The sequence below is a fragment of the Rhodoferax sp. GW821-FHT07G04 genome (assembly GCF_059418585.1).
The window spans coordinates 970681-1028135 of the sequence record NZ_JBWKQD010000001.1; the positions used below are offsets into that span (position 1 = coordinate 970681).

55 protein-coding genes and 3 tRNA genes (2 of these 58 only partly in view) are annotated in these 57455 nt (G+C 61.0%); 9 read left to right on the plus strand and 49 right to left on the minus strand.

What is annotated here, in order from left to right; genetic code table 11:
- The 8 genes from AC07OO_RS04500 to AC07OO_RS04535 all read right to left on the minus strand — a co-directional run.
- Positions 1-158 carry the start of a hypothetical protein gene (locus AC07OO_RS04500; RefSeq protein WP_495080850.1) on the minus strand. It extends 1072 nt beyond the left edge of the window, so the window shows 158 of its 1230 coding nt (coding positions 1-158); its start codon is at positions 156-158; the stop codon falls past the left edge of the window.
- 99 nt (positions 159-257) lie between these two features.
- On the minus strand, positions 258-581 hold the full coding sequence (locus AC07OO_RS04505; RefSeq protein WP_495080851.1) for a hypothetical protein: 324 nt from the start codon (positions 579-581) through the stop codon (positions 258-260).
- Positions 582-628: 47 nt separating this feature from the next.
- Positions 629-1204 (minus strand): DUF4124 domain-containing protein, encoded by a 576-nt coding sequence (locus tag AC07OO_RS04510; protein ID WP_495080852.1) that lies wholly within the window; start codon positions 1202-1204, stop codon positions 629-631.
- A 172-nt stretch (positions 1205-1376) separates the two neighbouring features.
- On the minus strand, positions 1377-1946 hold the full coding sequence (locus AC07OO_RS04515) for an HNH endonuclease (protein WP_495080853.1): 570 nt from the start codon (positions 1944-1946) through the stop codon (positions 1377-1379).
- A 28-nt stretch (positions 1947-1974) separates the two neighbouring features.
- Positions 1975-2047 (minus strand) — tRNA-Pro (locus AC07OO_RS04520).
- Positions 2048-2066: 19 nt separating this feature from the next.
- A tRNA-Cys gene (locus tag AC07OO_RS04525) sits at positions 2067-2150 on the minus strand.
- A gap of 16 nt (positions 2151-2166) precedes the next feature.
- A tRNA-Leu gene (locus AC07OO_RS04530) sits at positions 2167-2249 on the minus strand.
- A 405-nt stretch (positions 2250-2654) separates the two neighbouring features.
- Positions 2655-2819: a hypothetical protein gene (locus AC07OO_RS04535; protein WP_495080854.1), complete on the minus strand. Its 165-nt coding sequence runs from the start codon at positions 2817-2819 to the stop codon at positions 2655-2657.
- 151 nt (positions 2820-2970) lie between these two features.
- Between AC07OO_RS04535 and AC07OO_RS04540 the strand changes: the two genes are divergently transcribed.
- Positions 2971-3351 carry a hypothetical protein gene (locus AC07OO_RS04540; protein ID WP_495080855.1) on the plus strand — a complete coding sequence of 127 codons (381 nt, stop codon included), beginning with the start codon at positions 2971-2973 and terminating at the stop codon, positions 3349-3351.
- Between the two features lie 11 nt (positions 3352-3362).
- On the opposite strand, the gene AC07OO_RS04545 is transcribed toward AC07OO_RS04540, so the two are convergent.
- Both AC07OO_RS04545 and AC07OO_RS04550 read right to left on the minus strand, forming a co-directional pair.
- Positions 3363-7220 carry a beta strand repeat-containing protein gene (locus tag AC07OO_RS04545; protein ID WP_495080856.1) on the minus strand — a complete coding sequence of 1286 codons (3858 nt, stop codon included), beginning with the start codon at positions 7218-7220 and terminating at the stop codon, positions 3363-3365.
- Between the two features lie 252 nt (positions 7221-7472).
- The gene (locus AC07OO_RS04550) at positions 7473-8639 is read right to left on the minus strand and encodes a hypothetical protein (protein ID WP_495080857.1); all 1167 of its coding nucleotides are present in this window, start codon (positions 8637-8639) and stop codon (positions 7473-7475) included.
- A gap of 156 nt (positions 8640-8795) precedes the next feature.
- On the opposite strand from AC07OO_RS04550, the gene AC07OO_RS04555 reads away from it, so the two are divergent.
- Positions 8796-11813, plus strand: a complete 3018-nt coding sequence (locus tag AC07OO_RS04555) for an ATP-binding protein (protein ID WP_495080858.1) — start codon at positions 8796-8798, stop codon at positions 11811-11813.
- 104 nt (positions 11814-11917) lie between these two features.
- The gene (locus tag AC07OO_RS04560) at positions 11918-12736 is read left to right on the plus strand and encodes an isocitrate lyase/PEP mutase family protein (protein WP_495080859.1); all 819 of its coding nucleotides are present in this window, start codon (positions 11918-11920) and stop codon (positions 12734-12736) included.
- Here the strand turns inward: AC07OO_RS04560 and AC07OO_RS04565 are convergent.
- On the minus strand, positions 12714-13412 hold the full coding sequence (locus AC07OO_RS04565; RefSeq protein ID WP_495080860.1) for a hypothetical protein: 699 nt from the start codon (positions 13410-13412) through the stop codon (positions 12714-12716). The two genes, AC07OO_RS04560 and AC07OO_RS04565, sit on opposite strands and share 23 nt — an antisense overlap.
- Before the next feature lie 240 nt (positions 13413-13652).
- Entirely contained in the window at positions 13653-14537 is an 885-nt protein-coding gene (locus AC07OO_RS04570; protein WP_495080861.1) for a LysR family transcriptional regulator, read from the minus strand.
- A 109-nt stretch (positions 14538-14646) separates the two neighbouring features.
- On the opposite strand from AC07OO_RS04570, the gene AC07OO_RS04575 reads away from it, so the two are divergent.
- Positions 14647-15651 carry a zinc-dependent alcohol dehydrogenase family protein gene (locus AC07OO_RS04575; RefSeq protein ID WP_495080862.1) on the plus strand — a complete coding sequence of 335 codons (1005 nt, stop codon included), beginning with the start codon at positions 14647-14649 and terminating at the stop codon, positions 15649-15651.
- 14 nt (positions 15652-15665) lie between these two features.
- Here AC07OO_RS04575 and AC07OO_RS04580 read toward each other — a convergent pair whose 3' ends face one another.
- Entirely contained in the window at positions 15666-16859 is a 1194-nt protein-coding gene (locus AC07OO_RS04580; protein ID WP_495080863.1) for a serine hydrolase domain-containing protein, read from the minus strand.
- A 47-nt stretch (positions 16860-16906) separates the two neighbouring features.
- Between AC07OO_RS04580 and AC07OO_RS04585 the strand changes: the two genes are divergently transcribed.
- On the plus strand, positions 16907-18244 hold the full coding sequence (locus AC07OO_RS04585) for an NAD(P)/FAD-dependent oxidoreductase (RefSeq protein ID WP_495080864.1): 1338 nt from the start codon (positions 16907-16909) through the stop codon (positions 18242-18244).
- Positions 18245-18741: 497 nt separating this feature from the next.
- Here AC07OO_RS04585 and AC07OO_RS04590 read toward each other — a convergent pair whose 3' ends face one another.
- The 27 genes from AC07OO_RS04590 to AC07OO_RS04720 all read right to left on the minus strand — a co-directional run bounded on the left by AC07OO_RS04590 (position 18742) and on the right by AC07OO_RS04720 (position 44585).
- Positions 18742-19050 carry a hypothetical protein gene (locus AC07OO_RS04590; RefSeq protein WP_495080865.1) on the minus strand — a complete coding sequence of 103 codons (309 nt, stop codon included), beginning with the start codon at positions 19048-19050 and terminating at the stop codon, positions 18742-18744.
- Between the two features lie 33 nt (positions 19051-19083).
- Positions 19084-19620, minus strand: coding sequence for a hypothetical protein (locus AC07OO_RS04595; protein ID WP_495080866.1), 537 nt, complete (start codon positions 19618-19620; stop codon positions 19084-19086).
- A gap of 25 nt (positions 19621-19645) precedes the next feature.
- Positions 19646-21043, minus strand: a complete 1398-nt coding sequence (locus AC07OO_RS04600; protein ID WP_495080867.1) for an RNA/DNA-binding domain-containing protein — start codon at positions 21041-21043, stop codon at positions 19646-19648.
- Between the two features lie 510 nt (positions 21044-21553).
- Positions 21554-21949, minus strand: coding sequence for a RidA family protein (locus tag AC07OO_RS04605; protein ID WP_495080868.1), 396 nt, complete (start codon positions 21947-21949; stop codon positions 21554-21556).
- Positions 21946-22449, minus strand: coding sequence for an acyl-CoA thioesterase (locus tag AC07OO_RS04610; protein WP_495080869.1), 504 nt, complete (start codon positions 22447-22449; stop codon positions 21946-21948). Before AC07OO_RS04610 ends, AC07OO_RS04605 begins: the two co-directional genes overlap by 4 nt.
- Positions 22450-22453: 4 nt before the next feature.
- Positions 22454-23164, minus strand: coding sequence for an ABC transporter ATP-binding protein (locus tag AC07OO_RS04615; RefSeq protein WP_495080870.1), 711 nt, complete (start codon positions 23162-23164; stop codon positions 22454-22456).
- On the minus strand, positions 23161-23925 hold the full coding sequence (locus tag AC07OO_RS04620) for an ABC transporter ATP-binding protein (RefSeq protein WP_495080871.1): 765 nt from the start codon (positions 23923-23925) through the stop codon (positions 23161-23163). Before AC07OO_RS04620 ends, AC07OO_RS04615 begins: the two co-directional genes overlap by 4 nt.
- Entirely contained in the window at positions 23922-24902 is a 981-nt protein-coding gene (locus tag AC07OO_RS04625; protein ID WP_495080872.1) for a branched-chain amino acid ABC transporter permease, read from the minus strand. Before AC07OO_RS04625 ends, AC07OO_RS04620 begins: the two co-directional genes overlap by 4 nt.
- Positions 24903-24911: 9 nt before the next feature.
- Positions 24912-25832, minus strand: coding sequence for a branched-chain amino acid ABC transporter permease (locus tag AC07OO_RS04630; RefSeq protein ID WP_394784661.1), 921 nt, complete (start codon positions 25830-25832; stop codon positions 24912-24914).
- A 23-nt stretch (positions 25833-25855) separates the two neighbouring features.
- Positions 25856-27058 (minus strand): ABC transporter substrate-binding protein, encoded by a 1203-nt coding sequence (locus AC07OO_RS04635; protein WP_495080873.1) that lies wholly within the window; start codon positions 27056-27058, stop codon positions 25856-25858.
- Positions 27059-27102: 44 nt separating this feature from the next.
- On the minus strand, positions 27103-28716 hold the full coding sequence (locus AC07OO_RS04640) for an AMP-binding protein (RefSeq protein ID WP_495080874.1): 1614 nt from the start codon (positions 28714-28716) through the stop codon (positions 27103-27105).
- Between the two features lie 45 nt (positions 28717-28761).
- Positions 28762-29928: an acyl-CoA dehydrogenase family protein gene (locus tag AC07OO_RS04645; RefSeq protein ID WP_495080875.1), complete on the minus strand. Its 1167-nt coding sequence runs from the start codon at positions 29926-29928 to the stop codon at positions 28762-28764.
- Between the two features lie 14 nt (positions 29929-29942).
- Positions 29943-30809: an enoyl-CoA hydratase family protein gene (locus AC07OO_RS04650; protein ID WP_495080876.1), complete on the minus strand. Its 867-nt coding sequence runs from the start codon at positions 30807-30809 to the stop codon at positions 29943-29945.
- Positions 30806-31345 carry a MarR family winged helix-turn-helix transcriptional regulator gene (locus AC07OO_RS04655; protein WP_495080877.1) on the minus strand — a complete coding sequence of 180 codons (540 nt, stop codon included), beginning with the start codon at positions 31343-31345 and terminating at the stop codon, positions 30806-30808. The genes AC07OO_RS04650 and AC07OO_RS04655 overlap by 4 nt, the downstream gene beginning before the upstream one ends.
- Complete coding sequence (locus AC07OO_RS04660) at positions 31345-32118, minus strand: SDR family NAD(P)-dependent oxidoreductase (protein WP_495080878.1); 774 nt, start codon at positions 32116-32118, stop codon at positions 31345-31347. Before AC07OO_RS04660 ends, AC07OO_RS04655 begins: the two co-directional genes overlap by 1 nt.
- A gap of 5 nt (positions 32119-32123) precedes the next feature.
- Positions 32124-34478, minus strand: coding sequence for a bifunctional salicylyl-CoA 5-hydroxylase/oxidoreductase (locus tag AC07OO_RS04665; RefSeq protein ID WP_495080879.1), 2355 nt, complete (start codon positions 34476-34478; stop codon positions 32124-32126).
- An 87-nt stretch (positions 34479-34565) separates the two neighbouring features.
- On the minus strand, positions 34566-35426 hold the full coding sequence (locus AC07OO_RS04670; RefSeq protein ID WP_495080880.1) for an ABC transporter ATP-binding protein: 861 nt from the start codon (positions 35424-35426) through the stop codon (positions 34566-34568).
- An 11-nt stretch (positions 35427-35437) separates the two neighbouring features.
- Positions 35438-36301 carry an ABC transporter permease subunit gene (locus AC07OO_RS04675; RefSeq protein ID WP_495080881.1) on the minus strand — a complete coding sequence of 288 codons (864 nt, stop codon included), beginning with the start codon at positions 36299-36301 and terminating at the stop codon, positions 35438-35440.
- Between the two features lie 15 nt (positions 36302-36316).
- Entirely contained in the window at positions 36317-37354 is a 1038-nt protein-coding gene (gene pstS / locus AC07OO_RS04680) for a phosphate ABC transporter substrate-binding protein PstS (RefSeq protein ID WP_495080882.1), read from the minus strand.
- 24 nt (positions 37355-37378) lie between these two features.
- Positions 37379-38407 carry a hypothetical protein gene (locus AC07OO_RS04685; RefSeq protein WP_495080883.1) on the minus strand — a complete coding sequence of 343 codons (1029 nt, stop codon included), beginning with the start codon at positions 38405-38407 and terminating at the stop codon, positions 37379-37381.
- Between the two features lie 57 nt (positions 38408-38464).
- Positions 38465-39556, minus strand: coding sequence for a sulfate ABC transporter substrate-binding protein (locus AC07OO_RS04690; RefSeq protein WP_495080884.1), 1092 nt, complete (start codon positions 39554-39556; stop codon positions 38465-38467).
- On the minus strand, positions 39553-39999 hold the full coding sequence (locus AC07OO_RS04695; protein ID WP_495080885.1) for a chemotaxis protein CheX: 447 nt from the start codon (positions 39997-39999) through the stop codon (positions 39553-39555). Before AC07OO_RS04695 ends, AC07OO_RS04690 begins: the two co-directional genes overlap by 4 nt.
- 1 nt (position 40000) lies before the next feature.
- Complete coding sequence (locus tag AC07OO_RS04700; protein WP_495080886.1) at positions 40001-40369, minus strand: response regulator; 369 nt, start codon at positions 40367-40369, stop codon at positions 40001-40003.
- Positions 40369-42513 (minus strand): ATP-binding protein, encoded by a 2145-nt coding sequence (locus AC07OO_RS04705; protein ID WP_495080887.1) that lies wholly within the window; start codon positions 42511-42513, stop codon positions 40369-40371. The genes AC07OO_RS04700 and AC07OO_RS04705 overlap by 1 nt, the downstream gene beginning before the upstream one ends.
- A gap of 196 nt (positions 42514-42709) precedes the next feature.
- Entirely contained in the window at positions 42710-43321 is a 612-nt protein-coding gene (locus tag AC07OO_RS04710; RefSeq protein WP_495080888.1) for an acyl-homoserine-lactone synthase, read from the minus strand.
- 93 nt (positions 43322-43414) lie between these two features.
- Positions 43415-43798 (minus strand): DUF4902 domain-containing protein, encoded by a 384-nt coding sequence (locus AC07OO_RS04715; protein ID WP_495080889.1) that lies wholly within the window; start codon positions 43796-43798, stop codon positions 43415-43417.
- Between the two features lie 73 nt (positions 43799-43871).
- Positions 43872-44585: an autoinducer binding domain-containing protein gene (locus AC07OO_RS04720; RefSeq protein ID WP_495080890.1), complete on the minus strand. Its 714-nt coding sequence runs from the start codon at positions 44583-44585 to the stop codon at positions 43872-43874.
- Here AC07OO_RS04720 and AC07OO_RS04725 point away from each other — a divergent pair, their 5' ends adjacent.
- Entirely contained in the window at positions 44586-45092 is a 507-nt protein-coding gene (locus tag AC07OO_RS04725; RefSeq protein ID WP_495080891.1) for a 4Fe-4S dicluster domain-containing protein, read from the plus strand.
- A gap of 32 nt (positions 45093-45124) precedes the next feature.
- Complete coding sequence (locus AC07OO_RS04730; RefSeq protein ID WP_495080892.1) at positions 45125-45712, plus strand: adenylate/guanylate cyclase domain-containing protein; 588 nt, start codon at positions 45125-45127, stop codon at positions 45710-45712.
- Between the two features lie 20 nt (positions 45713-45732).
- Here the strand turns inward: AC07OO_RS04730 and AC07OO_RS04735 are convergent, their stop codons facing one another.
- Positions 45733-46431 carry a hypothetical protein gene (locus AC07OO_RS04735; RefSeq protein ID WP_495080893.1) on the minus strand — a complete coding sequence of 233 codons (699 nt, stop codon included), beginning with the start codon at positions 46429-46431 and terminating at the stop codon, positions 45733-45735.
- A complete protein-coding gene (locus AC07OO_RS04740; protein WP_495080894.1) occupies positions 46428-47600 on the minus strand; it encodes an exo-alpha-sialidase in 1173 nt (390 codons plus the stop codon). The genes AC07OO_RS04735 and AC07OO_RS04740 overlap by 4 nt, the downstream gene beginning before the upstream one ends.
- A gap of 111 nt (positions 47601-47711) precedes the next feature.
- On the opposite strand from AC07OO_RS04740, the gene AC07OO_RS04745 reads away from it, so the two are divergent.
- Positions 47712-48737 carry a pirin family protein gene (locus AC07OO_RS04745; RefSeq protein WP_495080895.1) on the plus strand — a complete coding sequence of 342 codons (1026 nt, stop codon included), beginning with the start codon at positions 47712-47714 and terminating at the stop codon, positions 48735-48737.
- Positions 48738-48782: 45 nt separating this feature from the next.
- Here AC07OO_RS04745 and AC07OO_RS04750 read toward each other — a convergent pair whose 3' ends face one another.
- Positions 48783-50738, minus strand: a complete 1956-nt coding sequence (locus tag AC07OO_RS04750; protein ID WP_495080896.1) for a PhoX family protein — start codon at positions 50736-50738, stop codon at positions 48783-48785.
- A gap of 175 nt (positions 50739-50913) precedes the next feature.
- Here AC07OO_RS04750 and AC07OO_RS04755 point away from each other — a divergent pair, with 175 nt between their 5' ends.
- Positions 50914-52845, plus strand: coding sequence for a sensor histidine kinase (locus AC07OO_RS04755; RefSeq protein WP_495080897.1), 1932 nt, complete (start codon positions 50914-50916; stop codon positions 52843-52845).
- Positions 52846-52962: 117 nt separating this feature from the next.
- Here AC07OO_RS04755 and AC07OO_RS04760 read toward each other — a convergent pair whose 3' ends face one another.
- The 6 genes from AC07OO_RS04760 to AC07OO_RS04785 form a co-directional block, all read right to left on the minus strand.
- Positions 52963-54081, minus strand: coding sequence for a phosphoserine transaminase (locus tag AC07OO_RS04760; RefSeq protein WP_495080898.1), 1119 nt, complete (start codon positions 54079-54081; stop codon positions 52963-52965).
- 71 nt (positions 54082-54152) lie between these two features.
- Entirely contained in the window at positions 54153-54680 is a 528-nt protein-coding gene (locus AC07OO_RS04765; protein ID WP_495080899.1) for an SRPBCC family protein, read from the minus strand.
- Between the two features lie 81 nt (positions 54681-54761).
- The gene (locus AC07OO_RS04770; RefSeq protein ID WP_495080900.1) at positions 54762-55679 is read right to left on the minus strand and encodes a hypothetical protein; all 918 of its coding nucleotides are present in this window, start codon (positions 55677-55679) and stop codon (positions 54762-54764) included.
- A complete protein-coding gene (locus AC07OO_RS04775) occupies positions 55676-56617 on the minus strand; it encodes a response regulator (RefSeq protein ID WP_495080901.1) in 942 nt (313 codons plus the stop codon). The genes AC07OO_RS04770 and AC07OO_RS04775 overlap by 4 nt, the downstream gene beginning before the upstream one ends.
- Positions 56618-56626: 9 nt before the next feature.
- A complete protein-coding gene (locus tag AC07OO_RS04780; RefSeq protein ID WP_495080902.1) occupies positions 56627-57121 on the minus strand; it encodes a hypothetical protein in 495 nt (164 codons plus the stop codon).
- A 3-nt stretch (positions 57122-57124) separates the two neighbouring features.
- Positions 57125-57455: the 3' portion of a hypothetical protein gene (locus AC07OO_RS04785; protein ID WP_495080903.1), read on the minus strand. 158 nt of this gene lie beyond the right edge of the window; only the last 331 of its 489 coding nucleotides appear in the window; its start codon lies beyond the right edge, outside the window; the stop codon is at positions 57125-57127.

Consider the following 57455-nt stretch of genomic DNA (forward strand, 5'->3'; position numbering starts at 1 on the left):
TTCTCACGCGACCGTGCGCTGGGCAAAGAGACGCCGCTGCGCCAGTTGTTGACCGCCTCGCGGCTCAGACCAATCTCGGTGGCCACGCCGGATGCGCTGGCGCGTATGCGCCGCATATAGAGGGTCAGCAGGTCGGGAAAGGATTCCCTGGTCGTCATCGCGTGCCTATCCAATGCTTGGGTTAGCTGTGCCGCAAATCTGCGCACAGAAGGAATACTCTGAAGTTGAACCGTAACCAGATGATGGCAGATACCGCTTCAACGCACGCACTGGTAGAAGCCGGGTTCGTCCAACGTGTATTTTCGACCGAACTTGCCGCTTTTATGCGAATCGGAGTGGTCTTCCAGACACTGGGCGAATTTTGCGTTCAAGGTGGCCAGGCAGGCAGCGTCATTTTGGCAACGCGCCGCGGCATTGGCCCGGGCGGTGTGAACGAATTTTTCCTTCTGGTCCGAGCGCAAACCTGAGATGAAGTTGGCAAACACTACCAATGCGATAAGCATGATGGCCCACTTCAACAGCTTGCCCAGCCAAGACTTTTTCTCTACGGGCGGGTCCATTTCAATGTGTACTTCTGACATATTCACTCTCCATTCATAGGTCTTGATTGCGATGCCCGAGTGGGCGGCTATTTCCGGGTACAGGCTGAAAAGTGGTTGTTTCCATTGGACATGCACTGATAGAAACTGCGGTCTGCGCCGGTGGAAGCCTGGCAGTGCGCCACACTGGTCGCAGCCATGGCGCGGCGGATATTGGCCGCATTCTTGTCAAAGTCAGCTTGCGTGATATAGCCGTCTCTCAGATTCTTTTCGCTCACCTCCAACGCGGTATTGCCCTGCTCCTGCGCGTTGCTGACCGCAGCACTGCAGTCCAGTTGCACCGTTTTGGAGTCTGGCGTCTTCAGCGTTTTTTCCAATCCCTTGACCATGTCCTGCACGTCTTTCGGAATCTTCTTGGTGCCGTCGGCGTTGTACTCCACCGCGCGAGCCCTGGCGTTGTTGTCACCGCCGAAGCCAGTATTGCTGTGCAGCTTGAGAGCTTCACCCGCTTTGTCGCCAGCCGATGGTTGTTGCCCATAGTGGGTCTTGCCATCGGCATCTACCCACTTGTACACCGGCTGGGCAAAGCCGGTGGAGGCGAAGAGGGATAACCAGCACGCCAAGGGGATGGCGAAGGGTGAGAGGCGCATTGGCATATGGGGCATGAGGCGTGGCTGTTAGTCGCTGTGTCTATCAATGCTGCGAATTTTGGCCAGCATGGGCATCCAGCACATCCCCCAAGTTGTCCGGCGGGCTTGGCGGAGCGGTGGACAAGATGTCAAGTTCGCAAGTCCAATAAAAAAACCCGGCGCAAGGCCGGGTTGAAATGGAATAGGGTCAATGACTGGCATACCAGCGCGACTGCTTGGAAACCCTGCTGGCCAACCATGCATGGACATCACCACGCACATGGCGACCAGCCAGCAAGAAGTCTTCGAAGACGCTGGGCACATAGGGTGCAAACAGCAAGGGCATCCCCGCCTCTTCGGGTGAGCGACAGGCCTTACGGGCATTGCAGCCACGGCACGCGCTGACCACGTTGATCCATATGTCATCACCACCACGCGCCCGTGGGTAGATATGCTCCCGTGTCAGCCCTGCGCCAGATGGCCCGTAGCTGGCACCGCAGTATGCGCACTGGTAGCGGTCGCGCTTGAACAGCTTGGCGTTGGATAGCGACGGAACCACATCAAAGAGATTGGTCTTGCTGGCGCCGTTGACGGCCAGGATCGGATGGATGTCCAGAACCGACTGCAAACCGGAACGCGCATTGGTTCCCCCGCGCAGCGTCTGGCACACCTCACCCACCGTCCAGACTACCGAGTCGGTGGCGTAGTAGGTGGCCGCCTGTTGGGGCGATATCCAATCCTGAGGGTAGCCCTGGATGTCCAATTGCAAAATCTGCATGTTCGTCTCCTTGTCCACTGAGAATGAATGGGGCGGTGTACGAGGATTCGAACCTCGGGCTCCCTGCTCCCGAAGCAAGTGCTCTGACCAGGCTGAGCTAGCGGGGAAGATTGAATGAGATGGAGCGCGGGGTCGGATTCGAACCGACGGGGATTACTCGACTGATTTGCAATCAGTTGCCTTCGACCACTTGGCTACCCGCGCAGAAATACGAAATACTTGGTGCCCCAGGCGAGAGTCGAACTCGCAAAAGCCCTGCTTCTAAGGCAGGTAGGTGTGCCGGTTTCCATTAGCCACCGGGGCATGAGCTCGCCGAATCCTGCTTGCCATTGTGGTGCAGGGAACCATGGCGTTTCGGCGTAATCTCATTTCGTCAGCACTCACAGCGCATCACCCCTGCGCTGCACCTACTACCACCGGGTGGCGGTAGGCACATTGAGCCAAGTCCCTTGGGGTGTGGACTCGCGATTGGCTTTAGTTGCAAATACTGACGAAATGAGGCGGGGCACAGGCGTTTTGCTGCGGCCCCGCATTTCACTTCGGACGGTGTTGTTGAAGCACACCATCACATGACATTGAATTTTTAATGAACTTGACACGGTGGTCGACGATGCGACCGGTGCGGGCTTACCAATCAGGTAAGCACCAAAACAAAAAGCCCGGTTCCTTGCGGAAACCGGGCTTTGGGTTGCGAACAACCTGGAGGGGCTACATGCCACCTCCACCCAGTTTGAGCGATGTTTCAAAGGAGTTCGCCAGCGGGAGCTTCTTCGAAATGACGCTCGGCAGACGATCCAGCGAAACCAATGCACACAGCAGACCACCACAGGCAACTGCCTGGTGATTGGTGCTGAATGTGGATTGGTTGATCACGGTGTGCTCTCTCTTATCTAAATGTTTGCCTGGTTAATCTGAATTGGTTTGCAGCCCAGCTGGCGCTGAATCGCTGCGATGGGTTGAACTGTAAATTAAATTTACTCCACTTGTCAACCCATGCGAAAATTCTGCAACTTCTGTTGTATCTATGGCACCACACACCCACCACCAACTGCGTTTGAGAAACTTGCTCACTTTGCACCAGGCCTTTGTTGCGCGCATGGTTGCACAAGGGGTTGCACCCTCGGGTCTTGAGCGCGCTTTTGCTGCCAGCATTGAGATTTCTGCAAGCCTGTGGAGCCAGATCAAGGCGGGGCGAACGGTGGGCGATACCCTGGCCAAGCAGATAGAAAGCAAGACGGGAAAACCGTCTGGTTGGCTCGATGAGGTCCACGAAGAGACCGCATCAGACCCCATGGAGGAGAAGTTCATTGATGCCTGCCGCAAAGCCTGGCGCGCCAGCGACAAACAAGGGCGGCTGGCACTCAAAAAGGCCATTGCGACGGCAAGCAAAGCCGCGGCTGCTTAGGGCCAAAGGCTTCAACCAGAACCGCTTGCCAGGGTGGCATGGCCATCCCGATTCTGGGTCGTCGTCAGATTCAGACTTGTGGTGGGCGCAGACAAGGTCGGCGTGTTGCCAGCCATTGCAGATTGGCCGTTGGCATCAAATTGCCGCATCGCATCGACGATGCCCCGCAGGTCTGCGCCAGAGGCGGCAGGTGCAAGCGTTTGCGCCTGTGTTGGCTGCGAAGTCTTCAAAGGCTCAAGGCCCGGAGCTGACACTGTTGTAGTGTTCCCAGACGCCATGAACGACGCCATAGCATCCACCATGCTGGGCACCTGCGACAACGTAGAGTCAGTGGCCACGCTCGGTGCGATTGAAGCATTGCTGGTGTTTGCCACCGTTGACGACAGCAGTGGTGGCGACGTGGGCAATTGCAGCTCGGGCACGGCCGCGGGCGCGGGCATGCCCGTCGTAGGCGTACTGGTGGTAAACCACACGTCGACCATATCGCGCTTGGCACCATCCGACGTGGTGTAGCTGGACGACAGGCCAATGACATTGCCGCTATCCACGACAAAGGTGGATTTCGCACCCAAGTCCAGTTGCGAGATGTTCAACGATGCCAGGCTGTGCAATTCACCGGCCGAGCTCACACCGTCCGAGTTGCCATCCACCCACACCATCAGGTCAGAAAAGGCCGAGTCTCCAGCAGTGATTTGTCCATCTCCGTTCGTGTCCAGCTCCGCCAGGGCCTGGTAGCCATTGCTGGCCTTTTGTCCACTGGACAAGGTAGTGCCGACACCAAACAGCTCTCCACCGCCGTTGATGCTGCCATCCCGGTTGCGGTCCATCACCAGCAAGCCGTTGTCGGGCATAACCCAGCCAGTGCTGACCTGCTGGCCCGTGCCGTAGATGTCGAACTGCACGCCTTGGATGATGCTTTGCGTGTGGATGCCTGTGCCGCTGAGGTCCAGCACGATAGGCGAGCCCAGGGCCAGGTGGGCGGTCTGGTCAGTCGACATCGCCGCGAGCTGGTCAGAGTTCAGGGCCATCACCTGTGTGGGCGTCAGCGCCGAAATCTGGTCGGTGGTCAGGGCAACGACCTGGTCGGTGGTGATACCCGCCTGCACCTGGGTGGTGGTCAACGCAGCAACGTCCTGGGTATCCAATGCGGCAGCGCCATCCGTAGTCAGTGCGGCCACGGCATCGGTGCGCAAAGCGACCACCTGCTGCGTCTGCAATGCAACAACCTGGTTGGTCGTCAAAGCCGCGACCTGGTCCGTTCGCAGGGCTCCCACCTGGTCGGTGGTCACACCCGCACTCACTTGGTCGGTGCTCAAAGCAACAACCTGCTGGGTCGTTAGCGCCGCAACCTGGTCGGTTGAAAGGCCTTGGCTGATCTGGTCGGTTGTCAGCGCGCCCACGGCATTGGTGCTCAATGCCGCGAGGTCACGGGTTTCCATGGCGGCCAGTTGGGTGGTCGTCAAAGCCACGACCTGGCTGGTACCGAGGGCTGCGGCTTGATCGGTGCGCAACGCGACAACCTGGTCGGTCGTCAAACCGGCGCTGACCTGGTCAGTACCCAGCGCAAACACCTGCGCCGTGGTCAATGCAGCAACCTGATCGGTCGTGAGCCCTTGATTGATTTGGCTGGTGGTCAAAGCTGCCACCGCCGCGGTGCTCAACGCGGCCACATCGCGCGTTTCCATGGCAGCCAATTGGTCGCTGCCCAAGACGGTGATCTGCCCTGAGCCGAGGACCGCGACCTGGTCGGTACGCAGCGCAACGATCTGGTCTGTTGTCAAACCCGCGCTGACCTGGTCTGTCCGCAGGGCTGCGACCCCCGCGGTGGAGAGTGCGGCCACCTGCCCCGTTTGCAACGCGGCAATCTGTGTAGTGTGCAGGGCCGCGATCTGGTCGGTATTCAACGCTGCCACCTGGGCCGTCGTCAGCGCGGCAACCTGGTCGGTGGTGAAGCCCTGGCTGATCTGGTTGGTCGTGAGCGCACCCACGGCCGACGTGCTCAACGCAGCCACATCGCGGGTCTCCATCGCAGCGATCTGGTCCGTACCCAAGGCAACGATTTGCCCGGAACCGAGCGCCGCCACCTGGTCCGTGCGCAGCGCAACGATCTGGTCGGTGCTCAGGCTCAGGCTGATCTGGTTGGTCGTCAACGCGCCCACGGCTGCCGTGTTCAGCGCCGCCAGGTCCTGGGTTTCCAAGGCAGCCACCTGGTCGGTCGTCAGCGCTGCGACTTGGCCGCTACCGAGTGCCGCGGCCTGGTCAGTGCGCAAAGCAACCACCTGCTGGGTGCTCAAGCCCACGCTGGCTTGGGCCGTTGTCAGCGCCGCGACTTGGGCGGTGGTCAGTGCCGCGATCCGGTCTGTTGTGAGCACCTGGCTGATCTGATTGGTGGTGAGCCCGCCAATGGCAGCCGTGTTAAGCGCCGCCAGATCACGGGGCTCCATCACGGTCAGTTGGGCAGTGCCCAACGCGGCTACCTGGCTGGACGTGAGCGCAGCCGCCTGGTCGGTGCGCAGGGCCACGATTTGCTGGGTGGTCAAGCCCGCGTTGACTTGCGCCGTTGTCAGCGCTGCGATCTGCGCAGTGGCAAGGGCTGCAATCTGGTCCGTAGAGAGCACCTGGCTGATCTGGCTGGTGGTCAGTGCGCTCACCGCGGCCGTGTTAAGCGCCGCCAGATCGCGGGTTTCCATGGCGGTCAACTGGGCAGTGCCCAAGGCGACCACTTGACTCGTTCCCAGCGCCGCGGCCTGGTCGGTGCGCAGCGCAACGACCTGGTCCGTAGTCAGCGCAGCGACCTGGCTGGTGGAAAGCCCTTTGTTGACCTGGCTGGTTGTCAGCGCGCCCACCGCCGCCGTGGTCAACGCAACGATGTCTTGCGTGGCCAAAGTGCCCAGCTGTGACGTGGTCAACGCGGCGGCCTGGCTGGGGCTGAGCGCAGCGGCCTGGTCGGTACGCAGCACGCCCACCTGCACCAGTGTCACGCCGTTCTGAATCTGGTCGGTGCTCAGCACCGACACCTGGCTGGTCGTCAAGGCCCAGAATTGCTCCGTCGACATGGATGCAATGCTCGCAGGCGACAAGGCCGCGATAACGGCCGTGGGCAGTGCAGCAATCTGGTCGGTAGTCAAAACGGCGCTAGCCTGGCTGGTGCTGGCCGGGATCTGTGTGGTCGCCGCAGGCACCGCCGTCGGACTCTGGTTGACCAGCTTCGTACCCAGGGCCGCAATACCCGCTGTAGACAAAGCGGCAATGTCCTCGGCGGAGAACGCCGCCACCTGTTCGGCCGTCATGGCAGCCAGTTGGTCGGTCCGCAAGGCGGCTACTTGCGATGTTGAGAGCGCCGCGATCTGGCTGGTGCTCAATGCTGCCACCTGGTCCGTGCGGGCGGCGGCTACCTGTGCGGTCGTCAGTGCTGCAATCTGCTCGGTTGTCAGCGCGGCCACCTCTTTGGCCACCCAGGTGGCGGAGATAGACCTGGCTTGCGCCACCACGGCATTGATTTCCATCGTGCTGGTCAAGCCCAACTGCTGCTGGGCAAACTGAACCGGATCACCGCCTTGTGCGAAGAAATCGCTGATTTGCTGGGGCGTGTAGTAGGTGCCTAGAAAACGCATCCCCCCCTGCAGCGCCGGGGGCAAGTTCAGCCCGCCGCTGGCGGACCAGCTGTAGCCATTCTGCGATGCGTAGCTGGTAATGTCCGCGGTGGACACGCTCTGCCCACCAATGGCAAAGGCCTGCTGGATCTGGTCCACACTCAAGCCCAACGCCCCCGCCTGCAGCGCGATGGCGCCCAGGCTTGGCTTGCCTGCAAAAAAGGCTTTTATCTGGCTATCGGAAAAGGTGCTTCCGTCGGCTGTCGTGATGGGCATGCTCACTCCCTATGGCCTACGCGGCCCCAATGGTCGATCCGCCATCGACAGGCAGCATACTGCGACTATCTCTAAAGACATATACACCGACTATTGCTGAAATTGGCAGCCCCCAATCCGCCAAAGTAGCCGCGGATGCCCACCCAATTCAGGGATTTGCACACCAAGCCAGATCGCCAATGAAAAAAGGGGCCGCAGCCCCCGTGCAATATGCACAATGCGCTACCCAATTGATAGCGCATTAGCGGTGCATCACTGCACCAGCTCCCATTCATACTTCAGCGTATAGCTGGCCGAGGGGTGGGTCAGGTTTTCGGAGCGCTTGCCGCTCTTGGTCTGGCCGGATGGGAAGCGGGTATGGGCATCGGGCAGCGGAATGGTAACGGTGCTCGGTTCGAACACATCGTCCTCCAGAGAGTCGAACAAATAGTTGGCAACGAGCCCAATCGCCACTCCGACCACAGCACCGATGAGCATGCCGACCGGCCCACCCGCAGCACCGACGGTGACACCTATTGCACCGGCAGCAGCCACTGCGGCCGCTATCACCAGTTCTTCGACCACTTCGTGTACCGCAGCCCAGAGCGCCCGTAGTGCTTCGATGAATGCGCCGGACCCATCCGATTCAGCCATCAGAAAGGTCACGCTAAAGACGCGCGGCCAGGGGCCGGAGCGCGTCAGGTCAAACTCCGCGAATTTGCGGTTCGGGTTGAAGGTCTTTACCTCACCCCGGTGAAAGTCATTGACCTTGAAGGACCCGATTTTGAGATTCTGACCAGTGGAGTCAGCGCCCAGGCCGCCCATGCGGATATCGTCTTCAAAGAAATCCGTGAGCTCGACTCCCACGTCGTCCTCGCACTTCACCCGGTCGATGTTGAGTTTGAGCTTGGTGAATCCAGTAGGGGGGACCGCAGCTGGTGTGGCCGTGGCAACCGCACCAGGAATGATGTCGAACGACATCCCCAACGAATGGAGCATTTTTTCCAAATCCTTGGTACTCGCCGCTTCCTTGATCGCAGCCGCGGTATTGGTGTTGAGCTTGAGAGTGCCCACAGTTGGCTTCAATGCCTTAAGCTCGGCCAGCATGCCGCGGTTGGTCAGTGTGGGCTGGGCGCGCAGATGTGTGAGCAGAGACGCTGTGACGGCGGAGGCCGCTACCGGTGTGGCTGCAGCACCCAGTTTGGCCATCGCCCGCAATTGCAGCACGCGCAGTTGGCGAGGCTTGGCCGTCTTGCGTTGCTGCAACACGTCCAGAGACGCAGCCTCCAGCGCCCCGCCGGCCGGCATGGGGAACTTGGCCGAGTCGCCCATATTTGCCGCCGCCGTGTCGATGGCGCCGATCGCGATGCGGGCCGCTTCATTGGCAATATTCTGCAGGTCGTCCGGCAGGTGTTTGTCATTGCAAGAAATGATGTTCATGAGACTTTCCCCTTTGTGAAATGGATGTGGACAAAACACGTCTGGGTCACGGTCAGAGCCCCGGCTTCCAAACGTGATGGCATGCTAGGAATGCACCGTCTCTGGACCGTCTCTGGCCATACCCAGCCGGGTTCTTGGTCTGGCACACTGCGCCCCATGCTGCACCTGCTTGGCGTACCCACATGGCGATTGGCTGACGGCCCTGACCACCGGCTCCCCGTGGGCCTGCCCGCCTGTCTGTTGGTCTACCTGGCTTGCCATGGGCGATGGATAGAGCGCGAGGTGCTGGCCGATGTGTTTTGGCCGGAGCGCCCGCGCGACGAAGCCCGACACAACTTGCGCGTCAACCTGCACCGCGTGCGCCAGTTGCTGGAGGCCCTGGCACAAGGCCAGGCGCTGCAAGCCGAGCGCTCTCGCGTCTGCCTGAACCTACCTTTGGATCTGGACGCACTGCGCTCCGCCATGGACGCCGCCGATGGGGCTGCGTTGCACCGCCTGCAACCCGCGCGCTGGCTGGAAGGCTTTCAGCTCAGCGGGTTTGACGACTTCTGGGAATGGGCTCGCACGCTGGGCATACAACTGCAATCGCAATGGCAGCTGGCCTGCGAACGCGCACTGCGTGCCCACGGCCATGCCAAGCCCGAACCGGCTTGGCTGGTGCCGCTGCAGCATGCAGTGCAGGCACAACTGGGCGGTGAAGAACAGGATGGCCCCACCCCCGGGAAACCGCAGGCCAACACACCGCTGTTTGGGCGGCAAGCCATTTTGCAAACCCTGCGCAGGCCCGCACTGCGGGCCATTGTCTTGGTGGGTGAGGCTGGCATGGGCAAAAGTTCGCTGCTGAACGCGGTCCTGGTCCAGCCCACACCCACGCTCAAGGGGCGCGAAGGCCTGCAGCAAATTCCCTATCGGCCGGTAGCGGAGTACCTGTTGTCGCATATGGATGCCCTGCGCGCCGCCTTGCGCCAGGTGGATGGCAGCCTGACTGCCTACCGCCTGGACCTGGCCCGCCTGCTGCCCGATCTGGCGCCGGACGATCCACTGCCGCCGCTGGATATGCAGACTGCCAAGTCACGCCTGCTGGAGGGGCTGGCACGGGTGCTGGAATCCATGGGAGACTGGCTGTTGGTAGATGACCTCCAGTGGTGCGACAGCTCCACACTGGAACTATTGAGCCTGCTCGCCCACCGCGGCACGCTGCGCTGGCGGGCTGCTGCGCGGGGCCACGAGCTGAACGATGCACAGCGCCATTGGGTGCAGCAGTTGGAGCAAGCCGGCCATCTGAGCCTGCTGCCGCTAGAAGGCCTGGGCCTGGACGCCATAGCCCAGTGCTGCAAGCAGCGACGCCCGCAGCAGATCTGGAGCAGCACCGACCTGGAACGCCTGCATACTGCGTGCAGCGGCAACCCCTTCGTGCTCAACGAACTGCTGCTGGCACATACAGAGCCCAGTGGCGCGCAGACCCTGAGCCTGCCGCGCAGCGTGCGCGAACTGCTGCAGCGCCGCCTGCACGCCCTGCCCAGCGCTGCGCGCGCATTGGTAGAGGCGGCATCAGTGGCCGTGCGCCCCCTGCCCCTACAGGTGCTGGCCCAGTTGGCCGAGGGGGCGTCCATAGGGTCCGACACCGCATTGCTGAACGCGGCGCAGATTGCGCTGGACGCCGAGATGCTGCGAGAAGACCGCACCGGTCTGCAATGCCGCCACGACCTGGTGCGCCAGGCTGTGGAGGCCGGCCTGAGCGAAACGCTTCGCCAAGCCTTGCACCGGCGTACCGCGCTGGCCCTGGGCGGCCGCCCCGAAGGCAATGCCGAGCCCTTGGCCATCGCCGCGCATTGGAGCGCCGCACAGGAACCGCAAACCGCCTTGGCCTGGATGCAGCGCGGCGCGGTGCAGCTCAAGATGCGTGGCCGCTTTGACGAGGCCCGCGCACTGTGGACCCAGGTCGCCGAAGAATCCCTGGATGCCACACAAGCCCTGCAAGCGCGCCTGGCACTGGCCGAATGCGAGCTGCTCACCGACCTGGCACGCGGCCGCACCGCGCTACTGGAGGTGCTGGCCCAGGTATCGGCCGTGGCCGAGCCCGCGCAGCGCGACCAGATCGAAGGGCAGACGCTGTCGGGCCTGGTGGATAACGCCGTGTTTTCTGGCGATCTGGACGCCGCCCGCAGCGCGGCCGAACGCCTGCGCCCCATGCTGCCCCGCCTGCGCGTGGACGACCGCGTGCACGCCTGCGAGGTGCTGATCGAGCTGGCCATGCGCGAGCCAGACATAGACGCGGCCTGGGCCCTTCTGGAGCAGATGCAACGCCTGGTTCCTGCCCGCCCGTCCACGCTGAGTTTCGCGGCGCAGATCCACTGGTTTGCCGGCGACGCCCGCGCCGCGCGCGATGCATTTGAGGCCCTGCTATCAGCCCATCCGGACTACTGCAGCGGTCTGACGATAGAGAACGATCTGGCCGTGATGCTGCATGCCCAGGGCCAGCTGGACCGCGCCGAATTGATGGCACGGCGCAGCCTGGCCAGTTGGGCCGGTGTTGCACACACCGAGACCCTGTCGTGGCTGGTGCTGGGCTCGGTACTCACCAGCGCGGGCCGCCATGCCGAGGCCCACGAGGCCTTGGACAAGGCTCTGCATCTGGGCCGCGCCCAATCGTCCGCACTGTTTGTGGCCTTGGCCTATGTGCGCCGCGCCCACATGTACACCCAATGCACGCGCTGGACGCAAGCCAGCAACGACCTGGATTGCGCCGAACCCATGCTGCGGGGCAGTACCGACCCGCTGCGGGTCTCGCAATACGCCTGGCTGCGTGTGCGCTGCCAAGTGGCCCTGGGCCAGCCCGTGGACCGCAGGCTGGCGGATCGACTGTACGCCCTCACTCAGCGCAGCGCCCACCCACTATTGCACGCACGCCTGGCCAGCATGGAGGCAGAACTAGCCCTGCTGGATGGCAACACATTGCTCGCCAAAGGAGCTGCCCAGCGCCAGTTGCAGATAGCGGCGGATGCCGGCATGCAAGAGTGGCAGGTTGATGCACTGCTGATGCAGGCCCGAGCCTGCAGCGAGCCCGCCCGGGTGCGTAGCTTGCTACATGAGGCCAAGGCCCTTGCCAACGCACAGGGGTTCGCCCATCTGGCCTCGCGTGCAGATACAGCCCTGGCTTTGGCAGGGCCATAGCAGACCCGCTACCCTGCACACCCCACCGTTCGAGGCCGAGGCAAATGTCCGGATATGGCTATTCCACCGCCATACGATGGGGTTTTATTCACACAGAAAACACCATGACCTCTACACGCCACACCACCTTCAAAGCCCTGCATACTGCCGCCACCCCCCTCCTCATGCCCAACGCCTGGGACGCAGCCAGCGCGGCCTTGTTTGCGGGGGAAGGCGCCAGCGCCATTGCCACGTCCAGCGCCTCGTTGGCGTGGTCGCTCGGCTATGCCGATGGCGGCACCCTGCCACGCCATGAATTGCTGGCTGCCATTGCGCGCATCCAACGTGTCATCACCGTGCCGCTGACGGTGGATGTAGAAGATGGCTATAGCGATGACCCACAGGCCGTTGCCGCCCTGGTGGCCGAGGTGGCTGCGCTGGGCGTGGCCGGCATCAACCTGGAAGATGGCGCGCAACCCGCGCAATTGCTGGCGGACAAGATCACTGCCATACGCCACACCCTGGGCAGCACCCCGCTGTTCATCAATGCCCGCACCGACGTCTACCTGCGCGGCTTGGCCAAGGGCGATGCCGCCAGGGCCATGACCCTGGAACGCGCCACGCTCTACCAGGCCGCCGGCGCAGACGGCCTCTTTGTGCCGGGCATGGCCAGCGTCGACGACACGACCCACATCGCCAGCCGCACCCCGCTGCCACTGAACCTGATGCTGCTACCCAGCATGCCTGCCATAGCCAGCCTGTTTGCGGCCGGTGCCCGCCGCTTCACCGCAGGCCCCGCCACCTTCCTCACCGCCTACGGCCACGCGCAGAGGCTGGCGCACGCACTGCTGAAGGACCAGGAAGCCGCGGGCTTGTTTGTGAACGGCGTGACCTACGGCGCAATGAACGCGCTGTTTACAGTTACTGGCTCGCAACCTGGTTGATGTTGGCCACGCGCTCCTTGTCGAAGACGGCAATGATGCGCGTGTGCTGGTAGCGCTGGTGCTCTTTCATCTTCACGTCCTTGGGGCTGTTCACATCGCCGTTGCCAAACACTTTGTAGAACTCGTGCGGCACGTTGACCAGGTACTTGTCCATGATGTCCAGGGGCACCTCGGAGCGCTTCTTGGCCAGGTCGGTATTGACCTTGTGGTTGCCATACGCCGACGCATTGCCGATGGACAGCAGTATCACCTTGCGCCCCTTGCTTTCGCGTGCCAGGAAGTCGGCGAAGTGCACCAGGCGGTCGTGCTCCAGGCTGCCACGCGCAATCTGGGCCGACCCATTGGGGAAAAACACGGAGAGCTCTCCGGTGCCCTGCAAAGCAGCCATCTCCTCGATGGTCTTCAACGAGCGCTGCGCCGTTTCCAGCGACCTCTGGCTGGTGGTCTTGATCGCATCCAGGTCTTGCTTGGCGCCCTGGTTGGCAGTCTTGATGTCCGCAATGCCACTCATCACTTCTGCGTGCGCATTCACAAACTGCCGGACCGCCACATTGGCATCCGGTGAAGGCGCCTTCTGCACGGCGGCGCCGTCATCTGCGGGCGTCTGCGACGTGGTTCCGCACGCCATCAGCATGGGCAGTGCAATCAGAGAAGCGGCTGCGATCTTTATCAGCATGGTGTTTCCTAAAAGTTGCAAGAGAGATTCGGGCTTTTGTAAAACCCCGGCGATTCTCACTTGGCAACTTGCCCCTGCAGCCTCGCTTTTGGTAAGGGGATGTTTCATTTGTAGAAGATGCGGGCCAAGCACGAGTAATGTGCGATGGCGCACATACAGAGGGCCCTGGCAATTGCTATTGATTCAGTAGCAAATTGTGCAGCTTGCACGAGGGCTACAGCCCGAATTCACTGTGATGACTCAGCCAAAGCGCTGCACCACAAAGTCCACAAAGCTGCGCAGCTTGGGCGAGCGGTACCGGTCTGGCAAATAGACCACGTGCATGGCCCGGCTGGGCAGCTCGTGCGTGGGGAGTAGCTGCACCAAGTGGCCCGCCTCCACATCAGCCTGCAGCAACGCAGCCGGCTGCAACACAATGCCCAGGCCATGCAACGCGGCCACCCGTAGTCCCTGTCCGTTGTTGACCTGCAAACGGCCCGAGACCGGGACACTGCTGTGTTCACCACCGGCGCCCGTCATACGCCAATGCGCCATCGCCACCGGAGAAAAAGACAAGCACTCGTGCTGGCTCAAGTCCTCGGGCTTGGTGGGCATGCCCCGGCGCGCCAAGTAGGCGGGTGATGCGCACACCATCAACCGGTACGGCGCCAGCGGCTTGGCGATCAGCGCTGCAGCTTCGGGCAATGGACCGATGCGGATGGCCGCCTCAAAGCCCTCCTCCACCAGATCGACCACGCGGTCGTTCAAGGCGACATCGACGCTGACATCCGGGTAACGGTCCATGTACTCCGGCAAGGCCGGCATCAGCGCCTCGGTGCCAAAGCTGATGGGTGCGGTGATGCGCAGCTTGCCGGCGGGCGCCAGTTGCAGGTTCTGCGCCTGCGCATCGGTCTCGGCCACCAACCGCAGGATCTCCTTGCAGCGGGTGTAGTAGTCCTCGCCAAAGGTGGTGAGGCGCTGGCGCCGCGTGGTGCGGCTCAGCAGTTGCATGCCCAGGCGCTTCTCCAGCGTGCGCAGGTGGTTGCCGGCCATCGTGGCGGAGATGTCGCAGGCCGTGGCGGCGGCGCTAAGGCTGCCCTTCTCAACGGCCAAAACGTAGACCTTCATGCTGTCCAGCAAATCCATTGATTAACAATCCTGAGTTTTAAATCTATCAACTTGGCAGCAGTTTATCTCCGATGGATTTCAAATGAAACTGCGGCTTTCCTTCACCCATTCAAAGAAAGCCCAGACCATGAAAGCCATCCAACTCACCGCCCCTTCCCTGACCGCGTTCCGCCAAACCGAGCTGCCCGACCCCAAGGCCGGCCCCGGCGAGGTGCTGGTGCGTTTACGCGCCGCCACGCTGAACTACCTGGACGTGGCCATCGCCACCGGCGCCTTCCCCGGTGCGAGCTTCCCCATGGTGCCGGTGGCCGACGGTGCGGGCGAAATTGCCGCGCTGGGCGCAGGCGTCACAGATGTAGCCATTGGCGACCGCGTGATCCCCCACTTCATGCCCCACTGGCAGGGCGGGGCCATCACCCCGCGCAATGTGGCTTCGCTGCGCGGCGTCAACCTGCCGGGCTCGCTGGCCGAATATGTGGCCGTGCCCGCCAGCAGTGTGGTCGCGCTGCCGGCGCATCTGGATTACGCACAGGCCGCGGCACTGCCCATTGCCGCCACCACGGCCTGGAACGGTGTGCGCTCGGCCCAGTTGCGCCCCGGCTCGGTGGTGGTGATCTTGGGCACCGGCGGCGTCAGCATCTTTGCGCTGCAGTTCGCCAAGGCATCGGGGGCCACGGTGATCATCGCCTCGTCATCCGATGCCAAGCTGGAGCGCGCACGCCAACTCGGCGCAGACCACGGCATCAACTACCGCGCCACACCGGCCTGGGATGAAGAAGTGCTAAAGCTGACCAACGGCCGCGGCGCCGACCTGGTGGTGGAAACGGTGGGCGAAGCCACCTTCACACGCTCGCTGAACGCAGCAGCCGTGGGCGGCACGGTGTTCACGGTGGGTTTTGTGACCGGCACCACCGCAAAGATCGATTTACTGCCCATCATCGTCAAGGCCTTGCGCATCGTCGGCAACAACACCGGCTCGGTGGCCGACCTGGCGGAGGCGGTGCGGGCCATTGCGGCACACCGCATAACGCCGGTGATTGACCGGGTGTTTGGCATTGCGGATACGGCCGAGGCGTATGCGGAACTCAGCGCGGGTGGAAAACACTTTGGCAAGATTGCCATCGTGCATTGATGAATGGGAGCGGCCTAAGCCGTCTGGCATGCAGCAGCAAACAACTTGAAGAGCTGGGCCTGCCAAGGGCCTTCGTGGTCCACGGCCGTTTGCACCAGCACCGTCTTGCTGTCCTGGTCGACCAGCACGCGCTGGCCATGGTGGCCGTTCATCACCATCCAACTGCCATCGGCTTTGGCGTGCCAGAAAAAGGCCTTGTAACCCGTACCGGGCCGGACAGCGCCATGCCGAACCTGCTTGTCCTTGTCTGACCAGGTCGCGCATTCGGTGATCCAGCGTTCACTGACCACCTGCTTCCCGTTGATGTTTCCGCGTTGGGCGACCAGTTGCCCCAGCCGCGCCCAATCACGCAAGCGGGCTCCAAAACCGATGCAGTTGTACTCCTTGCCCGTGGAGTCGCATAGCCACGTGGCGTCAGCCTCCGCACCCATGGGTTGCCACAGGGCCTCTTGGCAGAACTCTGCCAGGCTCTTGCCGGTGACCTGCCGAATCACCATGCCGACCGTCAAGGGACACAGCTCGTTGTAGTTGAAGCGGGCGCCCTGCGCTTCGCCACTGGTGTTCCATCCACGCACCACCGGTTCGAGGTCGGCGGCGCGCCCCAGAAACGCTTGGGGGTAGATCGTGGGATTGTCCCGGTCGTGCAGGATGGCAGCGCCACTCGACATATTGCTGAGGTTGCGCAGCGTGACGGCCCCATGCAGAGTGCCTTTGAGCTCTTCGACATACTGGTCAGGCGTGTCTTCCAGAGAGCGGATCAGCCCCCGGTCCAGGCAAATGCCGAGCAAGAGGGAGGTTACGCTTTTGGCCATGGACCAGCTCGTGAAACGCATGTCCGGCGTCCGGTCAAACTGGTATTGCTCTAGCAGGATGCGGCCCTTGCGCGCTACGAGCAGGCCCGTCACGGGCCAAGCCTTCAGATACTCGGCAATAGGCCCCGCCATGGAAGCCAAAGGGTCTGAGCCCGCACGTGGGTTCTGCAATTCACTGGCCTGCCCCGATCCTGCGCTGATGGTCCGGGTGCGAAACATGGTTTCGTAGCCACCGGAGTAGTTGCCGATGCGGTAGAGCTTATCGGTCCAGTCGCGTTTTAAGCCCCAGCCTGTTGGGTAACCCAGTGAGCGCTGCCATTCGTCCGCTGCGGCGTAGGCGGATCTGCCTACGGTCAGGCCGCTGAGGCCTGCCATCAAGAGCTTGCGTCGTTGCATAGAGTCGACTTCTCCTGGTGAGATATCGTTTGACCAGGGGGCATCTTATGACCAGAATGCGCGCCAACAACTATTGCGGGGAGACATTCATCATGCTCAATGACGCACGCACCCACGGATTGTGGGAAGCCTCCGCGCCACCCGGACCCACGCCACAACGCCTGGAAGAGCGGATCAGTGTCGACGTTGTGGTTGTGGGGGCGGGATACACCGGCTTGTCCGCAGCCTTGCACTTGGCGGAAGGCGGCGCTTCGGTGGCGGTTCTGGAGGCGGTAGAGATCGGGTTTGGTGGATCGGGCCGCAATGTCGGATTGGTCAACGCGGGAATGTGGGTCATGCCCGAAGCCTTGCCCGGTGAACTCGGCCAACTGCATGGCGGTCGGCTGCTGGCCTTGCTGGGGAGCGGGCCTTCGCTGGTGTACGACATCGTGGAGCGCCAGGGAATCGACTGCGAGCCGGTGCGCAACGGCACTTTGCACTGTGCCGTGGGGGCGTCCGGCCTGAGCAACATTACCGAACGTGCCAGGCAATGGAAGGCCCTGAGTGCACCGGTGACCTTGCTAGATGCCGATGAAACCGCGAAAAGAACCGGCACCCACGCCTACCGCGGCGCGTTGCTCGACATGCGGGCCGGCACCATCCAACCCCTAGCGTATGCGCGAGGACTGGCCCGTGCCGCCGTAACAAGCGGCGCACGCGTGTACGTCAACAGCCCGGTGGCGGCGGTGGAAGATGTGGGCACGCACTGGTGCCTGCGCACCGCTGGTGGCGGCACCGTAAATGCCAAGTGGGTCATTGTTGCCACCAATGCCTACACAGGCCCCAACGGGGTCTGGAGCGAGCTGGGCACAGAACTCGTCAGGCTGCCCTATTTCAACATGGCCACCGCATGCCTCAGCGCAAAGATGCGGGAGGCCATACTGCCGGGTCTGCAAGGTGCATGGGACACCCGCGACGTGCTCTCGTCCTTTCGCCTCGACAAGGCCGGCCGCCTGGTGTTCGGCAGTGTTGGCGCACTGCGCGGCGTGGGTCTTCCCATTCACCAGTCGTGGGGCCGCAGGGCGTTGGCAAAGCTGTTCCCGGCACTCAAAGGCATTCCATTCGAATACGAGTGGTACGGCTGGATTGGAATGACCCCGAACGCGCTCCCCCGCTACCACCGGCTGGCGCGCAACACCATTTCTTTCAGCGGCTACAACGGCCGCGGCATTGCCACCGGAACCATCTTTGGGCGGGAGCTTGCCAAGCTGGCGCTGGGCCACATTCAAGAAGCCGATCTGCCGCTGCCGCTCAGCCCCGTGGCGCCGGTGTCCATCCGGCCCGTGCGGGAAGCGTTTTACGAAGTCGGCGCCCAGGTTGCACACCTCAGCGCTGCTCGCTTCTAGCTGGGGTGCCGGAGATGTAGGCAAGAGAGCTTTCTTTCTGTGTCGCCCGTCCACGGTGCGCACATGGCTTACCAGATTTTGCTAGCGAGAAGCTACAAAATAGATAGCGTACTGTGCATATCCGACGAGGGCTAGAGGCTCGTTTCGTCTTAGGATTCAACCAACAACCCTACATTGGGTATGAAAAGGCCTTTTTGGACCCCTAAATCTCCACCTTGGCCCGGTCCTCAATCAGCGTCGGCGCTATGCGCCAACGACGAACAACTGGAGTTGGAGGCCGTGCTCGCCGGCCATGTGACAGGCCTGCTGACCAGCGTCACCGCCACCGCACACATTCGCACCGGACGGCTGGTGCCACTGCTCATGGCGCATGTGACCGACCCTCGCAGCCCGTGCGTACGCGGACTTTTATCGACTTGGCGATTGCGCGGCTTGCGGATAACCCGGCGTATTGTTTTGACGGCTAAGGAGCTGGCTGAGGCTTGCACCTCAAAGTATTAACGCTGATCTTCACCCATCTGGCTTGCAATGAAATGCATGATTGGCCAACCACCGACGACAAGTGCCCAACCTGCAATTGCGAAGGTGTCCGAATTTCTCCCAAACAAACCAAAGCTATGGAAGATGCCATTCAAGTAGAGCGCATTAGGAAATATTAAAAACCAGGGGAGGATCACAAATGGGATGCACAAAAGTGCGAGAACCTTGAACCTTCGCTTGAGGAGCCAGACCCCAAATGCCGTCGCCAACACGGAGAGCAATGGCAGTCCCAAGGCGGAACCAAGCAGGTAAGCGATCCGTTCCACTGATACCGGAATTGAAGCAATACGCTCATGGATCTAAAAGATTTTCCCATCCTCGTATTTGAAACGATAAGTCTGACCTTTGAAATCGACCACTTCAATGAACTGCTTCTGAAACAAAAAACCTTCTGAGAATATGTCAGCGCCCGACACACTCCAGAGCAGCCGCCCGTCTTCCGAAATACGTGCTATATCCAGCTCTCCATGCGAAATGAGCACCTGACGCTGCTCTTCAAAATAGATACCAAAGCACGTAGCCGGATCAACTTGGACGGACCACTTGTATTGGAATGGGTACGGATTCAAGCAGACGACGCTATCTCCCACGGCAACATAGACCAGCCCTTTGGCGTACGCACACGAATGCTCATGCACTCCACTGGCGCCACCGCCGTTGGCAAACACGGCAAGCGGACTTCCATTCAGCAAGAGACCATGGATGGAGCTTGACCTTGCCTGTGGGGCGAGGTCCTTGGCGAACGGGTAGGTCCGTTCGTTGTCGGAAGAACCAAACGAATAGGTTGGTTCGTTGATGATTTCTATGGCTCCCGCGCCACAGTCGAAACGCAGCATACTTGGTGCGGCAATTTAACGGGACCTAACCAGCAGCTTTTTGTGGCAGAAAACGCCAAGCCGCCTTATTCCCCTTGAGCTCTGGAATCATCTCGATTAACCCAGCGTCCCGCAATTTGTAGAACTCGGATTTCATCGCATTCTCACTCTTGATACCAGTTATGTCACGTGCTTGACGATTTGTAATGCCACCGTGTTTTTCAAGAAACTCCATGATCGCTTCCTGTGGAGTTGCTAACGGCGCATGCGGAATAACAACTCTCACATAATTGCCTTCATCAAGAATCTCCGGACTCCGAAGCCGCCAATCCTTCATTTTTTGAAAGGCAGTATTTAATCCCTCCCCGATATCCTTGTTTGGAGGATTCTTGTAACGCGAGAGCATTCCTACGACTTTGGGATTCCTTGCATAACGGACATCAAGGATGTTGTCCTTGTTGACAAAGGCAGGCAAACGTCCCGGACTGAGGACTTCGATTCGATTGTCAAATATCAGAATTTGGACATCGTCTGACATCGAATAGTCGCGATGAATGAGAGCATTCACCACGATCTCCCAAAGTGTTTCAGGTGGATAGGCCATTGCCTTGGGTCCATCTGTTGTCCACACATTGATTGTTGACATGATGGTAGTTACTCGTGTAACCGTCATGTTTATCAAATCAATGAGTGGCCCTTCGACCGATTCGATTGCGCCGAGGTGTTCACGATCCGGATCATCATCCTTCGTCTCATAACGGATGATGCGTACGGAACACTTTTTGGGAACCAAGCTTGCAGGCTCCGTGGCGAACAAAAGTAGACCCGCCACCTTTGGCTTGAACGTCTTCCGATCAACAAGATTCTTGTTGAGCGCTAGTTCAAGCGGATCTGAGGTCGGAGAATAGTCGGCCAAGAAGGCTGCCAAAGGAGGAGCGTCAACGATGTCCTCGGCCATTGCGTTTTCTACTGAATAGTCCTCATATGAGTCCGCCCCCTTCGCAAATGAAAGGGCAGTTATGCGTGCTGGATCTGTAATTGGGAGTGATTGCGCACCTTTGCGCTCGTAAACAGTTCCGTCTGACGTCTTGTGAATGGACTGACTCTTCTCTACTTGGATTTTTAGCACATACGTATGCTTTCCTTCAGCCTTGAGAAACGTCAGATCCATTGGAAGCGCCGGCTGAACCTCCACTAGCGCCTGAATATGCTGGTTGTAGTCCTCTATATTTGTCGCACCACTCCATCGCTTATCGGGATCTGGTTCATCCTTTTCGTCTGTTATTCCTACAAACGCCTCACCTCCATCAGAGTTGGCAAAGGCAACAGCAATTTTTTGCAGCTTAGCGCCTTTTATCGCAGCAGCTTTCCTGTCAAAGAAGTGATCCTCTTGTCGTACGGCTAGCAACAGCGCATCGGCGGCAGAGACAGTTTTTGTTTGCATACTGACAGACTATTTGAGGGGTCAAGCGCATAGCGTCTACTTGCTATGTGCTTTGTTTATTGAAGCACAGACGCCAACGGCAACTCGTAACCCTTGTTGAATCGGGCCGCCTCAGTCTATCTCAATAAAAAGCCGAGACAAAGCGACAAAATCACCAGAAAGGGCCACATCTAATGGTTCATCTGCACCAGGCATGCCACTAGGCCGGCAGACCGGGTACCCGTTCATCTGCCCCATTCGCGGTTGCCACAGAACAGGCGCACCATCCAAGCCGTTAACGAACCGCCGCCCGCAAACCCAAAGCCTCCGCCCGCGAGCGTGGGCTAGGGAACGGGTGCCCGGTCTGCCGGCCCCCGCACATACGTAGGCGGAAAGCGTAGGCACTCAAGGCAAATTGCTACAAAAACAATAGTAACATACGCATATTCGACGAGGGCTCTAGCCACATTTCGCTTGAGGATTCGGTCAATAACCCTAAATTGGGTATGAAAAGACCGTTTTTGGCCTTCCTCAATCCGGAATAACCGCCGTCACCTCAATCTCCACCTTGGCCCGGTCCTCAATCAGCGCCGACACCTGCACCGCTGTCATGGCCGCGTTGAAGCTGCCAATGATCTCCCTGAACGCCAAGCCAATCTCGCGCCCTGCGGCTAGGTACTCGCGCTTGTCGGTCACGTACCAGGTCATGCGCACGATGTGTTCGGGCTTGGCGCCCGCCTCATCTAGCACTGCCACCACGTTCAGCAGCGCTTGGCGCACCTGGCCGGCGAAGTCGTCGGTGTGGAACTGGCACTGCGCGTCCCAACCGATCATGCCGGCCACACACACGGTCTGGCCGCGTGCCATGACGCCGTTGGCGTAACCGCGTGGGCGTGCCCAGGTGGGAGGTTGCAGTACTTTAGTCATGTGATGGCTCCTGTCGTCGTATTTGTATTCGTCGTGTCCCACAGCATCAACGCGCTGCGTACATCGGATGGGATGTCCATGGATTGGTGTGTGGCCAGCGACGTGGTCACCAGCACCTGGCGCATGCGCAGGCGCGGGCCGCCGTCGGGGCCGGTGCAGCTTATGTCCAGATTGATGGAGCGTTTGCCGATGCGGGCCACGCTCAAGTGGAACGTGATGTGCTCGCCCATGTGGCTGGGCGCCACAAAGTCACACTGCAGCGACACGGTGGGCAGGCCCACGCGTCGCTCACCTATCAGCGTGGCGTAGTCTATGCCCAGCCCTTGGGTAAACCAGTCTTCCACCACGCCGTTGAGCATGACGAAGTACTGGGGGAAGAACACAATGCCGGCCGGGTCGCAGTGCGAAAAGCGCACGGCGATCTGCTGGCTGAACGTGGCGGCCTGTGCGGCGGGTGCGGCTTGGTCACGCAAGGATGTGGTGGATGCTTCTGCTTCCATCGCGCTAGACCCCGATATAGCGGTGCCACAGGCTGGGGTCCGCACCCAACTGCTGGGAGCTGCCCGCCCACACCACGCGGCCGCGCTCGATGATGGTGTGTTGGTCGGCCAGTTGCACCAGGCGCTGCACGTATTTGTCGATGACCAGAATGCTCTGGCCCTGCGCGCGCAGCGTGGCCAGGCAGCGCCAGATGTCTTCGCGTATCAGCGGGGCCAGGCCTTCGGTGGCTTCGTCCAGCACCAGCAGGTGCGGGTTGGTCATCAGCGCGCGGCCTATGGCCAGCATTTGCTGTTCGCCACCCGACAACTGGTTGCCCATGTTGCGCGCGCGCTCGGCCAGGCGCGGGAACAGCGCATAGACGCGGTCCAGCGTCCACGGGTTGCTGGATGCATTGCGGTTGCCGGCAAAGGCGCGCAGGTTTTCGGCCACGCTGAGCGTGGGGAAGATCATGCGGCCTTCGGGCACCACAGCCATGCCCATGCGCGCGATGCGGTCGGCGCTAAGCCGCTCGATGCGTTCACCCATAAAACGCACCGTGCCGCTGTGGCTGGGTGTCAGGCCCAGCAGGGAGCGCACGGTGGTGGTCTTGCCCATGCCGTTGCGGCCCAACAGTGTGGACACACCGCCCTGCTCTATGCGCAGGCTGATGCCAAATAACACCTGGCTGGGGCCGTAGGCGGTTTGTAGGTCGTCGATTTCCAGCAGCGCGGTCATTGTGCGGCCTCCACCTCATCACCCAGGTAGGCTTTGCGCACCTCGGCGTTGTCGCGTATGGACTGTGCGTTGCCGCTGGCGATGACCTTGCCAAACACCAGTACCGAGATGGTGTCGGCCAGGCGGAAGACGGCGTCCATGTCGTGCTCCACCAGCAATATCGTGGTCTCGCCGCGCAGGCTTTGCAGCAGCGTGACCATGCGTTCGGATTCGTCCGGCCCCATGCCGGCCATGGGTTCGTCCAGCAGCAGCAACTGGGGTTTGGTGGCCAGTGCCAGGCCCACTTCCAGCTGGCGCTGTTCGCCGTGTGACAGTGCGCCACACAATCGGTTCATGTGCTGGCCCAAGCCCACGCGTTCGGCAACGGCTGCGGCTGCGGCATAACGCGCGCTCTCGGTGCGCGCGGCGCGCCAGAAAGTCATGCTGCTGCCGTCCACGGCCTGCACGGCCAGCGCCAGGTTGTCCAGCACGGATAACTTTTTGAAGATGCTGGTGATCTGGTACGAGCGCACCAGGCCCTTGCGTGCGCGCTGGTGCATGGGCATGCCGCCCAGGTCGGCACCGTTGAACACGATGCGGCCCGCGTCGGATTGCAGTGCGCCCGATATCTGGTGGATCAGTGTGGTCTTGCCGGCGCCGTTGGGGCCGATCAATGCGTGGATCTGGCCCTGGTGAACGCTTAAATTGGCATGGTCGGTGGCGGTCAGGCCGCCAAAACGTTTGACCAAACCTTGCACATCCAACACGATGGCGGCGCTCATGCTGCTGCCCCCTTGCGACGCAGCATGCTGGTCAGCCCATTGGGGGCCAGCAGCACCACACCCAGCAGCACGGCGCCCAGGCCCAGTTGCCAGTGGATGGTGTAATGGCTTAAAAATTCTTCCAACAGCAGAAACACAATGGCGCCCAGCACGCCGCCATACAAATGGCCCACGCCACCCAGGATGACCATGATCATCAGCATGCCGGACTGGTTCCACTGCATCAACGCCGGGCTGACAAAACTGCCCTGGTTGGCCAAGAGTGCGCCGGCCAAGCCAGCCAGCGCACCGGCCAGCACAAAGGCCACCAGCTTGTAGCGGAACACGGGGAAGCCAATCGCCGTCATGCGGACCTCGTTCTCGCGTATGGCCTGCAGCACATGGCCAAAACGTGCATTCAGCAGGCGGGTGATCAGCATCATGGCGGCCACCAACAGTGCCAGCGTGACGTAATAGAAGTGTGTGTCTTCACCCAGGTTGACACCCAGGCCCATGCTGGAGCGCCCTGCCAGCGACATGCCATCGTCGCCACCATAGGCCTTGAGCGAGACCACCAGGTAATACAACATCTGCGCAAAGGCCAGTGTGATCATGATGAAGTAGACGCCCTGCGTGCGCAGGCTGACCCAGCCAATCAGCAGCGCGGCCGTGGCACTGACCAGCATGGCGATGGGCCACGCGGCCCAGGCCGACACCACGCCGCTTTGCATCAAAATAGCCACCGTGTAGGCGCCCACGCCCACAAACGCGGCATGGCCAAAGCTGACCATGCCACCAAAGCCGAGTATCAAATTCAGGCTGGTGGCGGCCAGCGCGAATATCAGAATGCGCGTGGCCAGGCCTACGTAAAACGTGTCACCGGCAAGTGATGCCAGCAACGGCAGCGCGGCCAGCAAGGCCAGCACCGGCAACGACCAGCGCAGTTGCAGCGAATGGTCCAGCAGGCTGGGCACGGATGTGTCGTGTGTCGTTTGCATGCGTGGGGGTCAGCCGTGGGTAGGGAACAGGCCCCTAGGTTTAAAGAACAACACGGCGGCCATCAGCACATAGATCAGGATGGAGGCTACGGCCGGGCCGGCGTTGGACGCGGCCTCTGGCCCGACCAGATAACCCAACGAAGGCGGTATCAACGTGCGGCCCGCAGTGTCCACAATGCCCACCAGCAGCGCGCCCAGCAAGGCACCGCGTATGGAGCCTATGCCGCCAATGACGATGACCACAAAGGCCAGGATCAAAATACTCTCGCCCATGCCCACCTGCACCGCCAACAGCGGCCCGAGCATGCCACCGGCCACGGCACACAGCGCGGCGCCTACGCCGAACACAGCAGTGAACAGGCGTTGCACATTGGTGCCCATAGCCATGGCCATCTCGCGGTTGGCCGCACCGGCGCGCACCTGCATGCCGACGCGGGTGTGGGCTATCAACAGATACAACAAACCCGCCACCAACAGGCCCACGCCAATGATGAACAGGCGATACGCCGGGTAGTAGAAACCACTCATCAACTCCACCGGGCCGGCCAAGGCCGCCGGTGGATTCAGCGACAGCGGTTGCGAACCCCAGATCATGCGCACGCCTTCATTGCACATCAGCAAAATAGCAAACGTGCCCAGCACCTGCGACACGTGGTCGCGCTGGTACAGGCGGCGCAGCACGGTCATCTCCAGCAGCATGCCAAAGATGGCTGTACCCACGATGCCAAAGCCCAGACCCAGCCAGAACGAGCCCGTGGCCTGCGCGATGGACGCGATCAAATAGGCGCCCACCATGTACAGCGAGCCGTGGGCCAGGTTGATCATGTCCATGATGCCGAACACCAGCGTGAGCCCAGCGGCCAGCAGGAACAGCATCAAGCCGAACTGCAGGCCATTGAGCATTTGCTCCAGGATCAGGATGGTGTTCATAGCGCGTCAGCCTGCCTTTTTACTCAGGATGGCATCTTGCAGCTGCCGACGTAGGCGTCGGGCTGGTTCTTGAACACCGTGCCCAGCGTGCGATTGGTGACCTTGCCCTGGGCGTTTTTGGTGACGACGCGCAGGTAGTAGTCCTGGATCGGGAAGTGGTTGGTGTTGAACTTGAAGGCGCCGCGCACGGACTCAAACTTGGCCGCTTCCAGCGCCTTGCGCACGGCGGTCTTGTCATCGAGCTTGCCCTTGCTGTCGCGCACCGCGGCGTCGATCAGCTTGGCTGCGTCATACCCTTGCGCTGCATAGAGTGATGGCAGGCGACCATACTCTTTCTCAAACGCGGCCACAAACGTCTTGTTGGCGGCGTTGTCCAGGTCGTGCGCCCACTGCGAGCTGTTGAACATGCCCAGCATGGGTTCACCCACGGCCTTGATGACGTCTTCATCGGCCGAGAAGCCGGGGCCAAACAGTGTCATGTCCTTGGACAAACCGGCACCCACAAACTGCTTGATGAAGTTGATGCCCATGCCGCCGGGCAGGAAGATATACACCGCGTCGGGCTTGGTGGCACGCAATTGCGAAATCTCGGTGCCGTAGTCGAGCTGGTTGAGCTGGGTATAGGTTTCAGACGCAATGCCGCCCTTGTAGAAGCGTTTGAAGCCGGCCAGTGCATCCTTGCCTGCGGGGTAGTTGGGGGCTATCAGGGCCACATTCTTGAAACCCTTGTCGACCACGGTCTTGCCCACGGCTTCGTGCAGGTTGTCGTTTTGCCAGGACGCGCTGAAGAAATAGGGGTTGCACTGCTCACCCGCGTACTGCGAGGGGCCGGCGTTGGCGCTGATGTAAAAGGTCTTGGACTGGAAGGTGGGTGCACCCACGGCCAGCATGACGTTGGAGAACACGATGCCGGTCAAGAAGTCGACCTTGTCGCGCTTGATCAGGCGGTCCGCCGTCTGGCGGCCCACGTCGGGGCTGGCCTGGTCGTCGGCAATCACCACCTCTGCGGCCCGCCCCCCCAGCTTGCCGCCACCCAGCTTGACCGCCAATTGGAAGCCATCACGAATGTCCACACCCAGGCCAGCACCGGGGCCGGACAGTGTGCTGAGCAGGCCGATCTTGACCGGCTCGGAAGTCTGTGCCGTTGCGGACAGCGCGGTCACTGCGGCAGCAGTGGCGACCAGGGTGCGCAGGAAGAGCGAGGAGCGAGGTGTACTAGGGTTCACGGTGGTTCCTTTGGGTGGATCAGACGAGCGTTGGGTAAAAAGAATCAGGCCAGGTCGCGCAGCTTGAAGCGCTGTAGCTTTCCGGTCTGGGTGCGGGGAAGCATACTGACAAACGTGATGGCGCGCGGGTACTTGTAGGGCGCAATCGTGTTCTTCACAAAGTCCTGCAGCGCCTTGACCATAGCCTCATTGCCTTCATGCCCGGCACGCAGCGTGACAAAGGCTTTGACGATCTGACCGCGTTCGTCGTCGGGGCAACCAATCACCGCGCATTCGGCCACGGCTGGGTGTAACAGCAAAGCGTCTTCGACCTCGGGGCCGGCGATGTTGTAGCCGCTGGAGACAATCATGTCGTCGGTGCGGGCCTGGTAGATAAAGTAGCCGTCGGCATCCATCTTGTAGGCGTCGCCGGTCAGGTTCCAGCCATTGCGCACGTATTTTGTTTGGCGCTCGTCAGCCAGGTAACGGCAACCGGTGGGGCCGCGCACTGCCAGCTTGCCCACGGTGCCCACGGGCACCGGCTTGCCATCATCGTCCACCACCTGCGCCTGGTAACCGGGCACCACCTTGCCGGTGGCGCCGGGGTGGGCATGCTCTTCATCGGCCGAAATAAAGATGTGCAGCAACTCGGTGGCACCAATGCCGTCTATCAATTCGATGCCGGTGGCTTCGCGCCACAACGTGCGGGTCGATACCGGCAAGGCCTCTCCGGCCGACACGCAGTGGCGCAGGCTGCCATTGCGCAATACCTCACCCTGCGGTGCTAAAGCACGGTAGGACGTGGGTGCGGTGAACAACACGGTGGCGCCAAAGGCCTGTATGGCGTCCAGCAACTGGGGTGGCCCGGCCTTCTCCAGCAGCACGGTGGACGCGCCCACCGACATGGGGAACAACACCAAACCACCCAGGCCAAAGGTAAAGGCCAGCGGCGGGCTGCCCATAAACACATCGGCGGCGGTGGCCCGCAGCACATGGCGCGGCCAGCAGGCGCAGATCGCCATCACGTCGCGGTGGAAGTGCATCGTGGCCTTGGGGATGCCGGTGGTGCCCGACGTGAAGGCGATGATGCAGGTGTCATCCGACGCGGTGTTGGCATTGGCAAACACCGGGCTGTGGCGTGCCATGGCCGCGTCCAGACCATCGGTGCTGTCGTCGTTGAAATAGCGAATGGTTTTTAGCGTGGGGCATTGCTGGGCCGCGCTCTGCACTTCGGTGGCCAGATGAAAATCGCACAAGGCGTGGCGAATCTGCGCCTTGTCGATGACGGGTTTGAGCTCCTTGGCGCGCAGCAGCGGCATGGTGGCCACCGCAATGGCCCCAACCTTGACGACGGCAAACCAGCAGGCCACCATCATCGCGTTGTTGGGTGCATGCAAGAGCACGCGGTTGCCGGGAACCACACCCATGTCTTGAACCAGCATATTGGCAATGCGGTTGGCCTTGTCCTGCAGGTCGGCATAGGTCCAGCTCAGGCCACCGGGTGCTCGGATGCAGACGCGGCTGCCGTTGCCCTCGCTGATATGGCGGTCCAACAACTCCGTGGCGCAATTCAACTGCGGCGGAAACTGCAACTCCGGCAGGTCAAACAGGAACTGCGGTTGCTGTTCAACGGGCGGTAGGTTGTCGCGGGCGAAGGTGTCGATGTGGGCACTGGACATGGTGAATCTCTTACTGCGTTCTTGCGGGACAGAAACCTTTTGGGGTCAAGACAACTTTTCCTTGAGCAAGTCTTTGGCGATGATCAATTGCTGCACCTCGGTCGCGCCTTCGTAAATGCGCAGAGAACGGATCTCGCGGTACAGGCGCTCAACGATGTGGCCGCTGACAACACCCATACCGCCCCAGATTTGCACGGCAGCGTCAATGACCTGCTGCGCACCTTCTGTGGCCACCATCTTGGCCATGGCCGCTTCACGTGTCACGTTGCGGCCCTGGTCGCGCTGCCAGGCGGCGCGGTAGGTCAGCAAGGCGCTGCTGTCCACTGTGGTGGCCATCTGCGCCAGCTTGGCCTGGGTCAACTGAAAGTCGGCCAGCGTCTGGTTGAACATCTTGCGGGTGGTGGCACGGGTCAGCGCTTCATCCAGCGCGCGGCGGGCAAAACCCAGCGATGCTGCGGCCACCGATGTGCGGAATACATCCAGCGTGCGCATGGCGACCTTGAAGCCCTCGCCCGCCGCGCCCACGCGCTGGGTCAACGGCACCTTGCACTCCGTGAACCGCAATGTGGCCAGGGGATGGGGTGCGATGACGTCGATGCGTTCGGCAATCGAAAAGCCGGGGGTGTCGGCGTCGACGATAAAGGCGCTGATGCCCCGGGCACCCGGTGCCTCGCCACTGCGGGCAAACACCACGTAAAAATCGGCGATGCCGCCGTTGGATATCCAGGTCTTGCTGCCGTTCAGAACAGCATGGTCGCCTTCGATGCGGGCGCTGCATTGCATGGCGGCCACATCCGACCCCGCATCGGGTTCACTCAATGCAAAGGCAGCAATGGCCTCGCCGCGGGCCACCCTGGTCAGGTAACGCTGTTTTTGCTCGGGTGTGCCGGCCAGGCTGATGGCGCCGGAACCCAGGCCCTGCATCGCAAAGGCGAAATCGGCCAATCCATTGTGGCGGGCGAGCGTCTCGCGGATCAGGCAGATGGAGCGGGTGTCTATGCTGTCGCCAGCGCCACCATAGGCTGTGCCGCCCACGGCGTATTTCAGCCAACCCGCAGCGCCCAACTTGCCCACTAAGGCCTTGCACTCGGCATCTACATCGTGGCCATGCTCCTGCGAAATGTGCTCGGTGGCCCAGGCGTCCAGCGTGCGGGCCAGGTCGCCGTGCTGGGGCGCGAAGAAGGGCCAGTCCAGGTATGCGATGTCGCTCATAGTCTTTCCTTAACTCAGTTACCTTGGAAGACTGGCTTTTGCTTGACGACAAAGGCCGCATACGCGCGGTGGTAGTCCTGCGTCAGCATGCAAATGGCCTGTGCCTGGGCTTCGGCTTCAATCGCCTGGTCTATGGACATGGACCATTCCTGGTGCAGCATGGTCTTGGTCATGCCGTTAGCAAAGGTGGGGCCGGCCACCAGGTCGCGGGCCAGCGCTTCCGCCGCAGCGGCCAACTCTTCGGGCGCACACAGGCGGTTGAAGAAACCACTGCGTTCAGCCTCGGCACCGCCAATCGAGCGGCCGGTATACAGCCATTCGCTGGCACGGCCCTGGCCGATGATGCGTGGCAGCATGGCGCAGGCGCCCATGTCGCAGCCGGCCAGGCCGACGCGGTTAAACAAAAATGCGGTCTTGCTGCGCTCGGTGCCCAGGCGCATGTCGGACGCCATAGAGATGATGGCACCGGCACCGGCGCACACGCCGTCCACCGCCGCGATGATGGGCTGTGGGCAGGCGCGCATGGCCTTGACCAGGTCACCGGTCATGCGGGTGAACATCAACAGCTCGGGCGCCTTCAACTGGATCAGCGGGCCGATGATTTCATGCACATCACCGCCGGAGCAGAAGTTGTTGCCGGCACCGGTGACGACCACGGCATGCACGTCGGTGGCGTATTTCAGCTGGCCAAACAGGTCACGCAACTCCACGTACGAGTCGAAGGTCAGCGGGTTCTTGCGGTCCGGGCGGTTCAGCGTGATGGTGGCCACGCCTGCCTCCAGCTTCCACAAGAAATGCAGCGGCTGGTAGCCCGCCAGGGGCTTGTGGTTGCCGGCTTGCAGCGCGGGGTCCAGGGCGGGGGTATGGGCTTCTGAGGTCATTTGTTGTTCTCCTTGGTGGGGTTGTCTTGTTGGCGCACCAGTTGCACACGCAGGGTGCCTAGCTGGTTGTAGAGCTGTTGCACGGTGTTGGCCGGTAGCCCGGCGAACAGTTCCAGAATCCACTGCTCGTGTTCTTCGGCCATGGCCTCAAAAGTGTCGCGACCCTTGGCGGTCAGGCACACGATCCAGGCGCGGCGGTCTTGCGGGTTGTTGATGCGCGAGACCAGGCCTTCGCGCTCCAGCTCGTCGGTGACACCGGTCACATTGCCGCCGGTCACCATCAAGAAGCGCGACAGCTCGCTCATCTTCAGCCCCTCGGGCTGGCGGTAGAGCTGGGCCATGTAGTCAAAACGCGGCAGCGAGATGTCAAAGCGGGTGCGCAAGCGCTTGCGGATTTCGTCTTCAATCTGCGTGGTGCAGGCCAGCATGCGCAGCCAGAGTTTGAGCGCAGCATGGTCACCGCCGCTAGAGCGAGCCTCGTGGCCCAACTCGTCGGCATCGTTCAGCAGTGTGCGGCTGTGGTCAGTCTTACTCATTACATGACCTCCCCACCGCAGACGGCAATGGATTGCCCGGTGATGGCGCTGGCGGCGGGGCCGCACAACCAGGCCACGGTGTCGGCCACTTCATCGGCCTGCACCAGCCGGCCTTGGGGGTTGCCTGCGGTGAATTCCGCACGGGCTTGCTCCTCGGTGCGGCCGGTCTTGGCCATGACATTGGCAATGCTGCTGCGCACGATGTCGGTCTCGGTATAACCCGGGCAGACTGCGTTGACGGTCAGGCCTTTCTTCGCAAACTCCAAAGCCAGTGCGCGCGTCAGCCCGACCACACCGTGTTTGGCGGCACAGTAGGCGGCCACATAGGCATAGCCGGCCAGACCGGCCGTGCTGGCGATATTGACGACGCGGCCCCACTTTGCGGTCAACATGTCGGGCACGGCGGCCTGTGTGCACAGCATCGTGCCGGTCAGGTTGACGGCCAGCATCTGGTTCCACAGCGTCGCATCGGTCTTCAGGAAAGGCGCACTACTGGCCTGGCCGGCGTTGTTGATAAGTATGGAGATGGGGCCGAAGCGCCCGCGTGCGTCAGCGAATGCAGCCTGCACTTGCTCGGCGTCCGCCACGTCGGCGCAGACGGCGTGCATCTGCTGTGGTTGCTCAGCGGCAAGGGCTTGCACTGTCTCCAGCTTGCGGCCCAGCACGGTGACGTTTGCGCCCTTTGCGACCAGCAGGCGGGTTATGGCTGCGCCTATGCCCTGCCCTCCGCCGGTGACGATGGCATGGCGATTCTGCAAAGTGTTCGCGGTCATCATCTTCAGGCCTCGGCGGCGCGTGCTGGGGACATCGCCGCCGCAGCGGCCTGCGCCTTTTCGCGCTGGAAGTTGGCTTCCATCTGCGCCTTGCCCGATACGTATTGCTTGGGCCACGCCAATGCCGTGTAACCAATCTTGGCGGCCTCGGTCAGCGTCCAGGCCGGGTTGGCCAGATGCGGCCGGGCCACAGCGCACAAGTCGGCACGGCCGGCGGAGATGATGCTGTTGACATGGTCCGCCTCACTGATGGCGCCAACGGCAATCGTGGCTATGCCGGCTTCCTGGCGGATGCGGTCGGCAAACGGTGTCTGGAACATACGGCCATAGACCGGTTTCTCTTTTTTACTGACCTGGCCGGATGAACAATCGATGAGGTCGGCACCCGCAGCCTTGAAGGCCTTGGCGATTTCCACTGCGTCATCTGGCGTGATGCCGCCCTCCACCCAATCATGCGCCGAGATACGCACCGACATGGGCCTGTCAAAGGGCCACACGGACCGCACGGCAGCAAACACTTCCAACGGATAACGCAAGCGGTTTTCCAGACTGCCGCCATAGGCATCGTCGCGCTGGTTGGTCAACGGTGAGATAAAGCTGGACAACAGATAGCCGTGCGCGCAATGCAGCTCCAGCCAGTCCGCACCGATCTCCACCGCCGCACGCGTACTGGCCACAAACTGGGCCGTCACCGCATCCATATCGGCACGGGTCATGGCACGCGAGGTTTGGCTCACGCCTTGCAGGTACTGCTGGGCCGAAGCCGAGATGATGGGCCAGTTGCCGCTGGGCAGCGGCTGGTCTATGCCCTCCCACGCCACACGGGTAGACGCCTTGGCGCCCGCATGGCCAATCTGCATGGCAAACTTGCAGTCGCTATTGGCATGAACCCAATCGACAATGCGCTTCCAAGCGGCAGTGTGCTCAGGCGCATACAGGCCGGGACATCCGGGTGTGATGCGACCTTCTGCGCTGACACAGGTCATCTCGGCAAACACCATGCCCGCACCACCCATGGCGCGGGCACCCAGGTGCACCAGGTGGTAGTCACCGGCCACGCCATCTACTGCGGAATATTGGGCCATGGGGGATACCACGACACGGTTCTTCAAGGTCAAGCCGCGCACGGTATAGGGCGTAAACATGGGTGGCGGTGCTACCTGGCCGGGTGCCAATTGCATGCCGGCGCGCTGGGCAAACCAGGCTTCGAAATCAGCTAACCATTGGGCATCGCGCAGGCGCAGGTTCTCGTGGCTGATGCGCTGGCTGCGGGTCAACATGGAGTACATGAACTGCGGACCATCCAGTTGGTCGCAGTAACGTTCACCGCAGGCCTCGAACCACTCCATCGCATTCCAGGCTGCGTTTTGCAGACGCAGCACATCTACGTGGCGCAACGCCTGGTAGCGCGCCAGCACGGCGGGAATGTGCTCGGCCGTGTCGCCCTGGTCACGGAACTGGCGCGCCAGTTCAATTGCGTCTTCAATCGCCAGCTTGGTGCCCGAACCAATCGCAAAGTGGGCCGTGTGCACCGCATCACCCATCAGCACCACATGGCTGTGGCCATTGAACAGCGACCACTGCTCACACTTGACGCGCTGGAAGTTCAGCCAGGCCGAGCCGCGCAGGTGGCGCGCATTGGTCATCAGCTTGGCACCCTGCAGGTTTTTCGCAAACACCTTTTCGCAGAAGGCGATGGACTGCTCCTGGTCGGCCGTGTCCAAGCCATGGGCCAGCCAGACATGCTCGGGACACTCGACGATGAAGGTCGTGGTTTCCGCGTCAAACTTGTAGATATGCGCCTGGAACCAGCCGTGTTCGGTCTTCTCGAACAGGAAGGTAAACGCGTCGTACAGCTTGTGTGTGCCCAGCCAGATGAAGCGGTTAGGCCGCACCACGATGTCGGGTTTGAAAACATCTTGGTGCAGGGCGCGGATGCGGGAGTTGATGCCGTCGCTGGCGATGATGAGGTCGGCGTCGGGGTATTGCGTATCGGACTCGGCGTCCACCTCGAACACCAGCTTGACGTTCAAGGCTTCACAGCGGCGCTGCAGGATGTTGAGCAGCTTCTTGCGGCCGATGCCGACAAAACCGTGGCCGCCCGAGCGTATGACTTCGCCCTTGATACCCAGCTCGATATCGTCCCAGTGGTTGAAGGCTTGCTCGATCTCGGCTGCACTGGCCGGGTCCCACACGCGCATGTTGTCCATCGTCGCGTCGGAAAACACCACGCCCCAGCCAAAGGTGTCGTAGGGCTTGTTGCGCTCCACCACGGTGATGTCGTGCGACGAGTTAGCCTGCTTCATCAGCAGTGCCAAATACAGCCCAGCGGGGCCGCCACCTATGCACACGATCTTCATTGCAACTCCAGCTAGGGATTTGCAATTAGTTTAGACCTAAACCTTTAGATGTCAAGCAATTGAGGGAAAACCACTACAACCCCATCATCAAGCCGCTTGGCGCACCAGTTCACAACGCTCCAATCCGGGCATCACCATGTCGGGCCGCTTTCTGGAGCGGCCTTCGGCCTGGATCTGGCGAGAGCGGTTGAGTAAAAAGTCCACCATGTGGTTGCGAATGGCGTAGTACTGGCTGTCGCGGTGCATAGTGGTGCGGTCGCGCCACTGTGGCATGGTGTTGACGACGATTTCCGCCACATGCGCATACGGACCGTTGGACATCAGCAGTATCTTGTCGGCTAGCAGTATGGCTTCATCCACATCGTGGGTCACCAAGAACACGGTCTGGTGGGTGGCCTCGCAAATCTTCAGCAACTCGTCTTGTATGCTGGCTCGCGCCAGGGCGTCGAGCGCACCAAAGGGTTCGTCCATGAACAGCATTTTTGGCTCTATGGAAAAGGCCCGCGCAACGCCCACGCGCTGCTTCATGCCGGCAGACAGTTCCGCAGGCATCTTGTGCTCCGCGCCCTCCAAACCCACCATGCTGATAAAGCGCATGGCCTGCGCGTGCAGCGCATCCTTGGAGAAAGTGGGACGACGCGATTGGATGGCAAACACCACGTTTTCCAGCACGCTCAACCAGGGAAGCAAGGCATGGTTCTGGAATACCACGCCGCGGTCCAGGCTTGGCCCTGTCACCACCCTTCCGCCCATGCGCACCACGCCGGTGGTGGGCGCTTCCAAGCCTGCCATCAGGTTTAGCAAGGTGGTCTTGCCACACCCTGCGTGGCCCACGATGCACATGAACTCGCCCTTTTGGATGCCAAACGAAACCTCTTCAAACACGGGAGTCGTTTGCGGCGCATAGGCCTTGGAGACACCCTCAACGCTCAAGAAGTATTCACTCATGATGGGCTCCTCTAATCCACATAGCTGACACGCTTTTGCAAATGCGCAAATGCCATGTCAAGCAACATGCCGACCATACCTACCGTCACGATAGCCAGTGTCACACCGGTAAGCGACAGTTTGTTCCACTCATTCCATACGAAGCAGCCAATGCCGGTACCGCCCACCAGCATCTCAGCCGCCACGATGACCAGCCATGCAATACCCATGGCGTTGCGCATGCCGGTCAAGATGGCCGGCGCGGCGGCGGGCAACAGCAGGGAGAGCGTTTTGCGGGTGGATGAGACCTCCAAGGTCTTGGCCACGTTCAACCATTCCTTGCGCACCGCCGCCACCCCGGCCGCTGTGTAGAGCAGCATGGGCCACAAGGAACACACAAACACGACGAACACACCAGACAGCGCGCTATCACGGATGCTGAACAGCGCCAGCGGCATCCACGCCAGAGGCGACACCGATTTGAGAACCTGTACGAAGGGGTGCAACGCACGCTGAACCAAGGGCGATTGACCCAACACAAAGCCCAGAGGAATAGCCACCAGGGCTGCCAGCACAAAGCCCAGCGCCACGCGCGCCAGCGAATGCCCCAGTTGCAGGCCTATGCCCTTGTCGTTCGGGCCGTAATCGTAAAAGGGATTGGCCAGGTGCTGCAGTGCGGCTTGGCCCATTTGCGCCGGGCTGGGGAAGCCGGTGCGTACGGTTTCACTCGCGGCCTCATTGCCGAGCAGCCGTACATACTCCATCTCTTGCGCAGGGTCCATCCGCGTGGGCCGCGTTGCACCATCCCCACCGGTCACAGCAAACCACACGCCAAACACGGTGGCCGCTATCAGCAGAGTGATGGCGGCGGCTCGCAGTGTCAGGCTGTCCCACATAATTGGCCTCTTGCGTCATTCGTAAAGGGGTTTTCCCGTTCCATCGCGCACGACCTGCCACAACGCCGTGACGGCGCGGGTCGTGCTATCTGCCAAGGGGACGTAGTTGGATTCGGTGGCGGACTTGCCGCCCTCTTTGTAAGCCCAGGCGAAGAACTTGAGAATTTCGCGTGCCTGGTCAGGCTTGTCTTGCACCTTGCGTATCAGTGCAAAGGTTGCACCCGTAATGGGCCATGCACCTTGGCTGCGCTCCTCCGTCAAGATGTCCGAAAAGGCGGAGTTTTCCCAATTGCTGCTGACAGCCGCCGCCAGACTTTGTGGGCTGGGTGCGACAAAAGCGCCGCTCTGATTCTTGAGCTGGGTATAGGTGAGATTGTGGTTGAAGGCATAGCCGTAGTCCACAAAGCCTATGGCTCCCGGCAGGCGCTGTACGAACTTGGCCACACCCTCGTCGCCCTTGCCACCCAGGCCCACGGTCCAGGGCACAGTCACCCCGCGACCCAAGCGGTTCTTCCATTCGGAACTGACCTTGGACAGGTAGTCGGTGAACAATAGCGTGGAGCCTGAACTGTCAGAACGCCTGACCACGGCGATGGCCAAATTGGGCATGGAGACGCCGGGATTCAATTGGGCGATGGCACTGTCATCCCATTCGACAATTTTGCCCAGATAGATGTCGGCCAGCACCTGACCGCTCAGCTTCACGTCGCCAGGCTTGGTGTTGGGCAAATTGACGATGGGAACCACCCCCCCCAGCAAGGTGGGAAACTGCAGCAGTCCATTCTTCTCCAACTGAGCCCCTGACAAGGGACTGTCGGAGGTACCAAAGTCGACCGACTTGCCAGTGATTTGTGCCACCCCACTTCCAGAACCGATGGACTGGTACACCACCTTGTTGCCGGTAGACTGCTTGTAAGCCCGCGCCCATTTGGCGTACACCGGCGCAGGCAAAGAAGCGCCGGCCCCAAGGACCTCCGCGGCGCGTACGCCGGGCAAGCCCACCAACAAGGCCAGCGCCAAGCACAGGCCGGGCCGAAGAGTGTTCCTACGCATAAATTCCTCCCTATGCTGCCACAGCTACTGCACGCTACCCATGGCCGATCGGCTGGACGCGTGTCTACCACGCTCCCAGGCATTGGCCTTGTCTACGTAGTCCTCGAATACTCTGCCGCGCTCCAGCAGCAGCGCTTTGACTTTGGGGTCAAGCGACTCTTCGAGCCCGAATTCATCCACCGGCATACGGTCGGTCTGCACTTGCTTCAACAAGCGCTTGATTTCAGCCGCCGCATGGGCCGGCGACTGCAACAACACCAGCTTGCTGGCCCGTTGGGGGTTGCTAGGTACATGGCATTCCAGGCACTGGCTCTCGCGCATGGAAAGGGCCAACGCGCGGTAGGAGCTCTCCAGGCCTTGCTTGTAAGGATTGGCATCGTCAAACAGTCCGTCAAACAGCGTAACCGCAGGCTGGGTTTTACCCCCTGCATCGGTCCACAACCACTTGCCATCAAAAGCCGGTGGCGTTTGGTGCAGCACAGGCAACGCCGGTGCGCCCTCGCCCAGCTGCGTGAACTGCACGGCACGCGCTTTGCCATTCTTGGGGTCTATCCAGAACAACATGGCCTTGGCGTTCTCATAGGTGCTCCATTTGTTGGCATCGTGCCAGAAGGGATAAGGGAACTGGCCCGGCTGCAGACGGTTGCGGAAACCCACGCCCAGCTTGGCCAGGTACAGGGCATTGCGCTCGGAGTAGCTAACCGTGTAGCTGCCATCAAACATGAACAGCGGCATATACATACCGGTCAGCACTTCCGGGGCAAGCTGGGTCAGCACCGCGTCCTTGAGCAAGGTATTGGGGTCGCGTTGGCGGCCCCATAGCGTGTAAGGGCTCAGGCTGTTCTGCAGTTGCGCACTGGAGAACATGCCTTTGCGGCAGCTATCAAAGGCTGTCTGGCTGGACGCATCCGCGGTGGGGCAGAGCGTGGCCAGATGGGCCGCAATGGCGCCCACATCCCGCTGAACAGCCGCAGCATCCAAGGTGGTGGACTCGGCGGCTGATGCAGGCATGCCCGCCAAGGAAACCAGCACGCAGCCAGACACTGTCAACAAAACCTTTCTGCAATTCGTGTGTAGGGTTTTCATGGAAGATCCTTTGGCGCAAGGCGGCTAAGAGCCGTTTCGGTACTGGTCATACACCTGGTCAAAAATGCCACCATCCTGGAAGTGCACGCGATCTATGGTTTGCCAGTCTTTGTACAAGTCACCCACTTTGAAGAGCTTGAGCGGTGTGAACTGTTTCTCGAATTGGGTCGCAACCGCAGGGTCGGTGGGCCGGTAGAAATGGCTGGCGGCAATGGCCTGACCTTCGGCGCTGTAGAGGTATTGCAAATAGGCCTCAGCCACTTTGCGAGAGCCCCGCTGATCCACCACCTTGTCAATGACGGCGACAGGTGGCTCGGCCACCACGGAAACCGATGGCACCACGATCTGGAATAGATCGGGGTACTGCGCCACAATCTGAAAGGCTTCGTTCTCCCAGGACACCATGACGTCCCCTTGCTTGAGGTTGACGAAGGTGTTGGAGGCGCCCCGCGCGGTGTACTCCAGGACCTTGTTGTTGTTATACAAACGCTTCAAGAAGTCCCGGGCGCTGGCCTCATTGCCACCGGGCCGCTTCAGCGCATAACCCCAGGCTGCCAGATGGCTCCAGCGCGCACCGCCTGAGGATTTGGGATTGGACATCACGACGCGCACACCCCAACGCACCAGGTCGGGCCAGTCCTTGACGGCTTTGGGATTACCTTTGTGGACCAGGAACACGATGGTGGAATAGTAGGGTGTGGACCCCTGTGGCAGGCGCTGCTTCCAGCTCTCGGGAACAAGATGGTTGCTGGCGATCTCATCCACATCCAAAGGTACCGACAGTGTGACCACGTCAGCCGCCATACCGTTGTTGACGAGGCCAGCCTGCGTGCTGGAGTTGGCATGCGATTGGGTGATGGAAACAGACTCACCGGTCTTGGTCTTCCAGTAGCGGGCAAAGGCCGGGTTGTAGGCGGCAAACATTTCCTTGGTCGCCGTGTAGGATGCATTGGTCAACGTGACGTCCGCCCCAGCGGGTGCAGCACCGCACACCAGCAAGGTTGCCAGCGCTGCCCTGCGCAGCCAACCGGAACGGCATATGACAGTAGTGCTTTGGAATGTGGGCATGGCGATGGCTCCCGATGTCATAGACAGATGCTTTTCAATACGCTTCATTGCAGGCTCACCACCAGTGAGGCCGGGTGCTTACGCCAGCGAAACGGAATGACATAGGCCTTGTTGTTGCGCTGCATGTGTATAGCCTGGGCAGCCCCCCGCACGATCACCGGCACAGAGATCATGAAGTCCGATCCAAAGTGCAGGCGCGCGTTGCCTGCAATGGTGTTGGCTATTTCTCCGGCCAGATCGCAGAGGTTCTGATCGGACACATCCGTCTCACCTACATGCAATAGGAGGGCCCGCAACAGATCCGGCCCAGCCGTGATGTAGACACAGCCCTGGCGCACACCTGAGATGCCGATGACACCGGTGAAGTCCAACATGGGCAGATCGGTGATATCGCCCAGATAGGGACTGCCGGTATCGGGCGCCTTGCTGGTCTCGCTCTCAAAATAGTTCTGAACGATGCCTACAAAAATGCGGAGTTGGTCTTCGTCCATGTCATGCCCCAGAAAGTAATTCGTCCATCGCTTCGGTCAGGTCGTCGTCGGAAAAGGGTTTGCACAGAAAGCCCTGCGCACCTTCCTTCAAGGCCTGGATGGCGGTGGCCTTGTCGGCCAGTGCGGACACGACGAGTATCTTGATCTCCGGCTTGATCTTCTTGAGCTTGCGTATGCACTCCAAACCATCCATGCGGGGCATGGTCAGGTCCATGGTCACGATGTCGGGCTTGTCCGGCATGAAGCGCTCCACGGCCTCCTCACCATTCGAGGCGGTTGCCACCACCCGCATGTTGTGCCGTGTCAACGCGCGCGAAATCTTGCCGCGTATGACGTTGGAATCGTCAATGATCATGAGCTTGAGTTCCATCAGCTATGTGCCTCCGACTGCAAAGCGAGCGTTGCCAAATTGGATGAGGCAAACAGGTGAGACGGAATCTGCACACGGAAGTGGCAGTACTTGCCCGGCGCCGTACCGATGTGTATGCGCCCGCGCAGGCGGGCGACCAGGTCGCGCACCACGTCCAGCCCCACACCGCGACCGGCGTCCTCGTCCACGGTGTCGTGTGTGGAGAAGCCGGGCTTGAAGATGAGTTCGGTCAGTTGGCGCACGTCGGCCGTGCGTGCCTTCTCCGGGTTGAGGGAGCCAATGCGTACCGCGGCCTCACGCAACTTTTCAACGTTGATACCCGCGCCGTCGTCCCGGAAGCTCAACTCCAAGGCTCCGTCGCCTGCCTCAGACAGGTACACGGCAATAGCTCCCTGCTCCTCTTTACCCTGGTGGGCACGCTCTTGCGGCGTCTCCAGACCGTGGGTGACAGCATTTCGAATAAATTGGGTGACGATGGTGTCTATGGTTTCTCGCATGGCCTTGGTGATTTTTTCGAGATCCACACCGTGGTAGGTCAGATCGGCCTTCTTGCCTTTGCGGCTGGCGATCTGCTGTGCCAGATTGCGCCATTGGGTGACGAAAGGCGAGTTCTGGCGCACCGGGTCGTCCACCGGCTTGGGCGGCTCCACATTCACGACGCCGCGTACCTGGGCAATGCGGGCCATGGCTTCCTGGATGGCATGGAGCTCGCTATAGATGGTCCGCACCCGCACAATCACCGGCAACAGGTCTTCGTTTTGCAACTGCGGCTTATTGCGCAGGCCCTGCAATAAATCTTCAAAGCTGTGCAGCGAGGTGGCTATGGCCTGCAGGTTGAGCGCCGCAGCATCACCCTTGATGCGGTGCGCGATGCGGAAGAAGTGGTCTATGTCCGCGTTGGCAACACCGGATGCAGAGCCGCCCTTTAACGCTTCGTTGATGCGGTTGAGACCGGCAACAGCACCCTCCAGGAAATCGCGCATCTGGCTGGGATCGGCCTGCAGGATGTAGACCATCATGGCCATCTGGTCTTGCACTTGGCGTTCACTGTTGATCAGTTCACGTTCCAGCTTGACGCGGCGGGTGATGTCCGAAGCCGTTACCAGCAAGTGCGTGATCTTGCCCTTGTCGACCACGCGGTTGAAGCGGAAATTCAGGTACCGCGTCTCCACCGTCCCGTTGTCGCGGGTGGTGTTGATCTCCAGGGCATCCAGTGGGTTCAAGCTGGCGACCAGTTTTTCCTTCACATCAAAGCGCAGCAGCAGTTCGATGTACTCCTTGGTGGTGTCCAATGTCTTTTGCGACACCATGGGCTTGAGCAGCGCCAGGAAGTCCCCGCCGGGTTTGACCGTCACGCCCAAGACCTGGCCCAGTGCGCTGGATGTCTGACTACCGATGTGGAAGTTGTTGTCCAGCAGAAACAGCCCTTCTTGCATGGTGCGCAAAATGTTTTCAGTCTCGGCCTGCATACGCTCCACTTCGCTGTCACTGGCACGCAAGCGCCCCAGGAAGACGTAGACGATGAGCGCGAAGTTCAGGAACGCCAGCGCTATCCCTGCCGTCTGGATCTTGCGCAAGGCCGCAGCCTTGTCCGCCGACAGTGACTCCATGCGCGAGGTCAACAGGTTCGATGTCTCCAGCAAATTGAGGTTGTCGGGCACCAGCACCTGGAGCAAGGCGCCATAGTCTGCCGACGTAACGTTGTCTTTTTTGCGCAGCTCCTGCACCTGCTGGTTGATGGGGGCCCATAGCTCGTCCAGCAATTTGAAGAAAGCTGCGGCCTGCACATCGTCCTGCGGTGTCAGTGCGACCCGTGCACCTGTCTCCAATTGCATGCCCCCTTCGCGGAAGGCCGCCAGTGCGGCATTCAATGCGTCGACTGTGGAATACAGGTCCTTCAGCTCCGAGAAACTGGTGGCTCCATTGCTGTCAATCACACCCTGGGTTGCGCCCTGCTCCAACAACAGCACCGTCTTCACCACCTGTTGCACCTGGGTACGTTGTTGCCCCGCGAGGTTGAGGGAAACGGCGTCCGCTGCGATCTGGCGCGAGATCACGAAGGTCAGCACCATGACCGCACCGAAAATCACCAGGAAAACGCCCGTCAACACAATGACCAGGCGGTACTTACCGAGGTTCAACATAGCGCGTCACCTTCTGCAGCGTGGGAAACAGCATGGTTGCCGCAGCAGTGCGGCACGAAATCAAACATGACTACAACTCCTTAGGGGCCTGGGGCCCGAGCATTGCAGGCAGGGACCGTTGCAACGGCTTTGGTCATCTGCCTCGGGAGAACTCTCTTTTTTGCAGGCCTCGCTTCAGTAGTGGCGTCTGTAGCGTTCAGGCCGGCAGCGCAAGCCGGTCGGGGTCTTCCGCCAGCGCAACATCAGCCGTCTGCACTTCGCAACTGATGGAACAGGCAAATACGGGGTTTCCATCGACGACGGTTGGAGGAGCCATGCGGTGTGCCTTGAAGCCGGCAATGCGCAGCAGGCGCTCCACACCCAAGGGCGACACCGTGATGAAGCGCTTGGCGCCGTGGCGTGCGGCGCAATCCAGCGAGGCCTGCAACAAGCCGACCGCTATCGGCGATGAAAACTGGGCCAGTGCAGAGCTGCTTTGGGTGCTGAAGTCGACCGCAGCGAAACGGGACAGTTCCCATACATCCGGCGAATGGGGCAGCGGCACGCCGCCCAGCAGATGCGGAAATACCTCGCCGAGCAAATAGGGTCGCGTGGTGGGCAGCAGACGCGCCGTGCCAACCACCTCTTGTGCCGCGTTGTGGGCTACGACGTATACCGTGTCGTCCCGGTCGAACTGGTCGTACTCCAGCGCATTCTCACAACGCAACTGCCAGCCTAACTTTTCTACAAAGACCCGATGGCGGTAGCGCGCAACGCCGGCCATGATTTCCAAAGACAAATCTGCCGATGTCCCGGTCACAATGTTCACGTCATCTCCTTTTCGAAAAGAGGAGATTTATTGAACCGCGCTTATTGCAAGCGAGTAACTACCAGATTTGGTAGGCAGAGAAGTAACTTGTAATCAAGCGTAACGGGAGGCCACGGCGCTGGGCATGATTTCACGCCAGGCGAGCGCATCGACTACGGTGCCCAGTATTTCCAAATTGCCGTGCCAGGATGTGTCGCGACCGGTATCCTGCATCAACATCAGATTGCTCCGCGGCAGGCCCACGCGGATCCAACGCGGACCATTGACCGACGTGAGCAGACGCCAATCCCAGCCAATGGAAATTGTGGGGTCCTGGGTGCTGATCCACTCGGTGTACCCCGAGAGAGAAGTTTGCCGACCGCATCCCGCCGTAGGCGAGTTGGCCTCTATATCCACGCCTGAAACCAGATGCTCCAGCGGGGTCGATAGCAGTTGATCCAAGGTCAAGCGAATCAATCCATCGGGAGAGAGGTGCATAGGATGGGCTTGACGGAGGGTGGCGATCGCATCTGCTCAAAACAGACAGCGCAAATATAAGCCAATTATTTTTCTAATTCAACAGGCCCAGCATGGCAGCCCGCACGACGGCCGCGGTCCGGTTGGCCGTGCGCAATTTGGCAACCGAGTTCTTGATATGGAAGTTGACCGTGTTTTCCGAGATGGACAACAGGTCTGCGATCTCGTTCGAAGACTTGCCGTCGGCTGTCCACTTCAACACCTCGATCTCACGTGAAGTCAGATCGGGCTGCGACTCTTTGACCAGCTCCGAAACGAAGAGACGGGACAGCGCCAAGTGTGAAATATTGACCAACCAGCGCATCTTGACTTCCTGGCTGGCGAGTTCTGCGGGCGTGAGCGGGTCATAGGACCGCGCCAGCGACAGCATGCCACCGACCCCCACGGCGTCCAGGCTGGATTGGGCCCAGCCATAGCGCAAACCAAAGGATTGGCTCTCTTCCCACAGCGCGGGAGTGGTCTCAAACACGGCATGGGTCCACAGCAACGGCGTTTGGGACTGGCGACCATGGGCCACGGTGGGATCGGTGGCCAGGTAACCCGCACTGGCATAACGTGCCTGCCACTCCAGCGGATAGTTGCTGAGCATCATGGTGCGGGGATTGGAAATGGGCGTCGGCAGGCGCAAACCATAGGCGCAAAATTCGAAGCCCAGGGCCTGCGAAGCGCTTTCGATCTTCTCAAACACCTCGTCCACGGTTCGGCCCGTATCGGTAATACCCAGCAAGTCCCCCTGCCAAGTGTTCATATGTTCTCCTTAGGTTCGCATCCGTTCACTGCGGTTCAAACACACTTCCATCTTACGCTGGTGTCAAGGCTTTTCAAGAATTCGCCGGCCAAGCCGGACCTGAAATATTCCGCAACAAACCGATACCGGGGTGACAAGACGCTGTGCACCTTCGCGGTGCACCATGCGGACATGAGACAACACCACCACCGAACTTCCCCCCAGCGCGGCAGCGCGCACGATTTCAAGCACCCCGCGGGCCTTCTAGTCCCGATCGTCAACCCCAACCGCTGCGAAGGCAAAGGCCCTTGTGTGGATGTGTGCCCGGTCGATGTCTTCACCATGGGCGTGATGACACAGGACCAAAGGGCAAGCCTCAGCCTCAAAGGCACGATCAAGGGCTTCGTGCATGGCTGGAAGCAGGTGCAGGTGGTTCAGCCTGATGCCTGTCGAGCCTGCGGGCTGTGCGTCACGGCCTGCCCGGAGAGGGCCATCACACTCGCACGCGCAAAGCCACCTCTGGCTTGAGCCGGACCAGCCACGGTGTGAGAATGCCGGGCATGACCGACTCCGATGAACTTGCCTTGCTACTGACCCAGCGCCGCCAACCCGGCGCTGATTGCGCCGCGATCGACGCGGCCATCTTCGCCCGCTTCGGTCGCATGCAGGCCGTCATGTTCACCGATCTGGTCGGTTTCTCACGCGTGGTGGAGGCCTTTGGCATCGTGCACTTCCTGCAATTGATACAGGAATCGGAAGATCTATTTTTGCCCATGATCCGCGCGCACGGAGGCCAGTGTCTCAAGCACGAAGGCGACTCGCTGCTGGTGGTGTTTGATGCGCCCCGGCAGGCCCTGGCAGCCGCCCGTGCCATGGTCCAGGCCACGGTGACCAACAACCCAGGACGTGCACCCGAGGACCGCCTGGAAATCTGCATCGGCTTGGGCTACGGAACGGTTTTGCGCATTGATGACAATGAAGTCTGGGGTGCCGAGGTCAATGCGGCGTCCAAACTGGGTGAAGACATGGCCAAGGGCGGTGAGGTCTGGGTGACCGACGCCTTCCGCGAGGCTGTTTCCGACCAAACATTCATGGCTTGCGGCACGCTGTTTGGGAGCCGCACCATCTACCGGCTCCCGCCCGAGTAAGTGCTAAGCTGCCAAAGCTGTCAGCGTTTGAGGGCGCGCCACAGCGTGCGCAGCAAACACGCCTGCAGCGCCAGCCACAGCCAGGGGTCCAACACGGCATCCCATACATTGCCGCTGGGCAATCGCATAACCGTAAATAGCGCCACCGCCATGGGCAGCATCCATAGCCGCAGTTTGCGCGGTGGCGTAGAGGAGGCGCCCCACAGCCAGGGCAAAAGCGAAACCACCATTGCCGCGCCCACTGCCAACGGGCTAAAGCCCCAGGCATACAGCTGCCAGGGCAGCACGGCAAAGCTGTCTAGCAACAACAGCCACCCCAGCAGCACAGCCGTTATAGCCAGCCCCAGCGTAACGTGATGCGGTGCGGTCGGTGGCAGCAAACCGGCTCGGGTGGCAAAGAATCGCTCCCGCAGCAGTGCGTCGCACAACAGCACTGTCGTAATACTGGGCATTTGAAAAGCCAGGCCTAGCCAATAGGCAGGCGAATAGGGCCCCGGCACCCAGGTCCAGAGTGCCAGGACCAGCGCCACGCCCCATTGCCGCCCATCCAGCTTGCCAGCGTACGCAGGTTTCCAGCGGCCCATCAGGCCAGCGCCGAGGTAGGCCAGCACCACACTCCAGCCCAGATGCAGCCAAATCTGCATCACCCACTGGTGGGGCAATGCAGGCACATCCGTCGCCATGGCCTGGGCCAAGCCACTACTCCACCACCCGCTCATGGCTTGCCCTCAGCAGTGGCGGACAGGCGCTGCCACGCAATGCGGTGGCGGTCCACGGTGTAGCTGACCCATAGACTGCCCTGCGCCCACGCCATAGCGGGGTAGGAGAACTCGTCGTCGGGGGCACCCCGTTCCAGCGTCTTCACCAGGGCCCAGTTGCGGCCATCACCCGAGGTGCTGAGGTCCAATGTGCCGCGCGAAGCAATGGACGAGTTGTGGGCCAGCAGCATCTGCCCCGGTGCAAGGCCCCATGCGGCTACTGCGGCATCCGGATTGTCCAAGGCCAAGTCCGGTAAATCCACCCAATGCCGACCACCGTCTACCGTTTGAGCCACACCAATCTTGCCCTTGGGTCGCTCGTCGCGCATCAGTGCCAGCCACTGTTGCGGCGACTGCAGCACCAGGCTGGGCTGTAACAAATAAGACCGCTGCGACAGGCGCACCATGCCGCGGTAATCACCCTCTGCGTCAAAGCGCAGGGCCACGGGGTACTTGATACCCAATTCAAAATGCACGGGCAGAACCATGCCCCCATCCGCCAAAGCCATCGGCGCATTGCGCACCAAGAAGCTCGTGTTCCACAGCCAAGACAAGGGCAACACGCGCACCGGCTCGAAAGCCAACTCGGCCAGCCCATTGCCGGTGCTGCTTTGGCGCAGATGCAGGATGCGCGACGCGGCCCACCCCCCCCAACCGGTTGCAACAACAAACAGATGGACACGGCCCTTGCCGTCCATCCACGCCACCGGATTGCCCAGGCGACGCAAACCAAAGCCCAATTGATCACCTGCCACGAAGCGATTGACCACAAACCGCGCAGGAGCCCACTGCTGAGTGGCACGCAGGTACTGTGAAGCTGCAATCTGTACATTGGGCCCACTCTCACGGTCGCCGGAGAACCAGAAAACAGTCAGCGCAGCCGCATGGCCGGCAGGCATAGACAACAGGTTGCTGGCGTGGGCGGCCGCCATGCCGGCAGGCATGGGAATATCACCCTTGGTCGTCACTTCCAGGCGGGTCAAGTTGCTGGGTACCGACGCCTGGCTCCAAACCGCGGCAGCAGCAGGCGGCGCGATGGGGCGCTGCCACAGATCCAGCCCGCACACGGCGACCACCACCGCCAATGCGCACAGCACGCGCCAATAGGCGGAGCGACGGGTAAACAACAAGGGCATCAATTCAGGGCGGGGCGTGCGGTTGGGAACATCCGTATCTTAGTGGCACACAGAGCCATGCCCTTGCGGCCTGTGCGAACTCTCCAACGGGGCGAAAATCCGGCCATGACTACTCCCACCCTACTCAGCGTGCAGCCGCTAGGCTTTACTTGGCAAACCCTGGATCCCTTTCTGTTTTGCGTCCACCACAACGACGCGTATCCCGCCGGCAATACCGCCATGGGCCCGGCCGCTTCATTGGCAGGCCGCGATCTGGGGCAAGACTTTGCCGGCAAAGATGGCTGGCGCATGTACCACGGACAAACCATTCCAGGCTTTCCATCCCATCCCCACCGGGGCTTTGAAACCGTAACCATCACCCGCCAAGGTTTGATCGACCACTCCGACTCTCTGGGCGCAACGGCACGCTTTGGCGGGGGCGATGTGCAATGGCTGACGGCGGGCAAAGGCGTGGTGCACTGCGAGATGTTTCCGCTGCTGCACACCGACCGGCCCAATCCGATGGAGTTGTTCCAGATCTGGTTGAACCTGCCTGCCAAAAGCAAAATGGTGACCCCGCACTTCACGATGTTTTGGCGCGAAGACATTGCGCAAGTCCAATCAGTGGATGCCCATGGCAAGTCCACTGACATTGCCTGTGTGGCCGGTAGCCTGGGTAGCGCCCAGGGGCTGCCACCACCACCCGACTCCTGGGCATCCGAGCACGATTCGGACCTGGCCATCTGGACCATCAAGATGCAGGCCGGAGCCCGCTGGACACTGCCTGCGGCCAAAGGCCAGGGCACACGGCGCATGCTGTACTTCTTCGAAGGTGCGACCCTGCGCATCGCCGAGCAAGCAGTGCCCCCGTCGTCCGCCATTGAAGTGAAGGCGGGCTTGGATATCGAGCTGGTCGCGGGCGATGCACCTGTCGAACTGCTGGTGTTGCAAGGGCGGCCCATCAACGAGCCCATTGCACAGTACGGCCCCTTTGTCATGAACACCCAGGCCGAGATCCACCAGGCCTTTGCCGACTACCGTGCCACCGAATTCGGCGGTTGGCCCTGGCCCGCCAGCGACCCCGTTCACCCCCGCGAACAAGGCCGCTTTGCCAAGCACGCCGATGGCCGGGTAGAGCAACGTCCGGAATAGGAGCAGGAGCCGCTTGCGGCGGACCCTGCTATCACTTCAGCGAGTTCAAGCCTTGCTGAACTTGGGTTGGCTTACGTCAGCCGTCAGATAGCCGACCGCGGCGCCAAACTTGTCCTTGTAGTTGGCCTTGACCAAGGGGTCCAGCGCTGTCTTGACATTGGCATGGATGGCCAGCCATTCGCCCGCGTGCTGGAAGTTGCTCATGATGTAGGTCCAGCCGTTGAGCTCGTCCACGGCATGCAGGCCGGTGGACTCGCCACCCGCGGGGATGGACATGATGCGCGACAGCACCTTGGTGTCGACGTTGTAGGCCCACAAGAAGTTGTTGACGTGCTGGCTGCTGTCCTCACCAATGAACAGCGTGCGCATTTTTTCGGAGAACTTCAGGTTGTCCGGATTGCCCACCTTGTCGGGGTTGGCAGTATTGCCCAGCGCGTCGGCCGTGATGTCTTGGCCCACTAGCAAGGCCTTGGTATTGATGGGCATCCACTCGCTGTTGATCGCGGCACCGGTTGTGTCCTTCACACCACCACTCAGGTTCAGGGCCATCACGGCACCGGCTTTCAATACTGCGGGAATGGAGATGCCGTTGCCCGGCACATTGGCGGCATTGCCCGCCACCATGGAGCCTTCGCAGTTTTGCAATGCAGAGTAGGCGATCTTGTCCTTGGTGTTGACCGTCGTGCCTTCCATCTTGGTGAAGCCCATAGAAGCGCCGACCAAGGCCGCATAGCGCATGGTCTCCAGGAAGGCCGCCGCCTTTTCCTTGCCGGGCACCAGCTTGACCCATTCCACGCGACCGTTGGCGGTGATCTTGGTGTAGCTGGCATCCGATGGGTCTGCGCTCTTGACGTCCATGATGTCAGTGGGCTTGATGCCGCCATCCACCAGCGCGCGGATCTCAGCGCTCGTGGCAGAGCCTAGCTTGATCCAGGTCAGGGCCGCGCCTGCAGCGGCAGGGTCCAGGCTGAAGCCGGTACCGACCTTGGCCACGTAGAGGCTACCGGCAGACAGGTCTTTCTCTTTGTCAGCCACGAACACGAAGTAACCGGCGTTGGTGGCGTCGTTGCCCATCAGCGCGGTGCGGTTGTCGGGCATGACCTGAACCAGCTCGTGCGACAAACGGCCCATGCAGTAATGCTTCTTGATGGAGCCCGTTCCGTCGGCATTGACCGTCACCTCGGGCATGTGGCCGTAGTTGTAGGGGTTGGCCGCGGTCTCGCTGCCATAGAGGTTCTTGCTATAGCCCTTGAACTGCGCATCGTTGGCGATGGCAAAGGCATTGGGTTCGTACTCTTCGCTGGACAGGTGCGTGCCCCAGGGCGATAAGCTGGCGCCACAGGTAATCCACAGGCCGTTGACGGACGAGGTGTCCACATTGTGGTACTTCACCAGGGACAGCTTGCCGGTGGCCGGGTCCTGGTCCAAAGTCAGCACGGCAATGGGGGATGGCAGCTGGCCATACATGCTGGTCACACCGTCTTGTGCAAATGTGGTGTATTCAAACTGCACCACGGCAAACACGGTGTTGCCCTTGACGCCGGTGACCTTGGCACCCGCCACGCTCAGCAGCGAAGTGCCGTCGGGCGAATCCGAGAAGAACTGGCGCTCCTTGCCGGCAACGCTCTTGTCGATGATGGGTTTGTTGTTGATGTCGTAGTAACCACCGGCCAAAACCTTGCCGCCGTTACCGTCTGACACCATGTCGCCCGTCACAAAGAATGGCTGGTAGGCCAGCTTGTAGTCCAGCTTGCTGCTGTCGCTGAATTTGACCGACATCGTCGAGCCCACGGTCGTCGTGGCCATCGCGGCCGCATTCGTCAAGCCGGGTGCGGTCGTGCTGGAGAAGCCAACCGAACTGAACGTGATCGGGGCAACGGAAGAGCCACCACCACAGGCAGTCAACGACAGACCAGCAAAGGCAGAGGTCAACGGCAACAAGGGGGCACCGGCAAAGGCTTGCAGCAGGGAACGGCGGGAAAGATTGAGAGTGTTAGACATAAGAGGCCAGTGTGTGGGCAGACAGAGGAAAGAGCCGCAACGGGGTGTAGCTAGGCTCGCGTGAGGCGGCATCATGCAGGGGCGGCATGTCAAATCCGTGACGTTTCCGCGCAAATTCCATGACAAAGCTGTATGCCCCGCTGGCCAAGGCCATACATGTTGATACGATGCCTTGATGCAAATCTTGCGATGCCTTCTCGTCGGCCTGATCGTCTGGCTGGGCGCGGGTCTACCCAGCCGAGCCCACGCCGATGTGATCGCGCTCAAGCAAGCCAGCGTGGAGCTGACCGTCAACGGCGAGTCGGCCTTTGCCGAAGTGCAGTTGCCCTATGGTTGGGATTCGCACCACAAGGGCGTAACCGGCCTGGGCCGGTTTGTGTTGGTCTTTGACGGCCCCGCCGCCGCCCCGCGCACACCTTGGGCTCTGTACTTCCACCGCTTGGGCAATGCTTACCAGGTCAAGCTCAATGGCGTGGTGCTGGATGCCAATGGCCCCATCAGCGATGCGGAAGCCAATGCCGACGTGGTGCAGCTCACCGGCGGTGCTACCGCTGAGCAGCAGCCTACCCCAGCCGAAACCACCTTCAGCGATTACGCCAAGATTCCGCGCTTTGTGCGCATCCCTCCTGGGGTGATGCTGCCCCACAACCAGTTGGAAATCACGATACGCTCCGAGAGCGGGCGCCGCTCCGGCGTGCCTGTGGTGTGGGTTGGTCCCAAGGAGGAGTTGGAACCCATCTACCAACGTGAATTCGCCATCCGCGTGGGCGGCTCGGGCGTGCTGTCGGTGTTCAGCCTGATCGTTGGCATCTTCGCCAGTGTGCTGTGGATCTCACAGACCGACCCTCGCCCAGAGCGCCGCGGCATGCGAGACCGCCTATATTTGTTCGCCGCACTGGCTGAATTCTCCTGGGCCTTCTTGATTGGCGATACCGTCATCGAGCACCCGCCTCTGCCCTGGCACTGGTGGTCCGTGGCCATCAATATGGCCTTGGCGATATGGTTGGGGTCCCTGCTGATGTTCTGCCACACCGTTGCCGGTTGGGAAAGCAGCCGCGGCAGCACCGCTTTGAAGGGGCTGGTGGCTGCCCTGATATTGACCGGGCCCGCCGTTGCATTTGCGACCGTCAGCCTGCCCATGCCCTTGCTACTGACGCTGTGGCAAGCGGCTTTTGCACTGGTCTTTGTGCCAACCAGCCTGGTGTTTGTGGCCCAGGCACTGCGCAAGACGAGCACCGGCATGCACCGCATGGTAGCCATCGCCTTCATCGTCAACGTGCCGGTAGGCGTGTACGACTTCTATGTGATACGCATGGGTGAATCCTTTGGCAACCATGCCCATCTGCGCTACACCGCAACGCTGTTTGGGCTGGCCTTGGGTGCCATTGCCATTGAGCGCTTTCGCAAAGCCAATCTGCGGGTGCGGGACATGCTGGACACACTGGCCATTCGCGTAGAAGACAAGGAACGCGAGTTGTCCGACACCTACCAACGGATGGAAGGCATCGCCCGCGAACAGGAGCGGGGGCAGGAGCGGGCCCGCATCCTGCGTGACATGCACGACGGCGTGGGCTCCCACATCAGTTCGGCGATACGCCAACTGAAGTCGGGCCACGCAAACCCGGATGAGATTCTGCTGACGCTGCAAGATTCGCTGGACCAACTCAAGCTGTCCATCGACGCATTGAACCTGCCACCGGGCGACATCACCGCGCTGCTGGCCAATCTGCGCTACCGGCTGGAACCCCGCTTTCGCGCCATGGGCTTGACCCTGGAATGGGCGGTGGTGCCCCTGCCCGATGTGCCCCGATTGGATGCCGGCGCCATGCGCCAACTGCAGTACATCATTTTTGAAGCCCTCTCCAATGTGATGCAGCACGCGCAGGCCAGCGTGCTGCGCATTGAGGCCACGCCCACGCCGCGCGGGCTGAACACCGCGCAGCACCCGGTGCGCATACGGGTATGCGACAACGGCCTGGGTTTCGACACACAGCAGGTAGGGCGCAAGGGCCTGGCGTCCATGGAGGAGCGGGCCAAGGCCATTGGCGCGCAGGTCCAGATCAGCAGCCACCCCGGTACCACGGTGGTGGAGCTTCGACTAAGCTGATGGCGCCGATTGGCTTAAGAAAATCTGGCCGCTAGCCCTCGTCAACATTACACATGTTGCTATCTTTTTAGAAGCAATCGAATGCACAGTGCCCCATCCGCCAGAGCGCACACCGGGCTAGGCCGCCGTCACCTGGGCGTAGGCCCAGCGCAGCCAGGGCAGTAGCGCCTGCAAGTCCGCCGCCTCTACGGTGGCTCCGCACCAGATGCGAAGACCGGCCGGAGCATCCTTATAGGCGCCGATGTCGTAAGCCACGCCCTCGGCCTCGATCAGCGCGATCATCCGTTTGACCTGCGCGTCGGTGACGGCCAGCGTCATGCAGACGCTGGTGTTGGAGCGGTAGGCAGGTTCCTTGGGCAAAAACGAGATCCAGTCATGGGCGGCCACAAAGTCTTCGATGATCCGCAGATTGGCCTGGCTGCGCGCCATTGTGGCTTGCACGCCGCCCAGGCTGTCCACCCAGGCCAGGGCATCCAGGTAATCGGACACGCACAGCATGGACGGCGTGTTGATGGTGTCGCCCTGGAACAGGCTTTCCATCAGCTTGCCATTCGATGTCATGCGGAAGATCTTGGGCAGCGGCCAGGCGGGTGTGTAGCTTTCCAGGCGTGCCACAGCACGGGGGCTCAGTACCAGCATGCCGTGCCCGCCCTCGCCACCCAGCACCTTTTGCCAGGAGAAGGTCACCACATCCAGCTTGTCCCAGGGCAGATCCATGGCGAACACAGCCGACGTGGCATCGCAAATGGTCAGGCCACCGCGGTCGGCGGGGATCCAATCACCGTTGGGCACTTTGACGCCGGAGGTCGTGCCGTTCCATGTGAAGACAACGTCGTGCTCAAAATTGACACGGCCCAGATCGGGGAGTTCGCCATAGCTGGCGGTCAGCGTGTTCACCCCCGGCAGTTTGAGCTGGTGCACGATGTCGTTGACCCAGGTCGCGCCAAAGGTCTCCCAGGCCAGCACGTCCACACCACGTGGCCCCAGCAAGGACCATAGGGCCATCTCCACCGCACCGGTGTCGGACGCGGGCACCACGGCCACACGGTAGCCAGACGGCAGGCCCAGGATGCGGGCGGTTTCGGAGCAGGCCAGCCCCAACGCCTTCTTGCCCAGCGCGGAACGGTGCGAACGGCCCAGCGTGTCCAACTGCAGCTTGGAAACATCGTAGCCAGGGCGCTTGCTGCAAGGGCCTGAAGAGAAGTTGGGGTTCTGGGGTTTAACCGTGGGTTGCATCGGGATCTCGTGTGGAACAAAAAAAATCAAAGCGCCCCGCAGGGCGCAAGTACAGGGAAAGCGGTGGTGGACTACTTCTCAGCGACCGATTTGAGGGTTGCCAAACCGCGCTCAAAGTCTTTGCCAATCATGCTGTCCATGCTAACAAAGACGCCCATGACTTTGGAGATGTAGGGGCTGGGGCCAAACATGGCCCAGGTCACGGTGGTTGTGCCGCCACTATTGGCCAATGTGTATTGCGTAGTGTTGTGGCCTTCGAAGGGCTTCAAGAAATCCAGCTTGATGGTCACGCCAGCATTGGGGTCGGTCTTCAAAATCTCCATGCGCCCCGCACCGACCGCATCGTTGCCCGACCATTCGTATACGGCCCCTTGCCCACTGGGCGCGCCACTGTAGGTCACTTGCATGCCAGGATCGAGGTTCTGCCACGGCGACCAGGCGGGAAACTGGTGGAAGTCATTCAGCAAGGCATACACCTTGGCGGGTTCAGCCTTGATCGCAATGCTGCGCTCCACGCGGAAGGTGTCCGGCCGGGTTGTGGCAAAAATCAGCACCAGCGCAATCAAGGCCAGCAGGCCGAGCAGGATTTTCTTGACCATATTCAGGACTCCTTGGTGGAATGTGCAGGAACGCCTGCACTATACCGAATGCCTGGGAGGCGCAGGCTCTTCGGGCTCCACTCAGGATTGGCTGGCGGGCGGTGGCCCGGGTTCGGGTGGCGTTCGGGCAGTATCCCCCGCATCCAATTGCAGAAAGCGCTCCTCGATGAAATTTTTCTCGGTCTGGTTGCGCTGGAATGCCCCTTCCAGTTGGGCAATGCGGGCCAGCAGCTCCGCTTCGCGGGCGGCCAGGGCGTCGATCTGCTGTTGCTGCCCTTCTATCAGGCCACTCTGGTCCACGCCACCATCCCCGCTACTGGCGGAGAAATCTTGGGCGTTGATCTGCGCCCGAATCTCGTCCAATTGCTGGGCATTGGCCTGCGCATGCTGCTCAGCGGCCTCGGCACGCTCCCGGGCCTTTTGCAACTGCTCTTCCAACTCCACGGTGCGCTGCATCAGGCTGTCGACCACGCTTTGCTGGATACCTTTGGCATCGCCGATCTCTTCGCGCAGCTCGTTGTTCGCCTGCGAAGCATCCTTGAGCCGGTACTTGGTCTGGTCGATCTCGTCTTGCAAGGCGTGGGTCTTGGCCAAAGCCGCGTTCAATTCTTCGTGCAATTTGGCGCGCAGCTCCTCGCCGCCCAGATGCTGGCTGCCGCCACCGTCGGCCGCATCGCGCTCCATCGCGTTCTTGGCCATCAGCACCTTCATGCGCTCGACCAAGGTCTTGATCTGCGACGACAGCTCGACTACCGCCCGGCCACTGGAGCTCTCCCGCGCCATCAGGGCGTCGTTGTTGCGCTCCATTTCGTTAAACGCCCTACGCACCACTACTTTGATGTGCGTTCCCACCTCCACAACCGAGCTGGCCGCCTTTTGCAAGTTGATCTGCGTGGTTTCGGTGGTGTCCAGAATGCGCATCAGCAGATAGCCCGCGCCGATCATGAAGACCAGGTTGCAAAAGAAGACGAAGGCCAGTGCCGCGTTAAGCAGGGTCATGGTGCCGCCATCACAAAGAAGGCCATGCGCCCCTCGCCATAACCGGGTATGGCGATGCGGAAGTCCGAGCGCCGCCCACTTTGGGCCAAGACCTCGGACAGTTTGGCAAAGGTATTTTTGACAATACTGGCCTTGGCCAGGGACACGGTGATTGGGCCGGGGTCCGCCGTCTCGGCAATGCATTGGGCCACGGCGCGCATGAAGTCGTTGGCCTTGTTCAGCATCGTGTCATCGGGCTGGCCCGAATCCATGGCTGCACGCACCTCGGGCGGCAGCTTGCGGGAGGCACCGCCTCCCACCATGCACACGGCATTGCCGTCCATGACGCCAATGGCATAAACGCCTTTATGGCCCGTACCCACATACAAACCCAGCAGGTTGTTGGGCGTGAGCTTCTCGGTCGTCATCGGCTCCCGCGCGATCAGGCGAAACGGGATATTGCCCAGCGTGGCCTGCAACTGCTTGTGCAACGCCGGCTCAGTGACAGGCTCCTGGTCTTTCTTTTGGGCGGCCGTGGGGCTGGGCACCAGCTTGGCCAAATCCTTGACGGAGGACACCACGGCTGCGGCCAGCTCGGCATCGTCAAAGGGTTTGTGCACGATGAACATCGCGCCATTGCTGATGGCCTGGTCCAGCATGGCCGGCGTCTTCTCCGTGGTCACAAAACCAACCCGAATATTGGCATGACCCATTTGGCGCAATGCCTGCACCATCTCCAGGCCGGACACCTTTGGCATGTGCCAGTCGGTGATCACCAGATCGGGCACAAAGGACTCGATGATGTCCAAGGCCTGTTCACCGTCTAGCGCCGTCTGGACTTCAACGGGCTCGTAACCGCATTTGACAATGGCCCGCCGCACAATGGCCTGGATGGCCCGACTGTCATCCACCACCAAAAACTTCAGTGGTTTGGAAAGATGGATAGTCGTTGCTTTCATGGACTCACTTCACGACGGCGAACTCAAACAATCGTACAGCACGATCAACACACTGCGTGCACCCGAAGACTCCTGGTATACCGCCCTGGTAATACTGTTTTCGGCGATATGGGCGTATTCCGTAGCGTTGGCATGGCGGGGCAGGCCCAGCTTGACGTCTTGCTCTGCGCCAAAATGTGCCGCTGTGCAGTCCGACAGCACATTGCAGACTTCGGCGCAGGCATCGCGCAGCTCGGCGTCCCCCACTTGCTCCTGCGGCACGCCAAACATATAAGCCGCCACATGGGCCGCGTCGCTGCGCTGCATCAACACCCCCACCCCCGCCTGCAATGCGTGTTGTGTGACGGTCAGTGGCATAACGAAACAGAATTCGGCAAAGCACGCAGCGTCCATACCACCGGGCCGGTAGTCAAAGCTGCGCCGCTCCCCGCTCAAGAACCGCCAGGCCCGGGCCAGGCTGGATTGCACATCCGCAATCTCCACGGGGTAGACCAGATCTGTCATGGATCAGGCCACCAACTCGGCAATGCTTTTGGTAGCCGCAGCACCGCAGGCCCCGAATTGAAAGCCGACCTTGAAGCCCTGGCCGCTGGCCAAGACCCCGTAGACCGACACCGCGGGTACGCTGAATGCATGGCGCTTGCCGCCGTGGAAGATGTCGAACTCCAGCATGCATTGGATGCGGCTGGGCAACATGTCTTCCACCATCACGCAGGCGCCGGTCAGCGACATATCGACCATCTTGCCCCCCAAGGCACCCCGGCCGGGTATGAGCACGCGGGCGCGGCCTGTCATCTTTTTGCGCTCAGCGGCGCGGGCTTCTACGGCCGCGACGCGG

Coding starts and splice junctions, on each gene's coding strand:
- AC07OO_RS04770 (WP_495080900.1), bottom strand. CDS start 55,679: ATGACCCTGCTTAACGCGGCACTGGCCTTCGTCTTCTTTTGCAACCTG.
- AC07OO_RS04700 (WP_495080886.1), bottom strand. CDS start 40,369: ATGGAACTCAAGCTCATGATCATTGACGATTCCAACGTCATACGCGGC.
- AC07OO_RS04665 (WP_495080879.1), bottom strand. CDS start 34,478: ATGAAGATCGTGTGCATAGGTGGCGGCCCCGCTGGGCTGTATTTGGCA.
- AC07OO_RS04545 (WP_495080856.1), bottom strand. CDS start 7,220: ATGCCCATCACGACAGCCGACGGAAGCACCTTTTCCGATAGCCAGATA.
- AC07OO_RS04780 (WP_495080902.1), bottom strand. CDS start 57,121: ATGACAGATCTGGTCTACCCCGTGGAGATTGCGGATGTGCAATCCAGC.
- AC07OO_RS04675 (WP_495080881.1), bottom strand. CDS start 36,301: ATGTGGGACAGCCTGACACTGCGAGCCGCCGCCATCACTCTGCTGATA.
- AC07OO_RS04705 (WP_495080887.1), bottom strand. CDS start 42,513: ATGTTGAACCTCGGTAAGTACCGCCTGGTCATTGTGTTGACGGGCGTT.
- AC07OO_RS04605 (WP_495080868.1), bottom strand. CDS start 21,949: ATGACTAAAGTACTGCAACCTCCCACCTGGGCACGCCCACGCGGTTAC.
- AC07OO_RS04730 (WP_495080892.1), top strand. CDS start 45,125: ATGACCGACTCCGATGAACTTGCCTTGCTACTGACCCAGCGCCGCCAA.
- AC07OO_RS04720 (WP_495080890.1), bottom strand. CDS start 44,585: ATGAACACTTGGCAGGGGGACTTGCTGGGTATTACCGATACGGGCCGA.
- AC07OO_RS04630 (WP_394784661.1), bottom strand. CDS start 25,832: ATGAACACCATCCTGATCCTGGAGCAAATGCTCAATGGCCTGCAGTTC.
- AC07OO_RS04765 (WP_495080899.1), bottom strand. CDS start 54,680: ATGGTCAAGAAAATCCTGCTCGGCCTGCTGGCCTTGATTGCGCTGGTG.
- AC07OO_RS04505 (WP_495080851.1), bottom strand. CDS start 581: ATGTCAGAAGTACACATTGAAATGGACCCGCCCGTAGAGAAAAAGTCT.
- AC07OO_RS04610 (WP_495080869.1), bottom strand. CDS start 22,449: ATGGAAGCAGAAGCATCCACCACATCCTTGCGTGACCAAGCCGCACCC.
- AC07OO_RS04570 (WP_495080861.1), bottom strand. CDS start 14,537: ATGGATTTGCTGGACAGCATGAAGGTCTACGTTTTGGCCGTTGAGAAG.
- pstS (WP_495080882.1), bottom strand. CDS start 37,354: ATGCGTAGGAACACTCTTCGGCCCGGCCTGTGCTTGGCGCTGGCCTTG.
- AC07OO_RS04565 (WP_495080860.1), bottom strand. CDS start 13,412: ATGCTGATAAAGATCGCAGCCGCTTCTCTGATTGCACTGCCCATGCTG.
- AC07OO_RS04555 (WP_495080858.1), top strand. CDS start 8,796: ATGCTGCACCTGCTTGGCGTACCCACATGGCGATTGGCTGACGGCCCT.
- AC07OO_RS04660 (WP_495080878.1), bottom strand. CDS start 32,118: ATGACCGCGAACACTTTGCAGAATCGCCATGCCATCGTCACCGGCGGA.
- AC07OO_RS04510 (WP_495080852.1), bottom strand. CDS start 1,204: ATGCCCCATATGCCAATGCGCCTCTCACCCTTCGCCATCCCCTTGGCG.
- AC07OO_RS04775 (WP_495080901.1), bottom strand. CDS start 56,617: ATGAAAGCAACGACTATCCATCTTTCCAAACCACTGAAGTTTTTGGTG.
- AC07OO_RS04760 (WP_495080898.1), bottom strand. CDS start 54,081: ATGCAACCCACGGTTAAACCCCAGAACCCCAACTTCTCTTCAGGCCCT.
- AC07OO_RS04750 (WP_495080896.1), bottom strand. CDS start 50,738: ATGTCTAACACTCTCAATCTTTCCCGCCGTTCCCTGCTGCAAGCCTTT.
- AC07OO_RS04560 (WP_495080859.1), top strand. CDS start 11,918: ATGACCTCTACACGCCACACCACCTTCAAAGCCCTGCATACTGCCGCC.
- AC07OO_RS04580 (WP_495080863.1), bottom strand. CDS start 16,859: ATGCAACGACGCAAGCTCTTGATGGCAGGCCTCAGCGGCCTGACCGTA.
- AC07OO_RS04540 (WP_495080855.1), top strand. CDS start 2,971: ATGGCACCACACACCCACCACCAACTGCGTTTGAGAAACTTGCTCACT.
- AC07OO_RS04650 (WP_495080876.1), bottom strand. CDS start 30,809: ATGACCTCAGAAGCCCATACCCCCGCCCTGGACCCCGCGCTGCAAGCC.
- AC07OO_RS04640 (WP_495080874.1), bottom strand. CDS start 28,716: ATGTCCAGTGCCCACATCGACACCTTCGCCCGCGACAACCTACCGCCC.
- AC07OO_RS04695 (WP_495080885.1), bottom strand. CDS start 39,999: ATGGACGAAGACCAACTCCGCATTTTTGTAGGCATCGTTCAGAACTAT.
- AC07OO_RS04575 (WP_495080862.1), top strand. CDS start 14,647: ATGAAAGCCATCCAACTCACCGCCCCTTCCCTGACCGCGTTCCGCCAA.
- AC07OO_RS04690 (WP_495080884.1), bottom strand. CDS start 39,556: ATGAAGCGTATTGAAAAGCATCTGTCTATGACATCGGGAGCCATCGCC.
- AC07OO_RS04585 (WP_495080864.1), top strand. CDS start 16,907: ATGACCAGAATGCGCGCCAACAACTATTGCGGGGAGACATTCATCATG.
- AC07OO_RS04620 (WP_495080871.1), bottom strand. CDS start 23,925: ATGAGCGCCGCCATCGTGTTGGATGTGCAAGGTTTGGTCAAACGTTTT.
- AC07OO_RS04595 (WP_495080866.1), bottom strand. CDS start 19,620: ATGCTGCGTTTCGACTGTGGCGCGGGAGCCATAGAAATCATCAACGAA.
- AC07OO_RS04745 (WP_495080895.1), top strand. CDS start 47,712: ATGACTACTCCCACCCTACTCAGCGTGCAGCCGCTAGGCTTTACTTGG.
- AC07OO_RS04735 (WP_495080893.1), bottom strand. CDS start 46,431: ATGAGCGGGTGGTGGAGTAGTGGCTTGGCCCAGGCCATGGCGACGGAT.
- AC07OO_RS04715 (WP_495080889.1), bottom strand. CDS start 43,798: ATGCACCTCTCTCCCGATGGATTGATTCGCTTGACCTTGGATCAACTG.
- AC07OO_RS04725 (WP_495080891.1), top strand. CDS start 44,586: ATGTTCTCCTTAGGTTCGCATCCGTTCACTGCGGTTCAAACACACTTC.
- AC07OO_RS04755 (WP_495080897.1), top strand. CDS start 50,914: ATGCAAATCTTGCGATGCCTTCTCGTCGGCCTGATCGTCTGGCTGGGC.
- AC07OO_RS04600 (WP_495080867.1), bottom strand. CDS start 21,043: ATGCAAACAAAAACTGTCTCTGCCGCCGATGCGCTGTTGCTAGCCGTA.
- AC07OO_RS04625 (WP_495080872.1), bottom strand. CDS start 24,902: ATGCAAACGACACACGACACATCCGTGCCCAGCCTGCTGGACCATTCG.
- AC07OO_RS04615 (WP_495080870.1), bottom strand. CDS start 23,164: ATGACCGCGCTGCTGGAAATCGACGACCTACAAACCGCCTACGGCCCC.
- AC07OO_RS04515 (WP_495080853.1), bottom strand. CDS start 1,946: ATGCAGATTTTGCAATTGGACATCCAGGGCTACCCTCAGGATTGGATA.
- AC07OO_RS04655 (WP_495080877.1), bottom strand. CDS start 31,345: ATGAGTAAGACTGACCACAGCCGCACACTGCTGAACGATGCCGACGAG.
- AC07OO_RS04550 (WP_495080857.1), bottom strand. CDS start 8,639: ATGAACATCATTTCTTGCAATGACAAACACCTGCCGGACGACCTGCAG.
- AC07OO_RS04670 (WP_495080880.1), bottom strand. CDS start 35,426: ATGAGTGAATACTTCTTGAGCGTTGAGGGTGTCTCCAAGGCCTATGCG.
- AC07OO_RS04645 (WP_495080875.1), bottom strand. CDS start 29,928: ATGAGCGACATCGCATACCTGGACTGGCCCTTCTTCGCGCCCCAGCAC.